Source organism: Paenibacillus sp. Paensp38, from assembly GCF_059491915.1.
Window position 1 is genome coordinate 4,872,501 of record NZ_CP168516.1, and the last position, 57,671, is coordinate 4,930,171.

A 57,671-nucleotide genomic window follows, 5' to 3' on the forward strand; every position below is an offset into this window, starting at 1 on the left:
TAGCTTTGCAATCGGCTCCGGATAATACAATAGCGTGTTTCTCCTTTATGCAGCAGACTAGAACAAGCCCGGAATTTTCATGCCGCCTGTAAATTTACCCATATCATCATTAGCCAGTTCATCTGCTTTGGACAAAGCATCATTGACTGCAGTCAGCACAAGATCTTGCAACATTTCTACATCATCAGGATCTACAGCTTCCGGTTTGATCGTGATGGACAACACTTTTTTATGTCCATTTACCTCCACCGTCACAACACCGCCGCCAGAAGTTCCTTCGATTACTTTTCCGCCAAGTTCCTCCTGGGCTTTCAGCATTTGTTCCTGCATTTTTTTCACTTGCTTCATCATTTGGTTCATATTGTTCATTTCAATCATCTCCTTTAATGAAGTATACATCTAGACACTTGCTTTAATCTTTAATAACTACCAAATCTTCCCCAAAAAGTTGAATAGCTTCATCAATCCAGGGCTCCTTGGACTTTCCCGGCGCATCATGCTCCGGCTCTAGTTGCAATTCTTCGGCAGGCTGGTCGGAAACTCCTTCAATCGCAGCATTCCAATCCTTTTGCATCATCGTTACTAAACGATAAGGATGACCCAACTGCTCATGCAATACCTTCTCGATGACCTGCTTATTGGCAGGCTTTTCGGTAGTTTCACGATGAATATTGTTCTTAAATGCGACCAGTACACTGTCCTCTAACACAGAAACTGGCTCACCGTCCATAAACCAGGCATGAACCGTAACTTTCGCCTCTTTTACCCCTTGCAAAATCTGACTCCACTTACGCCCCGCTGCCGCGAATGCTTCGCTCGACTTCTCAGCGATATAGCGATCCAACTGGGAAGGGAGTTTGGCTGGTGCTGAAATCCGCGGAGCAGGGGCACGCCCCCCGGAAGCCTGACGGCCACCCGACGATGCCTCCTGCCCCCCTCCCACGGCCAATCCACCTTGCAGCGCGCGTTCCAGTTTCTTTTCCAGTTCAGCAAGCTGGCGCTTCAACATTACGACATCTTCCTGGTCAGCTGCAGCGTCAGAGCGTTGTGCGGTCGGCTGAGCAACAGCACCTGCTTCCCCCGGAATACTACATAGCTTCAATAGAGCTACCTCAAACAAGGTTTGGGGCTGTACGGCATATTTCATCTCGCTCTGGTAACGATTAAGGGTGTCAATCATTGCAAAGAGTTGCTCCTTGGTAAAAGCATCTGCCACTTCCTTAAATCGCTCTGGATCCAGCACTCGCTCCGTCATTTTGGTCGCCTGAGGCACCATCTTGATCATTAGCAGATCTCGGAAATAGTACAGAAGATTCTCCATGCACTTATCTGCACTTTTACCTTCCTGCATAAAGCTCTCGATCATTTGGAGCACCGTGCCCACATCTTCTTTCAGCAATGCTAAGGCAAGCTTACCGAATTGCTCGGACGCAATACCTCCCGTCATGTCCAGCACCTGCTGATAAGTAACCCGACCATCTGTAAACGAGGATATCTGATCCAAAACGCTAACCGCATCTCGCATCCCGCCATCTGAAAGACGGGCAATGTACTGCAGTGCATCCGAATCAGCCTGTATGTTCTCCTGTTGACATATCAGGTCAAGCCGCTCTGTCTGTTCTTCCAGCGATACACGACGGAAGTCAAACCGCTGGCAACGCGAAATAATGGTAGCCGGAATCCGATGTGGTTCAGTCGTAGCCAATATGAACATCACGTGTGGCGGCGGCTCTTCCAGCGTCTTGAGCAGCGCATTGAACGCTTCCGTCGTCAGCATGTGCACTTCATCAATGATATAAACCTTGTGCCGCACTTCTGTGGGCGCATATTTGACTTTATCGCGCAAATCACGAATCTCTTCAACGCCCCGGTTGGAGGCTGCATCAATCTCCTGTACATCCATGACCGCTCCGGCCGTGATCCGTTTACAGGCTTCGCATTCGTTGCAAGGTTCCGGCGCAGGTCCATGCTCACAGTTGATTGCCTTGGCCAAAATTTTGGCCGCACTCGTCTTACCTGTTCCTCGTGGACCGCTGAACAGGTAGGCATGGGACGTGCGATTTTCGCGGATGGCATTCTGCAATGTCTGGATAATATGCTGTTGTCCTACCATGTCCTTGAAAGCCTGCGGCCGCCAAGCACGGTACAACGCTATATGTTCCAATGCGCGTTACCCTCTTTCCCATTCACTTTCATGACCATTCATGGTCACTTCATTATACTATACTCCCGTCCGAATCTAAACCAGACACCTTCCAATTTATAAAACACAAAAAAACATCTTCGCAATGATTGCCAAGATGTTCTAATTACCAATATATACCGTGCACCTGTTATTGATCGTTGTGATCCGAGCGGCAATCCTGAACAGCAACTCGGGCTAGGCAACCCTCCGGCACAAGAGTGGGCCTGCTTATGGCTGCTTCCTTCCGGACCTGACCAGGTTCACAAGTACTCATTGCGGAGGACCCAGCCGTCAACATTGTGCGCAGGGACCAGCCTCACATCAACAACACCTCTAACAGGAATTCAACCTCGCTATAGCGGATTGCGAGTTACAGGGCACCGCTACCTCCCCATCTAGCACGGTGAAAATAAGTATATCTTAAGGCCGCATAAAAAGCAAATACACATTATTACAAAAAGAGCCCTCTGCAGTCGCAGAAGGCTCTAATAACTTTATAACTTGCGGTAATCCATTAGATACCGTATTTCTTTTTGAAACGATCCACGCGTCCACCAGCATCAATAAATTTCTGCTTGCCTGTGAAGAACGGGTGGCAGGCGGAGCAAATCTCCACACGCAGAGATCCTTTCACAGAACCAGTTTCAAACGAATTTCCGCAAGCACAAGTGACAGTAGTTACGTTAAATGTTGGTTGAATAGCTTGTTGCATTGAACTTTCACCTCTTTCCGCCCTGAACGTCCTATCAGTCCAGAGTTGTATGAACACATGTTCACATTATAGCACTTGAATATGAGCGTTTCAACAACTCTTTTCTGCATTCAGAAACAGCGCAAAACAGGTGTATTTCAATTGCTGTGTGACCGTTTTAGGCCTTGGCAAATTTAGGACGTGCCTGCCCTTGCGGCGGTACATGAGTGTATGAACCGATGACTACATCCGGCAGTTCCTCACGATAAATCTCAAGCATTTGCTTCATGCCAAGGATCTCACCTTGTGCAGGTGGAATCAATTCCAGATAGCTTTCAGGATCGATGTTCAAATTACGCATTTGAATCAGCCTGAGCTTAGTTCGTTTGGCAAATTCAATCATTGCCTCAATTTCTTCTTCTCGGTCAGTTACACCCGGAAAAATCAAATAATTAATCGACGTATATACACCCTGCTCAGAAGCATAACGAAGTGATTTTTCCACATTAGCCAACGTGTAACCGCGCGGCTTGTAATACGCATTGTAATGATCGTCCAGTGCACTAATGGTACTAACGCGCATCAGATCAAGACCCGCATCCACGATTCCCCGGATATGATCGCTCAATCCCGCATTCGTATTGATATTGATGTATCCCATATCCGTAATGGAACGCACCTCTTTGATCGAATCAATAATCAGTTTGGCTTGTGTGGAAGGCTCACCTTCGCAACCTTGACCAAAACTAATGATGGATTCCGGTGTCTTCAAATGTTCCAGCATAACTTCTACAATTTCTTCGACGCGAGGACGGAAGTTCATTCTTGTCTGCGGAGATACGAAGCCACTGTCATCTGGCTGTTCAGATATACACCCAAAGCAACCCGCATTACAAGAATAAGATACCGGAACTCCCCCCTCCCAGCGATTCAGGAATGTGTTCGAGGAAGTAAGGCATTCGTAGCCAAGCGCACAGTTAGACAAATGTTGGTACAGCCGATTTTCGGGATATTGCTCCGTCATCCGCTGAACACCCAATTTAACTTGATGGCGGTCACAGTTTTCCGGATTCCACTTGGACGGACTGTCACTCTGCTCAGCCGTTACATAAAATGCTCCGTCTTTCCAGACTACGGCCGAATAACCGAACAAGGGAAGCTTGTACTCCTTATCGGTCTTCACATATCCCGGCAGGCACAAGCGTGTAAAACCTTGCGGCAATAAAGCCCCTACTGCTTGCATATCTCCGGGAAGAGAAACCATTTCCCCTGTTTCAGGGTTCATACCGACCGGGCGAGTGCTGGGCAGGCTTACCAATGTAGCTCCTTCCGGTAACGGAATAAGCTCATCCTCCATGATTTCAACAATCATGTCTGCACTACGTGCAAGCCCATACAAAGAAGCATGATCATATACATTGCCTTTTTCGTCGGCATACACCAAATACATTTTGGAGCTCCTTTCGCTCCGTTAAGCCTACGCCATTAACAAAATGAATGATAACGACTGTGTACTTACGGAACAGATAAAATACATGAATGGGTTTTAGTTGGTTGAGGCCGGGACTGAGGCTGTGGTAGAACGCGTAGTTCTCCGTTGTTGCCCACCAGAACTGCTTTGCGAGCCACCGGAAGAAGGTGCCGCCAAATCAAACGAAGCCAGAAATTCAGCATTAGTCTTGCTATTACGCAGCTTTTTGAGGAAGCCTTCCACAAAATCATGGCTTTCCGTCATATTTTTACGAATGGCCCAGATCGTATCCAATTCTTCCTTGTTCAACAACACTTCCTCACGGCGTGTGCCGGAACGACGAATATCAATCGCAGGGAAGATACGACGTTCTGCCAGCTTGCGGTCCAAATGCAACTCCATGTTGCCTGTACCTTTAAACTCTTCATAAATGATATCGTCCATGCGTGATCCTGTATCAATCAGAGCTGTAGCAAGAATCGTCAAGCTACCGCCTTCCTCCACATTCCGAGCCGCACCAAAAAAGCGTTTTGGACGGTGAAATGCCGCCGGATCAATACCCCCACTCAAAGTACGACCAGAAGGAGGAATAACGAGATTGTACGCACGAGCCAAACGCGTGATGCTATCCAACAGGATGACAACATCCTTTTTATGTTCTACGAGACGTAGCGCACGCTCCAACACGAGTTCTGCCACTTTGATGTGATTTTCAGGAAGTTCGTCAAATGTAGAGGCCACAACTTCACCTTTAACAGAACGCTGCATATCGGTCACTTCTTCAGGGCGTTCATCAATCAACAAGACAAAAAGCTCGATCTCGGGATTGTTGGTAGAAATGCTATTGGCAATTTCTTTGAGGAGAAGCGTCTTCCCAGCTTTGGGAGGTGCTACAATGAGTCCGCGCTGTCCAAGTCCGACAGGGGCCAGTACATCCATAATTCTCGTAGACAAATGGTTGGGGGAAGTTTCAAGGACTAATTTGGTTTGCGGATACAGTGGAGTCAGTGCAGGAAAGTGTAGCCGCTCAGCAGCTTGCTCAGGACTTCTTCCATTGACGGCGTTAACTTGAAGCAATCCAAAATATCGTTCATTCTCTTTTGGCGTTCGGCACTTACCGGAAACAAGATCGCCTGTTCTCAAGTCAAACTTGCGGATTTGTGAAGCAGAGATGTAAATATCTTCGGTACTCGGGAGATAATTGATCGGCCTCAGAAAGCCGTAACCTTCAGGAAGGATTTCCAGAACCCCTTGCATAAACATCAATCCGCTCTTCTCAGCTTGTGCACGCAGGATAGCGAAAATTAGTTCTTTCTTCTTGAGCGTTCCGTAGTACGGGATCTGGTATTGCTTGGCCAGCTTGTACAGGTCGGTCAGCTTCATTTCTTCCAGATCGGAAATTTGCAGATCCATATAATAACCACCTATTCAATTATTAAGTCCATTCATACATCTAAATGATAGACAATGATATCATAAACACCATTAACATAATTTTAACCAAAACAAATAAAGTTATGCAGCCATCTGCCTGGATTATACCGAATTATTCCGGTTTTCCGATAATTGATTGTTAGGTATGAACCACAATCTTTTATCAAGCAGCGGCTGCACAGGTGTTGCCCGTTCTATCGCTTTCGTTCCGGGAGTTCGAAAAAATTGCACGGCTTAATTATTCAGTCTGCCGCCATACATCCGCGCCCAAAAGACGCAGGTTAGAGACAAGGTGATCATAACCACGGTCAATGTACTCGACACCCGTCACCTCGGTTACGCCTTCGCTTACTGTAAGTCCAGCAATGACAAGGGCCGCTCCGGCGCGCAGATCTGCCGCTTTTACTTTAGCTGCATTCAATCGACCACCCTCTATAATGGCAGACCGACCTTCTACGCGAATTTTAGCCCCCATACGCACCAGCTCAGGGACGTGCTTAAAACGACTGCTGTACACAAAATCGCTCAATACACTGACACCCTGCGCTTGGGTAAGCAAGCTGGTCATGGGAGATTGTAAATCTGTGGCAAATCCAGGGTATATCAAGGCTTTAACGTCGACATGTTCATAAGAAGGTGCACCCAGTACGCGAATACTTTCATCATATTCCTCGATACCGATGCCCATTTCCTGCATTTTTGCAGTGAGAGCCTCCATATGTTTGGGGATTACGTTGTCAATCAATACATTTCCACGGGTTGCCGCAGCAGCAATCATGTATGTGCCCGCTTGTATACGGTCAGGTATGATGGAATGACGGCAGCCATGTAGCTCCGACACACCTTCAATTCGAATCGTCTCCGTACCGGCGCCTTTAATAATGGCCCCCATAGAGTTTAAAAGGGTTGCTACATCTATAATCTCAGGCTCTTTAGCCGCATTTTCGATAATTGTGGCGCCTTTGGCACGTGCTGCCGCCAGCATAATATTAATGGTAGCGCCTACGCTGCTAACATCCAAGTAAATCTTGGTTCCGCGCAGTTCTTTGGCGTGCAAATGAATAGCGCCGTGCTCGTTCGTAACCGTGGCACCCAGCGCTTCAAAACCTTTGATATGCTGATCAATGGGCCGGGGTTCGAAATTGCACCCTCCTGGCAAACCGATGATCGCTTCCTTGAATCTGCCCAGCATGGCTCCCATCATATAATAAGAGGCTCGTAATTTCTTAACAGGCCCATTCGGCATAGGAATGGATTTAATAGAGGATGGATCTATTTTCATCTGGCTACCTTCCCAGGCAACCGTTGCACCAAGTTCCTCCAGTATCTCGGAATACACCGCCACATCACTTAACAGTGGCAAATTGTCCAAAATGACTTCCGACTCTGCCAGAATGGCTGCGGGAATCAAGGCGATGGCACTGTTTTTGGCACCGCTGATGGAAACTGTACCCTGAAGCGGCCGTCCACCGGTGATCATCAATTTTTCCATAAGCTTGAGGGTCCCCCTACGTGTTTTGCAGTCGGTCAAACAATAATCTCAAATCAAAATTTTTAACTTTTTTAGTGGTGAAAATGGAAAGACACCGGCTAAGCGGTGTGCTTTCCATACCAAACTATTCAACTGTACAGATTTAAGTATTTTGTGCAGCAGAACTACAGCTACAACTAAGAAATACATCTAGCCTGTGCAGACGCACGACCAGTTTAACTTATTATTACGCTTTGTTGTTGGAACCGAACTCACGAATTTTACCGATAACGGTTTGTTTAATCGCTTCACGACCTGGAGCGATGAATGTACGTGGGTCATAAGCATCCGGTTTCTCAGCAAGCACTTCACGAACCACTTTCGCAAATACGATTTGGTTCTCAGTGTTTACATTGATTTTGGAAGTTCCCAAGGAGATTGCTTTTTTAATGTCATGTGTTGGGATGCCAGTACCACCGTGCAGAACGAGTGGAAGTTTGATTGCATTGCAGATCTCTTCCATTTCTTTGAATCCGAGGTTTGGCTCGCCTTTGTATGGTCCGTGTACGGAACCCAGTGCAGGTGCCAGTGTATCGATACCTGTTTCGTTAACGATACGCAGACAGTCGTCCAACTTAGCGTACATTACGTCGCCGACAACATCATCCTCTTGACCGCCAACCATTCCAACTTCAGCTTCAACAGAAACGCCTTTGGAATGAGCATATTCAACCACTTTTTTCGTTGTAGCAATGTTTGTGTCGATTGGGCTGTGGGAATCGTCAATCATAACGGATGTGAACCCAGCGTCGATAGCTTCTTTACATTTTTCAAAGCTGGAACCGTGGTCCAAATGGATCGCAACCGGAACGGTGATTTTCATGTCATGAATAAGACCTTCTACCATTTTAACTACAGTGTAGAATCCGCCCATGTGACGTGCTGCGCCTTCAGAAACACCCAAGATTACTGGGGATTTTTCTTCTTCAGCAGCGCCCAAAATAGCTTGAGTCCACTCCAGGTTATTAATGTTGTATTGACCTACTGCGTATTTTCCTTCGAGTGCTTTGTTCAACATGTCTTTCATAGATACCAATGGCATGGTTACAGTCCTCCTAAAGGTGTTTGGGTTTGTCTATATTTTTAGCCGACATCACATACGGGCTTATTATACCACAACCCATGTTAAATACTAAACAAGCTTTTGCATATCAACACATACAAAAATCACGCTCAGGACGCCGTTTTTCGATAGAATTGTATAAGGAGAGGATTTACTTTCAGTATTTCCCATAATCACAAACAAAAAACCCTGTTGTGTTAACAGAGTTCTCAACCACCGTGACTCACCTAGTCACCTCTGAGTTGTTTGTTCACAGCAATCCGCATTTCGTCAATATCAAAGGGCTTGGTAAAATGCATTAGCGCACCTAGCTCCGTCGCCTCTTTAATCATGTCCAGTTCTCCATATGCTGTCATCATAATAACCTTGATATCGGGATTCATGGTTTTTAGATGTTTCAGAATTTCGAGTCCGTCCATACCTGGAATTTTCATATCGAGCAGAACCAGATCAGGTGGTTCCTTCTCAACAATTTCAAGTGCAATTTTCCCGTTCGCCGCCTGAAAGGTCTCATAACCCTCACTTCCGAACACTTCCATCAGTAAAATCCGTATTCCATTCTGGTCATCGACGATTAATACTTTCTTCTTTTCCAATGTTTTAACCTCCTAAGATCTTAAAACGAGGATCATGCAGCTATTGCCATAACAGCGTCCGATGACGTACAATATCCGTCCCATACCTAAAACTATATTCGCTCCTGCAAAAAGAAAATCCTTCTCTAATACATAATTGTGGAATATTCTTTCATAATCAGGAAGCATGGGATAAAAAAAGACCTCCCGTAGGAGGTCTTTCAAGCCGTAGCATTAACCTTGAAGCTGCAATGCTGCCTTTACAAATTCACGGAACAAAGGCTGCGGACGATTCGGACGGGAAGTAAATTCCGGGTGGAATTGTACCGCCAGGAACCACGGATGCTCAGGGAGCTCCACGATTTCCACCAAGCGTCCATCCGGTGAAGTACCGGAAATGCGAAGACCCGCTTTTTCAATAACTTCACGATATTCGTTATTGAATTCGTACCGATGACGGTGTCTTTCGTACACCAGCTCGTCGTTGTAGCAAGCCGAAGCCAGGGAACCTTCCACCAGTTTGCATGGATACAAGCCAAGACGCATCGTACCGCCCAGATCTTCGATGTCTTTTTGGTCGGGAAGCAAGTCAATGACAGGATAATCCGTTGCCGGATTAATTTCCGAGCTGTTGGCTCCTTCGAGACCAGCCAGGGAACGTGCAACCTCAATGACAGATACCTGCATACCCAGACAAATACCGAAGAACGGAATTTTTTGCTCCCGTGCATAACGGATAGTACTAATTTTGCCTTCAATTCCGCGATCGCCGAAGCCACCTGGTACGAGAATGCCGCCAATGCCGCCCAGCATGTCAGCTACGTTCTCGTCCGTCACTTCTTCAGCGTTCACCCAACGGATTTTTACGTCTGCATTCGCATCAAATCCAGCGTGCGAAAGTGATTCAACCACACTTAAATAAGCATCATGTAATGCAACATATTTACCAACAATAGCAATTTCAACCGTTTTATCCAGCTTGCTGATTCGATCAACTAACCCTTCCCATTCGGTCATATCTGGTGCAGGTGTTGTCAGCTTGAGATGGTTAACTACGATTTCGTCCAAGCCTTCTTCACGTAGGTTCAACGGAACCTCGTAGAGGGTTGAAGCATCGCGGCATTCTACCACTGCATTCGCATCAATATCGCAGAACAATGCAATTTTAGCCTTCATATCGGAGGACAGTTCATGCTCTGTACGGCAAACAATGACATTCGGTTGGATGCCGATGCTGCGCAGTTCTTTTACACTGTGCTGGGTTGGCTTGGTTTTAACCTCACCAGCAGCTTTAATATAAGGAATGAGCGTTACGTGAATATACATCACATTTTCGCGCCCAACTTCGCTTTTGAGCTGACGAATAGCTTCCAAAAATGGCAAGCTCTCAATATCGCCCACAGTACCGCCGATTTCTGTAATAATTACGTCCGAACCCGCTTCACGGCCTGCACGGTACACGCGCTCCTTGATTTCGTTCGTAATATGAGGGATAACCTGCACCGTACCGCCCAAATATTCTCCGCGACGCTCTTTGCTGATTACGCTGGAATATACCTTGCCTGTTGTGACATTGCTGTTCTTGGACAGATTAATATCAATAAAGCGCTCATAGTGTCCCAAGTCAAGGTCCGTTTCCGCACCATCATCCGTTACAAACACTTCACCGTGCTGGTAAGGACTCATCGTACCCGGATCGACATTCAGGTAAGGGTCAAATTTTTGAATCGTTACCTTCAGTCCCCTGTTCTTCAAAAGCCTCCCCAGTGAAGCTGCCGTAATCCCTTTGCCCAAGGAAGACACAACCCCGCCTGTCACAAAAATATACTTTGTCACTGTTCAAAACCCTCCTAGATAAGATGCAAAATTCAGGCGACATTATGATGTTATCGTAACCCGTTTGCACGGATTATCATCCATGAAGAAGGCAGCGGAATCATTTTCCATGTCCGCCGCCCTTAGCCTTCTTTCATGAGTGAAAACACCCCTATAAAAAACAAAAAAGCACTCCCGTAGTACGGGGCACTTTTATAAAAAAAGCAAACATATAAGTGAATCAATCATAAGCCCAAGCAATAGTTTACCCCGTGTCCAATCCGCTGTCAAGGAAGTTATATGTGTTAATTTGTCCATTGAACCAGATTGGAGAGAATCCACCTGAAAGCTTTAAATCAGAAGAGGTTTTCAATAAAACGGTCATGAAAAAGGGGAGAACGCATCTCCCCTTGCAGCCTGTTCCTAACGAAGTGAATCGTCGTCTTCCGTCGACTCATCGTCATTTTCATCTTCTGAATCTTCCTCATCACTGAGGTCCTCGTCGTCTATAACCACGTCTTCATCACTATCATCATCATCTTCTCCGTCGAACAGCTCGTCTTCGCCGTCCTCGTCTTCGCTATCTGCATCGAAGTCGTCATCAGAGTTGTATGTTTCTTCTTCATGATAGTCATCTTCGTCGTCATCGTCTTCGTCGTTAATAATACGAGGACGCTTGGCGCCTGTCAGGGCATCTTCGGATTTATCTACCGGATACCAACGTTTCAAGCCCCACAGATTCGTACCGACACAGGCAAAACGCCCGTCAATGTTGATTTCAGTATATAGCTGAGCAATAACGTCATTAATTTCTTCGTCAGACAAGCCGCGCAATTTGGCGACTTCCTTCATCAGGTCACGGTAATAATATGGAGTATTGGCTGCTTTCAATACCATAAATGCCAAGTCCACCATTGGAGTCTCGTGGACTTTCTCCGGGTCAATCTTCAAGTTGAGTGGGGTACTCACCTAGGGACACTTCCTCTCACACGTAATTCACAAGAACATGTTTCAGAGCATACACGATACATGCAATACTAACATATCCATTATCAAAACTAAGTAAAACCTATTTGGAAGCAAATTGCAAGTTAAAGATGGGTATCGTCATAATTTCCAGGAATATCCCCCTAAACAAGACGGCACACGTAAAAAGACGGGGTCCCCCCCGTCTTCGACTGTACCCGCTTCGGGAGAACCCCCCAAAGTTGTTGCACAAGAGCTTATGCCCTCCATGTATCGTATGTGTCCACATCCACTTTGACACGACAAGCAGGCCTATTTACTTAAAAAAGGGGCAGGTTTCCCATGCCGCAGCTGACGCTTGCTCATACTATACCTCAGCATGGCTCATCGGAGGGGGACCGTCTCAAATGGACTATCCGGATTTTTTGCAGCGTTTGCATGAGGGTATTTCGGAGCCGTCCGGCAGTGGACGGAACAAACAGATTATCACGTTCGATAAGCCTCACCAATACCGGGAATGCCTGTCCTATCTCAGGAAGCTGAAACCCGAGCTTGCGGGATTACGGCAAGTACAACCGGCCAGACTAATCCGTGCTTTAATCGCTCCGCTTTCAGGGGGAGACAGGCTGGGCAAATATCACAACGGTGTTACCGTTGAAGAAGATACCCGCATGAAGGTTCACGCTGAAACTGCTCATATACCAAAAGCAGAGAAGAACCTTTCCATGCCATGGGGAGTCAAACAGGTACGTGCATACAAGGCTTGGCCTTCCTCGACAGGGAATCGGGTCAGAATCGGTGTGATCGACACAGGAGCGGATTTTCAACATCCTGATCTTCGCCATTCTCTCGCCAGAGGTATTAATTTGCTTAACCGAACCATGCTACCCTATGACGATAATGGCCATGGTACTCATATTGCTGGAACTATCGCGGCGTCCAACTATGACGAAGGTATGGTGGGCGTAGCACCACGAGCTTTAATTCATCCCGTAAAAGCATTTGATCATAATGGAGCCGCCTACGTCTCCGATATCATTCTTGGTATCGACTGGTGTGTATTAAATCGTGTCGATATCATCAATATGAGCTTTGGTATGAAGTCGCGCAGCAAGGCATTACTTGATATGGTGAATAAGGCATATCATAACGGCATCGTCGTTGTAGCGTCCTCAGGAAACGAGGGCAAGCGCCGAAGTATTGACTACCCCGCCCGCTATTCCCAGACGATCTCAGTGGGGGCTACTGACAAATACAGACGCATTGCACCTTTCAGCAACCGAGGGCAATTTGTAGACGTGTACGCACCTGGCGAAAAGATCACATCCTCCTGGATCCATGGCAAGCATCACGAAATGAGTGGTACCTCTATGGCTACTTCCCATGTGACCGGAAGCATCGCACTTCTCCTTTCACTGAGGCCGGAACTGGGGCCTGGAGAAATCAAGGCGTTGCTTAAGCGTACCGCCACACCACTACGCCTGCGCAAAAGCGCTGGACGTAGCTCTATCTCGACCAAACTTGGCGAAGTCGATGCCTTCCGGTTGATGCAGGAGGGCACAAAGTGAATGATGATGTGATGCTAAACCTCTAGTGTATCGCCTGGCTCCAGAGAGTGAACTTTTCTGGAAGGACCTTCACATCCACTATTTTCTTCTCTTATCAACTCATCTCGTACCAGGTCAGTCTGCAGCTTCGGCGCATGAACGAGTACAACCTGTTTGCTAGGCAGCTCCTTCAGCATTTGCCGCACATCTGATAATCCCTGATGCACCTTATAAATCAAATGCCGAGCTACACAGCTGTTATTTTGATCCACACGTTCCAACAGATATTTGCCAAAAGAACCATGTGGAGCATGCCCGGTCAATATAACACTGTTGCTGATTCTTTCTCCGCTATCATTACCCTCCCCCATGTTGCGGTTATCCGATAGATACTGATAGTACCAGCGCGCCTGTGGGGAATCCATCATGCCGTCTCTTGTTATGATAATAGCCGTTGGGTTCTGTTCCAGCAGACTCACTCGTTCCGCAGCATCACGAGGCACGAAGACCCTGTCACTGTTTAGCACATGTTTTATTCGCGCTAGAGCTTCCGGACGCAGCCATTCTTTCCAGCGGTTTAACTGTTTCAATCCCTGCCATATGTCGTGCTCTACAATCATTGCCTGTTCAGGGAATTGCTCACTAGCCCATACAATCAAGTCCTGTCCTCTGCCAAAGGCAGGCACCGGCAACAACACATGGCCACCAGACCATAATATCCGCTCCATCTCGACCCTCAGCCGCTCCAGCTTAACAGGCTGCGGGTCTATATCCATGCCATACGCATTGTCCATAATGGATATGTCCGCTAGATTGGGCTCTGACTTCCATTCAGGCAGGTCATGCAGCCCCTCCCCAACACCCAAGTCTGGCGCATCGGCAGCAAGAAGCTCAGATTCGCGGCTGTAATCTCCAGAAAAAAACAACCGCTTCCCTTCCATTTCTACCACATACCATACTGCACCAGCCAAATGTCCACTGCGTCCCCACATGATTCTCATACTCGGACAAGCCTCAAGCCATTCTCCTGCTGGCGCCTCATCTTCTAGATAGCGATAAGCAATGGATTGGATGTTCTGTTCGTCGTATGGTAGTTCTGCTCCTCTTGATTCAACATAAGTATGCCAGGAGCGAAAATAGGAGCCTAACTGCTCAGCAGTGGCCTTGGTCGTCCAGACCTCCCCCTGGTATCCATACTTGTACAGTAGGGGGAGTGCCATGGAATGATCCTCATGTGCATGAGACAGCAATACAGCGGTCAGTCTCTCCGCCACCTGCGGTGGGAAAACCGGATATTGTCCGGTTCCTTCCTTTTTCACGCCACAATCCAGCATGACGCGATGCTGTTTTCCTTCAAAAACATAGCAGGAACGGCCATGTTCGCCCGCCCCTCCCCAAATCCTAAGCTTAGTCATGATTATTTCCACTTTCTTCGCGAGTTTAAGCTTTCCATTAAGATCAGTAGCAACGTGGTCATTCCGACCGATATGACAGCCATCGCCATCCCAAGCGACACCTGTCCCTGTTCAAATTGTGCAAATATGTAGGTTGCTGACGTCTGAACGGATGGTGGCAAAATCAGTAATGATCCTACCAATTCGCGTGAAGCAATGGTAAATGTCATCATCCAACCAGCGAGCATTCCCGGTACAATCAGCGGCAGTACAATCCGGCGGAATATATAAGACAGTCGCCCGCCAAATACCTGCCCCGCCTGAAAAAGGCCAGCGTCCACCTGTGTAAAGACGCTTTTGACATACTGCACAGTATAAGGAACAAACAAGATAACATACGTCAGAATGACCATGCCGTATGTGTTATACAATGGAATCGGCATCCATGGTGAGTTCCACCACAAAATCAGGCCCACCACCATAACAATTCCCGGCACCGTATTCGGAAGCAAACTAAATGCATCAACCGTCCGTTGGATTCTTGTGCGTGAGCCGCCAATGACAAGTGCAAACCAAGTGCCCAGCACCACAGCAAGCGTCGATGCGCCCAAAGAGAGAAATACGCTGTTCAGGAGCGCCTCCATACTCTCTGATCCCCAAGACAGCAGTTCCTTGTAAGAGTCGAGCGTCAAATTATCCCAGGCAAGTCCCATTCCCCTCAGCTTCATCGTCGAGGCTGAAAGAATTGAAAAATAAGGAATGCCAATGGACGCAATGAGCAACAATAGAATGAATGCAACACTCAGCCCCGTAGTCCAACCGGATATACGAAGACGGGACGGACGCGAACCTTTACCACCTACCAGCCTATACGTAAACTTCCGGTTGATCACCGACTGCGCATACCACATGAGCAGGCAGGCGGTTAACAGCACCGAGGCCATCGACGTCGCCTTGCTAAAATCTATGGGCCAGCTAGAAATGTATTTGTGGATTTCTGAAGTCATGACCTCATACCCGATACGTCGCCCAAAGGTAGCGGGGGTGCCAAACTCGGCAATCGTTTTAACGAAAATGAGCAGCGCGCCCATTCCGTAAGCCGAAAGCAGCAGCGGTAAAATGATTCGACGGAATCTGTACAGAAAGCCGCCGCCCATTACGGCACCCGCCTCCTCCAGACTCCCGCCAATCCTCACCAGCGCCCCGCGCAGCAGCAGGTACAGGAATGGAAATAGATGTAGGCTCATGATCATCACCATGCCACCAAGGCTAAAGAAGGATGGCGTTAAGAAATACAGGTCCGGGAACAACTGCTCCAGATATCCGTTTTTTTGCATAAACAGAATCCAGCCCATGGACCCGATATAGGGCGGGGTCATAAACGGAATTAGCAGCACGACATCCAACCAGCGCCAGTGCGCAAGACGAGTGTTGGACATGATCCAGGCTAGCGGAAGTGCAAGTACCGTTGTTCCTGCAATCACACAGATACCTAGCCAAATCGAGCTGAATAGCACTCCCGCAAATGGTGAAGCAGCTAACGTTCGAAAAGGTGCATCCCACTGAAATTCTTCATCAACATACACACTTTGGATAAAGATTTGCAGCAACGGCATCACAATCAAGAAAAGAAGCGCGATCAGAGCCAGCGTCAGACACCACGCTCTGATGTGTTTAACGGATAAGCCTCCCATCGGCTTATTTGAACATTTGCGTGAACTTCTCTGTCACGTCTGATCCATGTTCGCCCATCCATTCCCAATTGGTCTTCAGCAATGGGATCTCGTCCAGATTGGCACGCTTGTCAGCTTTGATATCCGTGCGGCCCGGGAGTAAGGAGGCATCCGCTACTAGTTTCTGTGCGTCGTCCGACAACAGATAGTCAATAAATGCCTTGGCATTCTGCTCATGCTGCGTTGACTTGAGAATTGCAGCAGGACGTGGGCTGATGACGGTTCCCTCTGTTGGATAGACGATGTCAATCGGCTCGCCTTTGGCTTTAGCCTTGTAGGTCATGTAATCGACCGCAGCAACGACTATACCTTTAGCTCCGGTAATCACGGGGTCCAGCGCTTCCTGATTGGCACCAGCCATGGCCACACCGTTTGCCTTGTACTGCTCAAACAACGTCCAGCCTCCATCGCCCTTGGCGCTCAGATAGCCTGTCATAAAGTCCAATGCTGAGCCGGACAGTGATGGGTCGGGGATGTTAACCTGATCCTTGTACTCAGGCTTCGCTAAATCGGCCCATGAAGTTGGTGGTGTTTTCACCAGCTTTGTGTTATACGCAATGCCCAGAGCAGAAGCACTGGTACTGAAGTAGTTGCCCTCCTTATCGGACCAGTCTGGATTTAGCTTGTCCGCGTTTTTGGCATCCGGGTAAGGCAGTGTTAGTCCTTCCTTTTTCAAGCCTTGTACAGACGGAAGCGATGCCAGCACAACCACGTCCGCTACCGGATTCGTCTTCTCGGCTTCCATACGGGCCAAAATTTTTCCTGTCGTTCCCTGAAACAACTCTACCTTCACTCCGCTCTGCGCCTCATATCCTGCTATCAGCTTTTTCGCCAGTCCATCCGGGCCTGCGCTGTAGACCACCAACTTCTGATCGGTGGATGCCGCCTCCGCTTGTCCTGCTGATCCATTAGCTGGCGCCCCATCCTTGGTTGGCGTTGCTGTTCCGCAACCCGCCACAGCGAGTCCAAAAGTCAAGGTTAATGCGAGCATCGTCCCTTTTTTCCATCCTGTACGAAAAACATGCCTATTCATCATCTTATATATACCCCTTTTCCTTATGCTTCAAGTTGGTGGATGTGTTGCGGTGATACCCAAATGTGCATTTTTTCGCCAATCGGCAAGCGGGTGGAGTGATATGCAGTCCATTGCTCACCGTTCTCGGCTAGTATACGAATTTCATAACGATCGCCGACATAGCTGACATGCATGATCTCTACTGTAAAAGCGTGCTGATCCGCTTGCTCCTGTTCCCAACGGACATGTTCAGGACGAAACAGTGTCCGTTCCAACTCCAGCCAGTTGGATTTGCCGATAAACCTCGCCACCTCTGGATGAGCTGGGCAACCGTAGATCACCTCTGGTGTTCCGGTCTGCAAAATATGTCCATTTTTCATAACAACCACTTCATCAGACATGGACATGGCCTCGATCTGATCATGGGTGACATATAGGGCGGTCAGCCCCAGATCGCGCACAAGCGACAGCATCTCAATGCGCATCTCCTCCCGTAGCACCGCATCCAGCGCACTGAGAGGCTCGTCGAACAACACCAGTCGAGGCCGGATAGCAACCGCTCTTGCGAAGGCAACCCGCTGCTGCTGACCACCGGATAGCTGATGAGGATACCGATCCTCCATCCCTGACAATCTGACCATGTCGAGCGCCTCCAGCACCACTGTCCGCAGTTCCTTGTCTCGGGCGCTGGCAAACCCTTTCCCCCGCTTGCCCGCACGCAGGCCGAAGGCCACATTTTCAAACACCGTCATATGCGGCCACAACGCGAAATCCTGAAAGACCATACCAAAGTGGCGGAGATGCGCGGGAATATCCTTTTTGCGTTCAGCCGAAAAAAGAATTTCCTCTCCCATCGTGATTGTGCCGGTATCCGGTGTCTCCAGACCAGCAATCAAGCGCAAGAGCGTTGTTTTCCCACATCCGGACGGTCCGAGCAGTGTTGTGAATTTACCCCGTCGTACGACCAGATTCGTCTCATGCAGCGCTGTTATTTGGCTGAAGGTTTTACTTAATCCGTGAATATATAGATCCTGATTCATCGCATTACCTGCCTGTTCTTCTGACTGACCCCAGTGTAAAACTTGAATTCGCAACCTGTGTTATTGGAAAGTTAAAACAAAATTAATTATTTCAATGAATTGTGTTAACACTCATAGATTTAATCTATATAGAGGGGATTGATGCTGCTACCCATACAAATAGGCATGATTGTTCAATTAACCTGAAAGCGAGGCATTCTAAGTGAATTTAAGTCTTCTAAAGTTACATATTGTAGAACTGCTGAATAAGCACCATAAAATTACCACGGTCGCCGAGCTTCTTGGCCTAAAGCAACCCACTGTTACTTTTCATATGAAAAATCTGGAGCGTGAATTCGGCGTAAAGCTGTTTGACACACGCATGGGCAAAATCATCCTGACGGATGCTGGAAATGCGCTACTGCACTATGCCAGCAAAATTAATGCACTGGCTGCCGAAGCTGAGCGAGTCGTCCGCGAGTTCGATACGCTCCAGCGGGGAAGCATACGTATTGGCGCAAGCTATGTACCCGCTACCTACTTGCTTCCTGCTGTGTTGCACCGCTTTGCCCGTGAGCATCCGGGTATTCACATCGCCTTGTCTGTGAAAACTGCGCCCGTGATCAAGGACATGCTCGCTCGTCACGAAATTGATCTTGGCATCATTTCGGCAGAGCCGTTTCAATCCCCAACGCTACTCTCAGAATCCTTGGGCGAAGATGAACTGATGCTCATCTGCTCACCCACTCATCCGCTCGCCAACGAAACCGATTTGACACCCGAGCTTATCGCTTCTTCCTCCTTCGTATTACATGGCAAGGATTCCAGCACACGCCACGTGACCGACAAATGGCTGGAGCGTGGGAGTCGGCGACTTCCCTCCTATCTGGAGTTGGATTCACTGGAAGCCATCAAACAGGCGGTTATGCTGGGAGAACACATCTCCTTTGTATCTCGCATTGCCGTTCAGTCAGAGGTTGAGCGGGGCTTACTGGTTGTAAGACCTATTCCGGGGCAGTCTGTTGAGCGGTATATTTATATGGTCAGCAACAAAGACCGCCATCGCTCGGCGCTCATTCACAGATTCACCGAATATTTATCATGGAACCAAGATTAAATCTTACCTGTCATATAGAAATTATGTCTTTTTTTTACCGGAGTACCCTCGTGCTTTGACATACGACTGACAATACACCCGTAAAGTGTAGCGTGTAACCTATTCGGACGAACAGGAGAGGATGAAATGAAAACAGGCCTTCGTATCACCCAATTGATGTCGGTAGTAACTCTGAGTGCAGTACTGCTCGTAACAGGATGGAAAGGAGCAGAACCGGTACAAGCTGCCGCCAATGCCACACCAAGCTATGAGGTGAAGCTACTACTGGATACGGCTCAGGTGCTCAATGCGGATGGCTCATTAAAAAGTGGCATCGTGAACGAGTTTCAAATTAGCGACGATGCACAACGATTGAGCGTCGAGTATTTTGATACAAATTCATTGCAATTAAATGACGAGGGCTGGAACGTGAGGTTTCGCAAAAAAGAGGACAAAAAAAATTATGAATTAACCTACAAAAAGCGCTATACGGTCACAAATGGAAATATCGACGCGGCGCTCACCCAAGCGAATAAAGAAGGGTTCAGCGCGTCTGATGATAATTATGAGGCTGAGGTGGATTGGGGATACAGCAAGCAAACACTAAGTTTTTCCAATGATAAAAAAACAAACGCCTCCAAAGGATTGGCTCTACCTTCCCCAGATCAAGCATTAAAGCAACTACAGGTTAATCTTCCGGGCAAGCTGCAAAACTGTAAATCCAGCAACTGGGGCAAGAAAACTCTGGCAGACTCCAGAGTACGCGGTCCGGTACAGGTCAGCAAATATGAAGGTAGCTTTCAGGGACTGGATACCGACGTTGAAATATGGCCTATTCGCAGCGCAAACGGATCAGGTACAGAAAATATTATCGAAATCTCCTTCAAAACCTCGGATTACAGTGTTGCCGCCAGCAACCGCACCAAGCTGATGAACCTGTTGCAATCCAAAGGATGGCTGGTTCCCGCCGATTCCCTGAAAACGAATTTGGTACTGGAACGCTACTAAGCTAATCCAACATAAAAAGGAACCGAGGCGCCAACCTGTTGAGAGTGGCGCCTCGGTTCCTTTTATTATTATTTATATGACTACAAGGTCATGATGTTAAAGTTGCTTGCTTACATACGTTCCGGTGCAGACACGCCCACTAGCTTCAGTACGTTGGCAATGGTCGTGCGCACCGCACCAAACAACGCCAAGCGTGCCTGCGTTTGAGCGGCATCCTCTGTAATGACGCGCTCTGCCTTATAGTAGCTGTGGAACAATGAAGCCAGCTCGTAGACATAGCGAATCATACGGTGTGGTGCAAAGTTTGCAGCCGCCACCGATACTTCCTCCGGCAGCTCGCCGATTTTGCGGAGCAAATCGTATTCATGCTCAGCCGTCAGCTTGGACAAGTCAACTTCTGCCAACGGCAGCACAGCAATCCCCTGCTCTTCAGCTTGACGATATACGCTGCATGCACGTGCGTGCGCATATTGTACGTAGAATACTGGATTCTCATTGGAAGTGGAAATCGCCAAATCCATGTCAAAATCCAGGTGCGAATCCATGCTGCGCATAGTGAAGAAGTAACGGATCGCGTCTACACCCACTTCTTCCATCAGATCTTCCATCGTCACGGCCTTGCCAGTACGTTTGGACATTTTTACTTTTTCCCCATTTTGGAACAAGCTGACCATTTGGGCAATCAACACTTTAAGCTTATCCGGGTCATTACCCAGTGCTTCCATTGCTGCCTTCATCCGTGGAATATAGCCATGGTGATCCGCTCCCCAAATGTTGATGATCGTGTCATACCCACGAGCATATTTATCGCGATGGTAAGCGATATCCGGGGTCAGGTACGTATATGTACCGTCATTTTTGATCAAGACACGGTCTTTATCGTCGCCGTACTTGGTCGTATTCAGCCATGTAGCTCCGTCCTTCTCGTAAATCTCTTCACGGTCACGCAGCTCATTCAGCGCTTTAAGCACTTCACCATTTTCATACAGCGACGTTTCGCTGAACCAGGAGTCAAAAGGTACACGGAACAGCTCCAGATCACGCTTAATCTTGTTTAGTTCCTTTTCCAGACCGTAGTCACGGAAATAAGCAGCACGATCTCCCGGTTCCATGGACAACAGAGAATCGCCCTTTTCAGCCACCAGTTCCTTGGCAAACCCGATGATATCCTCACCATGGTAACCATCTTCCGGCATCTCCGCAGGCTGTCCCAGCTCCTGCAAATAACGCGCTTCAATAGAGCGGCTCATGTTGTAAATCTGGTTGCCCGCATCATTAATATAGTATTCACGAGTTACTTTGTATCCGGCAAAATCAAGCACGTTGCAGAGAGCATCCCCTACGGCTGCACCACGTGCATGACCTAAGTGAAGGCTACCTGTCGGATTGGCGCTGACAAACTCGATTTGTACCTTTTTGCCTGCACCTTCCTGTATACGCCCGTAATCTGCCCCCTGCTCCTGCACTTGTCCAATGACTGCATACAGGTAGCTCTTGTTCAGGCGGAAGTTAATAAAACCCGGTCCAGCGATTTCCGCACTTTCAATAGAAGCGGAAGCTAAATCCATATTCGCGATTAAGTCTTCAGCGATTTGCCGTGGGTTCTTCTTCGCAATGCGGGTGAGCTGCATCGCAGCGTTGGTAGCCAAATCACCGTGTGACTTGTCCTTGGGCACCTCCAGCGTAATGGTCGGCAGCTCTTCGCGGCTCACGATTCCGGCAGCCAGCACCGCCGCCTCAATTGCTGAAGTCACCTTTTGATTAATAAGTTCCAGTGGATTGCTTGTCATGATTATTGCTCCTCCTGTATATGCAAACTGATGGCAAAATGCCCCGAGAAATCCTCAAATACGTACAGATCATAGGTCCAGCTCACATGCCCGCTGAATCCATCCATCCGAATATCGAGCTTCTGCGTATGCGCAGACATGTTCAGGTTTAAATAAGGCGAGCGGTAAAATCCAGGCAACCTGCGTCCCAGCGCAAACGACTGCTCTGATTGTACCTCACCGTGACGAATCAGCTTTAGCTCATCCGGTCCGATTTTGACTGTGTTCCGTGTCGTACCGCCCTCAGGACTTTCTTGCGGCTCATCGTACCTTATATATAGATGCTTCCCACGCACAATCGCTTCTCCGGGAAGTTCCTGTACCACATCTTCTCCGTCATGATGACTATGAAGACGGATTCGGACCTTTGCATTATGTGGCATGTATTCAAACTCCATTCTATTGCTATCCTACTGTACTACTATATCCAGTTCCCGATTGCAATTCAAATGAGTTTTTACAAAAAGATGCTTTCATCCAAAAAATTTAGCTACCTTAAGTCAGCTCCATCAGATGCTTGGCTAAAACTTTCAATGAATCGAGAGGCTAGAGAAGACATGTATTTATCCTTCATCCAGACAGCCGCCACACGTGTATGCAATTCTTCACACATAATTTCCTTAACGATTAACTGGTTATTGCTTCCGAGTGACAACGCAGACCGCGAAATCATACCGATCCCCAACCCTTCATTAGCCCAATGAAGCGTGGTGCGAGCATCATCGTTTTTGCAAAAGAAATTTGGCTCAAAGCCATGCTTTATACAGGTATCGTGGATCAATTGTTCAAAGCGGCGATAAACGATGAGCGGCCTGTTTTTCAAGTCAGACAACGGGATGGTCTTCTGTTCGGGGTTCCAGTCATGTTCTTCTGTCATCACTGCGATCATCGGTTCGGAGGACGCATATCTGCACCCTAAATCAGTGGTATTAAAAGGGGTTCTGACGATACCGACCTCGACAATTCCTTTGTTCAAAAGATCGAGAATCCTAAAGGTATTTCCCTCATGAATTTCAAATTTTACACCCGCATAGGTTTTATGAAATTCGGAAAGCCTGTCTTTCATTAGGGCTGCGCCGGAAGAGGAGACCGTTCCAATGGTAAGCGTACCCTTCATCCCCAAGGCAAAATCGTTAATTTCTCTCGTTGTGGCATCTGTCAGCTCCAGAATCTGCTTGGCCCTATTCTGTAAAATGATGCCGGCCTCCGTCAACTGGATGCTTCGCGAGCCTCGATGCACGAGCTTTACACCAAGCTCTTCCTCCAGTTGCATGAGCTGCTGACTTAAGGGAGGCTGTGCGATTTGCAGCTTTTTGGCTGCCGCTGTAATCTGTCCGGCCTCTGCGATCGCCAAAAAATACTTGAGATGTCTCAATTCCATCATTATGGCCCTCCGGTACTGATATATGTAAAACCTATACCTCTAATATATATTAAATATTATTCATATGGTTGGGGATATGACATAATCAAATTCAGATATGCTATTGCGGCATGAGGCTATATACATTATTTAGGTTAGGTGATGGTTTATTTGCTGAAATTTGCTGTTTTTTTGAAACCCTATAAAAAGGAAACGATTCTTGGGCCTCTATTTAAACTGATTGAGGCCATCTTGGAACTATTGCTGCCCACTATGGTTGCCTTAATGATCAATCATGGTGTAGGTAAAGGAGACACCCATTATGTTTGGCAGATGGGTCTTTTGATGTTACTCATGACTATACTGGGCTTTGGCAGTTCATTAGTATGTCAGTTTTACGCAGCCCGTGCCTCCCAAGGATTCGGAACTACGCTGCGCAATACGATGTTTAAACATATTTCATCGTTTTCTTATGCTGATCTCGATAAGTTCGGTACGCCCTCGCTCATCAACCGGATTACGAATGATGTCAATCAACTCCAAACGGCTGTAGCGATGCTGATTCGTCTGGTCATTCGTGCTCCTTTTATTTGTATCGGGGCTATTATCATGTCCATGATCCTGGATTTCCGCCTGGCTTTGGTGCTGTTGGCGGCTACACCGGTTCTAGCTTTGATCCTGTATGTGGTCATTACGAAGGCTTCACCACTGTATCGTCGGTATCAAAAAAAACTCGATAAAATCGCTCTGGTACTTAGCGAAAATCTTACAGGCGTACGGGTCATACGCGCATTTGCCAAAAGAGGCGCTGAGCGAGTTAAATTCAACGCCGCTTCGGATGACCTGACTCAGACCGCTATTCGTGTCGGACGTATTTCTGCTTTGCTAAGCCCTGCCACCTTGCTGGTGGTAAACGGAGCTATTATTGCAATCCTGTGGATCGGCGCCATCCATATCCAATATGGATCACTTACACAAGGGGAGATTATTGCCTTTATTAATTACATTACGCAAATTTTATTAGCTCTGATTGTGGTGACCAATTTAATTATTTTGTTCACCAAGGCTGCCACTTCAGCAGCGCGGATTCAGGAGGTCCTAGACACGCAAGCTTCGATTTCCGACACTGCTGCTACTTCTACATCTATAGATAGGGAGGGAACAAGTGGGCATGGCGCTGTACCAGCCATCTCTTTTGATCATGTTTCCTTTGGATACAATACGACAGGGCAACTGGCACTTAACGATGTAGTGGTAAACATCTATCCTGGTGAAACGGTTGGAATCATCGGAGGAACAGGTTCGGGGAAATCCACCTTTGTGAATCTCATTCCCCGCTTCTATGATGCGGTAGAGGGTTGTGTACAGGTTGACGGCATCGACGTACGGCAGTATAAGCTTGAGCAATTGCGGCAGAAAATCGGTATTGTTCCTCAGAAGGCGCTGCTGTTCACTGGGACGATAGCGGATAATATCCGTTGGGGACATGAACACGCCACCGACGAGGAAGTCGCTCAAGCCGCAGCAATCGCGCAAGCGGATGAATTTATTTCTAACTTGCCGGAAAAATTCGATGCCCCGATCACCCGAGGAGGACTTAATCTATCGGGAGGACAAAAACAGCGACTTACCATTGCCAGAGCTATTGTAGGCAATCCGGAAATTCTGATTTTGGACGATTCCTCAAGCGCACTTGATTTTGCAACTGACGCCGCCCTCCGGAAATCGCTACGGGAAAAAAGCACCCGCATGACTGTCCTACTGGTCTCGCAACGAGTAAGCAGCGTACAGCATGCTGATAAAATCATTGTATTTGATGAAGGCCGGATTGTCGGAATCGGCACACATGATCAGTTGATGAGCAGCTCGGAGGTATATCAGGAAATTAATCGCTCCCAGCTCTCAACGCAGGAGGTGGACCAATGAGTGGCAAGGAAACCTGGAGAAGATTGTTAACCTATGTCGGTCAATATAAAACAACAACATTTTGGGTCATCGTCAGTGCGATTCTCAGCGTGCTTGCCAGTCTGATCGGACCCTACATGATTGGTCAAGCTATCGACCACATGGTGGATAAGGGAGCAGTGAATTTTAAAGGTATTGTAAAGATTCTAGCTGGATTAGGCATTGTATATGTTGTAGGCAGTCTGTTTAGCTGGCTACTCACGTATTTGACGAACCGTATTGCTTTTCAGACCGTAAATGATATGCGGCGGGAGTTATTTGATCATTTTAATATCCTTCCGTTAAGCTTTCATGACACTCATCCGCAAGGAGACAGCATTAGCCGTTTCGTGAACGATATGGATGCTGTGTCGGATGGATTGCTGCAAGGATTTTCCACCTTGATTACCGGGATTATTACGATTATAGGCTCCATTGTACTCATGCTGTATATCAGTCCGATCATGACGTTGGTCGTATTGGTGTCTGCCCCGATCACATACGGTGTGGCACGGTTCATTACGACAAGGTCACAGCGTATGTTCCGCGAACAGGCCAAAATTTTAGGAAGCCTGAACGGTTACGTGGAAGAAATGATCGGCGGGCAACGGGTAGTTACTGCTTTTCATTATGAAAACCGCTCGCTTGAGGAATTTTCCGCCAGAAACGAACAATTGTATCAAGCCGGGGTGAAATCGCAGTTTTACGGATCATTGTCCAACCCCTCTACCCGATTGGTGAACAACATGACTTCTTCAGTCACCGCCATGATTGGCTGTATTTCCATTATTTTGGGTGGGATCTCGGTAGGTGGATTGTCGAGCTTTCTGATTTATACCAATTTGTTCGCCAAGCCCTTTAATGAAATTACGGGTGTTCTCACCCAGTTCCAGGCAGCCACGGCTTCTGCTCAGCGCATATTTGCGATTTTGGACTCACCGCCAGAGCAGCCGGAAAAATCGAACGCCGTACAGCTGAAGCGCAGCAAAGGCACGATTCTTTTTGATCATGTCAAATTCTCCTATAACCCGGAACGTACGCTCATTACGAACTTTAGTCTGGAGGTTAAACCGGGTACACGTGTGGCCATTGTCGGACAGACCGGAGCTGGCAAAACCACACTCGTCAATCTGCTCATGCGGTTTTACGATGTGGACAGCGGCTCGATATCCATCGACGGGGTGAATATCAACGACATGAGCCGGGACAACCTGCGGACTAACTTTGGTATGGTGCTTCAAGATACATGGCTGTTCAGCGGAACCATTCGGGACAATATCGCTTACGGGAAGCCGGAAGCCACGGACAAAGAAGTCATCGCGGCTGCAACAGCTGCCAATGCGCATAGCTTCATCAAGCGACTGCCTCATGGCTACGATACGGTCATCAGCGGGTCAGGCGACAGCCTGTCGCAAGGCCAAAAACAGCTGCTTACCATCGCGAGGGTAATCCTCGTCGATCCACCTATGCTGATCCTGGATGAAGCGACCAGTAGCATAGACACTCTGACAGAAGCGCGTATCCAAAAAGCATTTATGAAAATGATTGCCGGACGCACCAGCTTTGTGATCGCCCACAGACTATCGACCATCCGCGAAGCGGATTTGATTCTATACATGAAAAACGGCGATGTCGTCGAAAGTGGTACCCATGAGGGGCTGCTTGCCAGCGGCGGCCATTATGCCTCGCTCTATAACAGCCAGTTTACTACGGCTTAAAAGGCTGACCGGATACGGTCGCATCAGTAAGGTCAACGTTCTTAAAAAAAGTCGGTTGCTTTTTAAGCAATTGGCTTTTTTATTTTTCTTTGATAAATCCCCCCCTATATTATATAATAAAACGAGAACAAACGTTCCGTTTCATCTAAACCTTATGGTTTGTATAGCCAACATCATGCATGGGTTTCAGTTGGGAGGCTGAATATGGATATTAATGAATTTCAAAAGTGGGTCAAGCAATATTATCAAGAGAGGAACTGGTCTGATTTAGATATCTTCGTCCGAATTGGTTTCTTGGCAGAGGAAACCGGGGAGGTTGCGAGAGCTATTCGCGCCCTGGAGATCGGCAGAGACCGGCCTGATGAGATCGATGGTTCATTCGAGGAGAACAGGGAGCATTTAACTGAAGAACTTGGAGACGTACTGGGTAATCTCATCGTGATCGCCAACAAGTATGACATCACCTTGGAGGATATATTTCGAACACACCAGCAAAAACTTGCAAAAAGATATACATAAAGGAGAATCTCATATGAAAAGCATTGCTGTTTTTTGCGGTTCCAGTAATGGAGCGTCTGAGATTTATCGAGAGCATGCTGTTGCTCTGGGCAAGGCACTTGCCGAACAGGAAATAAGCCTGATTTATGGAGGAGCAAGTGTTGGTTTAATGGGTGCAGTGGCTGACGCGGCACTTCATGCAGGAGGTCACGTCATCGGTGTACTCCCTCACTTTTTGCAAAGCCGTGAAATTGCACATAATGGCCTGAGCGAATTAATCATTGTTGATTCCATGCACGAACGAAAATCTAAAATGGCAGAGATTGCGGACGGATTCATTGTTTTACCAGGTGGCCCAGGTACAATGGAAGAATACTTTGAAATTTTCACATGGGCGCAATTAGGCTTGCATGAAAAGCCATGCGGTCTTTTAAATATTAACCATTATTACGATCCTCTTATTTCCTTGTTTAATCGTATGGTTGAGGAACAATTTATGCAGGAAAAATATCGTGCGTTGGTAATTACGGATACTACTTCGCAAGGAATCCTACAGCAATTTACAAATTACACTCCTCCTGCCGTCAAAACATATCTCACGAGCAAACGGACCTGACATTAGGAATGGCACGTATTGCTCAACAGACATACCATTTAATTTAATATGATATGAAAGGAACACCACCGTCAACGTTATTCCAGTGGTGTTCCTGTAAAATTGAACTCATCCAATGAATGCTGTCACGCCTAACGGGAACCCCAATTTTAAATCCCAGCGCCCGTAGCGGTTGGTTGGTCCATTTGCTCACTTTCCTGAAAATCCCTGCGGTAGAACCAGCCGATCAGAACAGCAACGGTAGTCATGGCCGCAGCCAACAAATACACCTGCACCATACCGAAACGGTCTGCATACCAGCCCATGAATAACAAAGACAGACCGAAAGCGAGATTTGTAAGCACATCAATTCCCGCCATCACTTTGGGCAGCTGGGCTGGCGGTGCACTGGTTTGCAGCAAGGTGCGGCGAATAATCCCCGCCATTTGAACAGGTAAGCCTGATACAGCAAAAAGAATAAGCGCAGCAACGGGGATGGTATTCAGCGCAAATACAATGGTAATCAGTACATACACCAGCAATGCTCCGAGCATGTACAAAAAGCTGTTCTTTTGCAATCGCTTGACCAAGCCAACGACAATCAATCCACCCAAAATCGTGCCCGAGAAAAAGGACGCATTCATAAAGCCCCACCAGCTCGCATCCCGATGCAGCACTTGGCTGACGTACGCCAGAATAAATACCCCAAGCCAGGAGACTCCCCCGATACTATCCACGCTATCGACGATCATCAGAGAACGAATACGACGGTTGTGCCAAATGATTGTCCAGCCTTCCCCAAGCTCTTTCCAATGGGAGCCTTTTTCCTTTGCCTTTGCAGGCTCTACTGCATTTGTCGAGGAATCCGAAGCTTCAAGACTTAATTCCTTCTGATCCAGCGGATCACGAATAAAGGACGTGACAGTTACAGCCACGAGATAACAACAGGATGCAATCACAAGCGTATTCAGGGAACCCAGCCAAGCCACAATAATTCCGCTCAGCGCCCAGCCTGCACACCTGACCACCTGATCACTGACCGCCACCATGCCGTTGGCACGCATTAGCCCTTCACCCGTAGCCAAACGGGGTACAAGCGCATTACGCGCAGGATTGGTCCAGCCATCCAGAAAAGACATACCGAACACCATCACAAAAATAAATAGAAACGACCTCTGCTCAGGTACGATCCACAAATAAAGCAGCAGTAGCGTAAAAATGACAAACTGACCAAACTGGGAAAATAGCAACACGCGTGTTAGCCGAAATCGGCCGAGGACGATTGGTGCAACGAGCCCACTAAGCACTTGGGCAGACAATCGGAACAGCGGGATTAGAATAGTCGTCATTAAGGAATTACTTGAGCTGAACACCAATACCACTACACTCAACATGTAGATGATATCTGCTACGTTGGAGATCGTCTGGGACCCCCACAGGTAATAAAAAGAGCGTCTGATCAAAAAAGTTTCCCCCTCTTTGGTACATCGCCGATTTATGTATTTCCATAACCAAACCGTCCCTGTTGACATTACAAATCTGTTAAATGTCTGGTTTTTTGTATATTCTACACACACCCTTAAATTTCCTTCTTTTATCTTAAAAGGAAATTCAGTGTCCAGTATGCTTTCATGGCCATTTTTAAATCTTATTCAAGACAAAAAAGCGCCTATAGCGCTCCTTTCCGCCCAGAAACAGGCAATAAAGACCACTAAGACGCTTTTTCTTAAAATGTTTACTTCGTTAAATCCTCTACAAACTTAGGTAGTACAAACGCCGCTTTGTGCAAACGCGGACTATAATATCGGGTGTCCATCTCTGGAATTCGGTTTTCGTCTACTTCGAGCGGATCATACTTCTTACTACCCAACGTGAATGTCCATAGACCACTCGGATAGGTTGGAATGTTCGCACCATATACACGCACAATCGGGAAAATTTCCTTCACATCTTTGTTAACCTTCTGAATCAGATCTGCCTTGAACCAAGGATTATCCGTTTGTGCAACGAAAATACCGTCTTCCTTCAATGCTTCAAAAATACCTTGGTAAAACCCGCGCTCGAACAGCGGGGCTGCCGGACCTACCGGCTCCGTCGAATCGACCATAATGACGTCGTATTCATTTTTGTGTTCAATAATGTGCATGTATCCGTCATTGACCAGCACTTCTACATTAGGCTCGTCCAGCTTTCCGGCAATTTCAGGCAAATATTTTTTAGAATATTCTATCACCTTACCGTCAATCTCCACCAATACAGCCTTTTCCACTTCAGGGTGCTTGATGACCTCACGAATAACGCCGCCATCGCCACCACCCACAACCAAAACTTTTTTCGGATTCGGATGTGTATTCAAAGCCGGATGTGCTACCATTTCGTGATACACAAATTCATCCTTAACCGTTGTCATCACCATGCCATCCAGAACAAGCATATTGCCGAATTCCTCTGTCTCGATCATAGCCAGATCCTGAAAATCTGTTTTCTCAGAGACGTAGGTTTGTTTGATTTTTGCTGTAATGCCGAAAGAGGGAGTCTGCTTCTCCGTAAACCACAAGTCCATCATTCCAACCTTCTTTCTGATCAAAGTATGTGTCCGGCAATCCGGTAGCATAAACGTTGACTTTCCTTATATCAGTAACACGCAAACGCCAAGTTTGCTATATTTATTGTACCAAACACATTGGAATTTCACACTTTTTGCATTATAAGTGATACCTGAATGAGCTGCTAAAGCAATTTGGAGATTTAATCTTGTTTAAAATAGACACGTATGTGTATCTGATGAATAGACGCTTTCGGATTGACTATACTGAGAACATCAACTATGGAAGGAGGTGGCATGATGACCGATACGACCGGACGATCCCCCAAGCGTAAACCGCTTTGGCTTCGATTGTTTCAAGGACTGATGTCTCTCACGATTCTGACGGTCATCGCCGCCTGCATCCTGCTCGCCTATTTGTACACGACCAGCCTTCCGCTCGCGGATACGGACCGGAATTCACGTCTGCTCGATAGTCAGGGGCAAGTCATCGCCACTTTCTCTGCTGGAGGCAAAGAATCCATTCCGGTCCAGCTTGATCACATTTCACCCGATTTGATTGCAGCTACCCTGGCTGTGGAAGATCGGAAGTTTTACGATCATTTTGGCTTTGATTTCAAAGGTCTGGGCCGGGCGGTAATCGTTAATCTGACCCGCTGGGATATGTCGCAAGGGGCCAGCACGCTGACTCAGCAGCTTGCACGCAATCTATACTTATCTCATGAGAAAACGTGGACGCGCAAGGCCAAGGAGGCTATCTATACCGCACAGCTTGAAATGAAGTACACCAAAAATGAGCTGCTACAAATGTATTTGAACGAAATTTACTATGGTCACGGCGCCTATGGCATTGAAGCAGCTTCGCAAATGTATTTCGGTAAATCCGCAAAAGATCTGGATTTGGCCGAAAGCGCCCTGTTAGCAGGTATTCCGAAAGGGCCAACCTACTATTCACCGTATAATCATATGAAAAATGCAAAGGATCGGCAGAAAATTGTTCTGGACTCCATGGCGCTTATCGGCAAAATTACACCGGCTGAAGCCACCAAGGCCTATGAGGAAATGTTAGCCCTGCGGCCCGAGAGCCAGCGTCGGACAGTGGAAACCGCTCCCTGGTTCCGCGATTACGTCCGCCAGTTGGTGACACATCAGCTCGGGATTAGCGAAGGGGTGCTTGAGCATGGCGGCCTGAGTATTTATACCACGCTGGACATGCACATGCAGCAAGCAGCCGAGGCGGCTGTAAACGAAGGCATGAAGAACAGCAACGGACTGGAAACCGCGTTAATCTCCATGGACCCGCGCAACGGACATGTCAAAGCCATGGTTGGTGGAACGAACTATGTCGGGAATCAATATAATCATGCGCTGGCCACAACCCGGCAGCCTGGCTCCTCCTTCAAGCCGATTATGTATCTAAGCGCACTGGATTCCGGCGAATTGACGAGTACGTCCAAGTTCGAAAGCCGACCGACGTTGTTCCACTACGATAGCAATCGCAAGACCTATAAGCCCAAAAATTTTGGAGACAAATATTTGGGCGAAATAGATCTTCGGCGCGCAATTGCGGCGTCCGATAATATCTATGCCGTAAGCACCATTTTGAAGGTGGGAACGGATAAGGTCATGGACCTCGCCAGCAAAATGGGCATTACAAGCGAGCTCAAGCCCGTACCTTCGCTAGCGCTGGGTGTGTCGCCCGTCAGCCCGTTCGAGATGGCCTCAGCCTTCTCGGTCATCGGTAGCGGCGGGCAAAAGGTGGCTCCGGTGGCAGTGCTGCGCATCACCGATGCTGCCGGGCGGTCGCTGTACGAAGCGCCCCAAGCCGCGCCCGTGCAGGTGGTGAAGCCCGCCTCCGCCTACGTCCTCACACGCCTTATGGAAGGCGTGTTCGAGGAAGGCGGCACTGGCAACCGGGTCGCGAAGCTGATCAAGCGCCCGGTTGCCGGCAAGAGCGGCACGACCAACACCGATGCGTGGATGGTCGGCTTTACCCCCGAGCTGTCCACCGCTGTCTGGGTCGGCTATGACAAGGGCAAGGACATCAGCACACAGGATGCCCGACGGGCGGCTCCGATTTTTGCGCAATATACGGAGAAAGCGCTGGAGAATGTGCCACCCAAAATCTTTCCTATCCCTGACGGCGTAGTCAGCGCTTATATTGACCCGGCCAGCGGCAAGCTGGCTGCACCGGACAGCCCGGACAAGCGGCTGGAGGTATTCGTCAGCGGCACGGAGCCGAAGGAGACGCTATCGGGGCAAGATAACCAACCGGCATCCACACCAACTGACCAAGCGGAGCGACAAGCTGAAAAGAAATCGTGGTGGGGCAATTTTAAGCGTTGGTGGATGGATTAATAGCAAAAAAAGACTGGGGGAACGCGATGAGCGCTCTCTCAGTCTTTTTATTTTCGCATCACTTACCTCATATGCCCATTTACCTCTCTTGCCAGTGCCATCAGCCATCATCCCGTTAAACCCCGCTCTTCCCTAAAGCTGCGCTATTACCAATAACAGCTAAACGACTCAATACGGTTGAGGTCTACACCATAATAAAACCAAAAACGTCCACTCCACCGAAAACCCGCTACCGATGTTCTGCCTACAAAGACAGGGTACAGCCAAAAACGCTCTCCGTTCGTCAGCCATACAAACGTGTTGCGGAACAAACAACCGAAGATGGCTCCAGGGTCAACAGCATAGGCCGAAACCAGCGGCTTCGGTGGCGTAAATTGCGGTGGTGGAGAAGTGGGTGCTTGAGCTTGCTGCCCACCTTGCGGACCGAACGGCCCTTGCGGCGGCGGTGAGAACGGCTGTGGCGAAAATGATCCTGGGCCTGGTGGCGGACCTATCGGAGACGGGAACGAATCCTGCATATCAGGAAATTGTGGAATCGAAGGACTTGACGGCGTGAATGGACCCGGAATACCCGGTTGCGTTCCGAAAGGAACTTGTGGCAGTAAAGACATGTGTTTCACTCCTTGTGTCTAGGCTGATGTATCCTATGCGGGACACCAGCCCGCGGACTGGGCGAATCCCCATATCTCCGCCAAACTCCGCTATTTCGTCCTTTTACATCAAAAATTCTTATTTCCTGATACGATTAACTTCCTTTTTTGAACATGCTCCAGCTCAATTTCATGTATCATTTTAATCTCGACTCGTTTCCTGAGCTCATCATACTGTTCCAGCAGCCGATGCTTATACCCTAAATTGTCGTTCATCCAGCCTATCATAGAGTCATCCTTATGCTCTGTGGACCAGCTAAATAAATCGCTATAGAGCTGACCAAATGATTCCTCGTTACAGCGAGCGAACCGGATCGGTCGGGCTGTATAACTTAGTTTTAGTTCCAGCATCTCATACAACACTTCCAAACGGTACTCCAAGTCCTGTACACCTGCTTTGGACACATCACAGCTTTTTATATCCTGAATAAGCTCTCTAAAGGTCAACCCTACATGCTGCATAGCAATATAAGACCACACACAGCTTCCCGTAGCTGTTCCATGAGCCTCCCAAAGCGGATTCCACAAAATAGACCGAATCGTATCCCTTTGCTCCTCTCCAAATAAGGCAATTCCAGCAATAATTCCCGCATTACAGTCTACCGAGGCATGTTGCTCTCCCCAATGTACCAATCGCGGAATCATATCTTCAGTAGTACATTTGAAGCTTAGCAGAGGTAAGAATTCATTAAACAAATGCTGATCCAATACTTTTTCCAATTCAGCCGCCAGTTTCTCACGGTACGGTTCGCATGGAAGATGTACCAGTCCCAAACAGGCATCCACAGACACAGCTCCATACGATCCGTTCACCAAAGCGACAAGATCAGCAGCAGCCTCCACATAACCCAAATAACCTAGCACATACAGCACACCGTCAGGTATATGTTCTGGGGATGCCTGATTTCGCACATAACGCTCGTACATATCCTGCGCCAAAGTAACATCCCCGCATCTCATGATCGGCTGGAGGAGCAACCCCCTGATATAATGGTGGGGATCTTCTACAAAAAGCCTATATAACTCCCACGCATCCTCCACTGTCCCATATTGGGCAACCACATCCGTATAGGCGGAAATGATGCTGGCGTCCAGCTTCTTGCCTGAGCCGAACATATCCATAAGTCTTGCTGTCGCGTCCATCATCCTGTTTTCTCCTTTCACGTGTGTACGTCTTCATAAAGCAATTCTCTAATGCTGAATATTTCTATTAAAAAAGAGGAAAGATGTTACCATCTACGATCCAGTCTAGGGAGTTGATCTCATGCATGATTCCAATCCAAAAATTACAACATTTTTCATGTTCTCTGGTCAAGCAGAAGAAGCCATGCAATATTATACCTCTGTCTTTAAGCCGTCTGGTATCATGAGCATTTTCCATCAGGAAGATGGGACCGTGTTACATGCCGTATTCAACCTCAAAGGGCAAACCTTTATGGCTATAGACTATAACCATCAGGACAAACACCCTTTTACCCCAGCTCTATCGCTATTCGTCACTTGTGATTCGGAAGAAGAAATTCATCGTGTGTTTAGTCAGCTATCTCAGGAAGGCCGAGTTCTAATGCCCCTTGAAGCCTCGCCCGTAAGCCAACAATTTGGCTGGGTTGAAGACAAATACGGTGTTTCATGGCAATTAAATTTGGCAAAAGACTAAATTTCTTCTCTAAACGATCCAGCAGACTCTAGAAGTCTATAGAAAAACAATAGACCATGCTCCATCTTTTTTTGGTAATATTATATTTAATAGGTGCCAATAAAAGGATGTGTGTTTATTGTATAGTGCAAATTGTGAACAATGTTTTGGTTTATGCTGTGTAGCCTTGCCTTATGCTAAATCAGCCGATTTTGCTTTTAATAAGGACGGAGGAACCCCTTGTCAAAACCTAAATGCGGATTATCGTTGTAATATTCATAAGAACCTAAGAAATAACGGCTTGCGAGGCTGTACAGTATATGATTGCTTTGGAGCTGGCCAAAAAGTTTCCCAAGTTACATACAACGGAAAAAGCTGGCGAGACGATCCGGCAATAGCTGAGGAAATGTTCAATATATTTCCCATCATGCAACAGCTTCATGAAATGCTTTATTACCTAAATGAAGCCCTTAACTTAAAAGAAACTCATCCCATCTATACAGACTTACAAAAGGCTATGGCGAAAACCGAGCAGCTTACGAATCAAGATCCAAAATCTCTCATAAATCTTCATGTACCCACCCATAGGGCGTTAGTCAATGATTTACTTTTACAAACAAGTGAGTTAGTACGAGAAAAAGTTAAGAAAAACATAGAGCACAACAAATATAGTAAAAAAATCAGAAGTAGAGACCTTATCGGGGCTAATTTAAGAGGCGCTAATCTTAGAGGTACCAACCTGAGAGGAGTTTTACTGATTGCTGCTGATTTGCGAGAGGCTGACCTGAGAATGACAGACTTGATCGGTACGGATTTTAGAGATGCTGATTTAAGTGGGGCTAATCTGGAAGGAAGTATCTTTCTTACACAGGCGCAATTAAATTCGGCTAAGGGCAATTGTAAAACCAAACTGCCCCCTTCTCTAAGCATTCCATACCATTGGCTGCATTAGTTTTTTTCTAAGCAGTGGTTGTATATTCGAGTCGTGTTAGCGCACGACTTCTTTATTATTCTTACCTCAGTATATAGCTCATTTTATAACGTAAATACAGCTCTTATCTTCAAGAATTTTACTGATTACTCAGTTCTTTAATGTATATTGGGCAACAAAAAGCACCTTCCATTGGATCAGGTTCAAAAATCACGTCTTTATGACTGCATCAAGATTTAAATCCCCTTATTCTTCTTCGTTTGAAAATTCCTTCAATCTCTGACTTAAGGCTGCATACTGCTCTGCATTGGTGTCCGAAAAAGCCTCCTCCCGGTTGGAGTATACATCCTGATACTGTGGAGGGATTGAAAATTGAGACCTCGTAAAATCTACAATGTCCTCACCAATACGGTTGTAATAGTGCCAACCACTATCCAGCCATGTTTTCAAAATATCGCCGCCAAGCCTGTCCTGAACGACGAGTGCTGTGACACCACATTGCCCAGACGCGGGGTTATTTGCTGTCCATTTAGAGCTAGACTCCAAAGACCAAGCTCGAAACAACGCCTTTTCTAATTCTAAAAAACGGTTTGCCTTCAACATGCGCCTCCCCTTTCGATTCCATTCTGCACTTATGTGAACGTGCTTTATTTATTTCAACCCCACACTCTGTGAATCTTGGCTTCTGCTTCTTTCAGTTCTAGCAAATACACGTCGGGATTCGAAAGCTTTTTCCAGTCCTCAAACCCAAACTGCGGATCGTAATGTCGAATGAGAAGAGATAGTAAAGCTCCATGAGTTACAATGATAACCGTTTTTTCCGCCCGCTCTATAAGCTCCTGAACAAGCTGGATTCCTCGATCTACTGCTTCACGGGATGATTCCCCTCCCTCCAGCTTCAAGTCCTCGTCCAAATAGGTCTGTTCCAGCACGTCCAGCCAATGATCCAAATGCTCATGGCTAAGTACCCGTTCTTGAAGACGTACATCAGTATACACCTGCAACTGTTTCCGTTCAGCCAAGGGCTGAATGGTTCGCACGGCCCGTTTCCACGGGCTGGACACAATATATTCCACACCTACATTCTCCATAAAATCAACCAACTGCTCAGCTTGTCGGGTACCCTCATCGGTAAGTCGGGCATCTGGTTCCTGTCCTGTTGCTTGGGCATGTCTGACAAAATAAATTCTCTTCACGTCATCACTCCTAACTGTCACACAAATTTAAAATTCTACATATTTACAAATAATTATTTTTATGATATAGTATAGGTTTACATATTTATGTTTAATGATACGATTCCTTTGTATTACATCAACTCTTATGGGAGGGATTCGATGCAATTAGACAAGGGAATACACATGCTCCAGGTTTCTGCTAACATTATGGGAAGTATAGAGAGTATTCACCCGACTTTAGTGTGGGACGAAGATAACATGATTTTAGTTGATACGGCTTACCCCGGGCAACTCTCACTTTTACATGAGGCTATTCTAGACACCGGATTAGCAATCCATAAACTTACCTCTATATTAATAACACACCAGGACCTTGACCATATCGGCAGTTTAGCAGATATAGTCCGAGCCTCTTCATCCCCAGTTCAAGTATTAGCCAGTTCTATCGAAAAGCCCTATATACAGGGGGAAAAACAGCTTATAAAGCTGACTCCAGAAGCAATAGATCAAGCTGTAAGCTCCATGCCCGAATCCGTTCCGGTAGAGTGGAGACACGCATTCCGGCGTACACTTGAAAATCCCCCAAAGGCTATTGTAAACTCCACCATCGTTGCCGGAGAGAAACTGCCCTTCTGTGGGGGGATCGTAGTTATAGATACTGCTGGACATACACCAGGACACCTAAGTTTCTATCATAAATCCAGTCAAACCCTGATTGCAGGAGATGCTCTACGCGTGGTAAGCGGCAAATTACTGGCTCCAGACCCGCAATATTGCTGTGATTTCAATATGGCCAAAGAATCTCTTAAAAACCTGCTGCCATATGATATTAAAAAAGTGGTCTGCTTTCATGGAGGGCTGTACGAAGGCAATTGTAATCAGCGGATATCTGAAATATATGAATCCTAACCTTTGATTTACATGGTCGTACCCACCCCTTGACTGGTCAGTGAATCATCTAAAGAAAAGACTAACCAGGAATTCCTGGTTAGTCTTTTTTGAATGAGAACTAGGCTTTTAAGTGAACTCTTAATACAGGTACTTCTGGAGAGGCAGATGTACCTTCCAGGATTTCCACATGGCTAATCATCTCTTGCCCATCTGGAACGATTACCGGCGTAATTACAGGCAATCCACCCTGTTGAATCGCATCCAGGTCAAACTCCATCAATAATTGCCCAGCTTTAATGCTATCTCCTACTTGGACATGAGGATTAAACCCTTGTCCTTTGAGAGAGACGGTATTAATCCCGACATGTATCAAAACTTGTACGCCGGATTCATGTTCAATAATCAGAGCATGCTTACTTTTCTCCATGACATGGGCAACTTTTCCCGCGAAAGGAGCGGTGACCCTACCCTCAGACGGATGAATAGCGATGCCATCCCCCATAGCTTTCGTAGAGAACGCAGGATCTGGAACCTCCTCCAGGGAAACCACTTTTCCTTTGATTGGTGCTATCATTTCGAATTCTTCAATACGAGGAGCCGCCTTCTTTTTCAACCATTTAAACATAACGATGCCACCTTATTTAGAGATTACATTCATAAACAGTAAATAGGACTTAACTACATCTTTCAAGGAACCGGTTCCACAAAATGAATAGAAAGAAGAGTGGAAGCGATTTCTATCTGAATTATAGTGAATGCCTTTCCAGGATGTCAAGGAGCTATCAGTTCATAACTACATATCTGTTACAATAATTTTCATGTAACTTGGAGGTGCTCTAACAAATTGCGGATTTAAGTGTTTTATCTCTTAAAAACAGATTTTTTATAGTATACTTTTCCAGCAATTTCTTTGATGATCATGTTTGGCATGTTCATTCAGCATTGCTTACCTACATGAAAAAGAAGTAGACCGCCCCCAACCAAGGTATCGGTCTACTTCTGAACCTTACTGCCGACTGCTCTTTAAGCAGTTGTGTACACTGGAATCGTGTTAACGCTTGGCCTACCCTTCCAGCGCTTGCTTCAATTCCTCAGGCGAAGCGTCCCACCATTCCTCGTTATGCGAAATGAGCAGGCTTTTGAGCGCTGCCTTATCTTCGCTGCCGAGATCCTCCAGCATGAAACGACGCTTGAGCGCGTAATCCATACGGTTGACGTGATCGGCGAGGATTTTCCAGCCGCGTTTGGCCTCGTCGTCAATCAGCATCTCGCAGGCGGTGGCGCCGCCGTACATACGTCCTTCGGCTGTACGGTCCACAGCTACCCATACGAGCCATACCTGGCGTCCGTTCGGTACGTCCTCTTTATTCGTAGAGAACTTGATACCACGTTCTACTTTACTTTTGGCATGCATGGCACCGATATCAATTTTCGCCTCTCCTCGGTCAATGATGACCGGTGACATGCTGTTCAGGTCAATTGAGCCTGCGCCGAAACCCTTATGTTTACTCTTGCCACTGACAATGTTCAGTGCAATCTGTTTTTTGCCGTCCGGCTGATTTTCACTCATGCGTCACTAGACCTCCATTTTCCGTCTTCACACTCATTCTACACTATAAATATTTTAACTAATAATCTCCTGAAAGCAAACATATACATGCTGTAGATGCTTGTCAACGGGAGGTATCCATTGTATGACCCCAGCACGCACTAAAATCGTTTTATTGTCTACACTAGCCCTCGGTCTCCTCGCAGGGACGTTATGGTTTGCCTGGCAGCCCCAATCGCAATCCGACCCGCAGTCCATAGGCCAACCACTATACGGCTCCCTGTCTGAGTCTGCGCTTGCCCCAAATGTGGGCAAGCCTCTAGGGGCAAACATCCTGCCTGACCTGCCCAAGAACCCTCCACAACCCGCTACAGAAATCCTCAGCAAACGGGTGGTAGAGTACCACATTGATGTATCTCTGGAAAAGGGACAGGTTTTGCGAGGCACTGAGACACTGACCTGGAAACATCCGGGCAAGAAAACCGTGAATGATCTGTATCTTCATCTATACCCGAACGCCTTCTCTTCCATGGAAACCACCTTTATGAAGGAATCCGGTGGAAAGCTGCGCGGAGACACCATGCCCAAAGACGGCTTTGGCTCTATGACGCTGACTGAACTAAAAACAGAAGACGGTTTATCCCTCATGCATCGCATCCAATATGTGCAGCCAGATGACGGTAACGCAGGCGACCGTTCGCTCATGAAGGTGCGTCTACCCAAGCCAGTACGAGGTGGCGAAGAAATCACATTATATATGAAGTTTGAGGTAAAACTGCCTGCCATCTTTGCTCGTATGGGTGGGACAGATGATTTTGTAATGGCAGGACAGTGGTTCCCGAAGCTCAGTGTCTACGAGACTGCAGGACAGCGTGGACGCGCCGAGGAGGGCTGGAACCTCCACCAGTATCATGGTAACTCCGAGTTTTATGCCGATTTTGGAATTTACAGCGTACGGATTCGGGTGCCTGAAACTCATATCGTAGCAGCGACCGGATTTCCCACCCGTGGTGCCGTCCGACAGAACGGACAAAAAATATATCAATTTTATGCCGATGATGTACACGATTTTGCCTGGTCCGCTTCACCCAACTTTGTAGCCGTAGAAGAACCCTTTTCTTCTGCTGAAGTCCCTGGTGTCAAAATCAAGCTCTACCTTGACCCATCGCACAAGGAGCTCAAAGGACGCTATATGAGCGCAGCGAAGGCCGCTCTTTTGTACTACAGCAAATGGTACGGGCCTTATCCATATTCCACCCTGTCCATCGTGGTTCCACCTAAATCAGGCAATGGAGCTGGCGGCATGGAGTATCCGACACTCATCACGGCCGCTGCTGCGGGTAATCTCAATCCTGGCTATAGTCTGGAACGGACATTAGTTCATGAGATTGGACATCAATATTTCTATGGAATGGTAGCCAATAATGAATTTGAGGAGCCGTGGCTGGATGAAGGCTTCACCTCCTATGCAGAGGAGCGACTTATGGAGCAAGAATATGGGCTTACCCCCAACTTGCCATTACAATCGGGACAGGTATCCTCCCCACAGCCGCTAAACCGTGAGTCATGGAAGTACGGCTCGGCTGCTGAGTACGCGCAAAATGCCTACTCTCGAGGCAAGCTGGTACTACGGGGCATTGAACGTCAGGTGGGTATGAAAAAAATGGATCGCATTATGCGGACCTACGTCCAGACGTACCGATTTAAGCATCCGTCCTCACTGGATTTTCAACGTATCGTGGAGAGAGTCACCGGACGCTCATGGAGCCACTATTTTGAACAGTATGTATATGACGGCCAGATGGCGGACTTTTCAGTGGATCACATCACAAACCACAAGCTGGAGAATGGATATGAAGCAGTCGTGACGGTCAGCAAAAAAGGGGCGGATTATCCCAAGATCCCTGTCCAATTTACCTTCAAGGATGGAACCACGAAATTCAAGGCTTGGGACGGTGCGGGCAAAAGCACAACTTTTCGGATCAAAAGTACTTCTCCCGTTTCCTATGTAACCCTTGATCCCCTATATACCATTGCACTGGAGAACAAGCATATTAACAATACCTTAAAAGCCGAATTGGACGAAAAGCAACAAACCCGTTGGAGTATAAGTGTAACCAAGCTGTTGGAGACACTGCTTGGAAGTCTGTCATGGTGAGGTGTCTATAGATGCGGACTGTTATAAAAGAGGGCTGGGCGCTGGTGCGCATACGATTCTATATCGTTATCATTTTATTTCTGTATCGACTACTGTGGGGGGTGTTTCTCTATCGACTGGTGCAGTCTGCCGTTATCCCGCTATTGCTCCGTTATCCTGATCAGGGTCAAAACGAGCTGGGACAGACCTTGTTTTGGATGGAGAGCCAGATTGCTCTGATGGACAGCCGGGAAGTACATGTGTATTTGTGGATACTACTAGGGGCGACTGTACTACGCATACTAATCACTCCCTTCATTAGAGCCGGAATATATCAAAGCCTGCATACCGATGCGACTGAGCCGCAAAGCCTGTCCTTTTTCAAAGGTATGAAACGCCATGGCATGTCGTCGCTGTTGTATTACATCATCGAGTTGGGACTGCTGCTGATTCCCGCCTTTTGGGTAGTACCGAGACTCTACCCTATTGTAGCAGGTACGCTTCAATCTCCCTCTTACCTGCTGCACTTGTTGCCCTATGCCATGGGATGGATGGCATACGGATGGTTCATTCGGCAGTGCATCCTGTATATGCAACTAGGCACTGTCGGTGGTCACGCCATACTATCGTCCCTGCTCGCCTTCTTTCGCCAGCTTCTCCCAGCTGTCGGTATATCCCTTTTGCTCGGTGCTTGTGTGCTGCTGGTCTTCGGTCTATTTGGCACCGTGGCGATGATTTGGACTGGCATGCTCGCGCTCATTCTCCAACAATCGTATCATTTTGTTACTAGTCTGGTCAGGCTGTGGCATATCAGTTCGCAGTACAGACTATGGCATACCGATATCTCCAGTAGAAGCTAAGCCCTTCCTTTATGTTAATCACTTCATTTCCGTCTGTCGAAAAAACTTTATGCATAACCGCGCAAACGGCACATAACTGAATACTGTTAACAAGATCTGTTCCTGGGACATTAGGAGCAGATTTTTTTTGTAACTTTTTGCAATGAAACATTTGCCAAAGCCAGCCGACTTTGTTACAATAATCGCAGTGAACTGATAGTAACAACTTTGTAATCTTTATTGTAACCTTTATCTCAAAAATATCGTTATTGTGAATACTGCTCTCCAAGGTGCACATCTTAAGTAAAGCCTAATTCCTGGCACCTAGGAAGCGGGGGAACCAGTTTGGGTGAATTGATCTCGCAACAGAGTGGTCATAGGGGAACCTTCTACCGAATCCTTAAGCTAACCTCGCAGGCATTGGAAGGGGTATATTTTTTTTGAAGAAGAAGCTAACGATCGCAGCTATGAGTCTTGCCATTGCCTTTACATCTTTTACATTCGGTGGCGGCAGTGCATTTGCAGACTCCAAGATGGACCAGGTCATCCAAGATGCCAAAGGAACGAACTACAGAAGCGGAGGCACTACACTCGAGGGATTCGATTGCTCCGGCTTCACAATGTATGTATTCAACAAACTGGGAATTAAACTTCCGCATCAATCTGGATCACAATTCAAAATGGGATCTTCTGTATCCCGCGATGAAATGAGGCCTGGGGACCTGGTGTTCTTCAACACCACAGGAAGAGGCATTTCCCATGTAGGTATCTTCGTAGGTGAAGGGAAATTTGCCCACTCCTCGACTTCACGTGGTGTAGTAGTTAGCTCACTGAACGAAAATTATTACGCTAACCGCTATGTCGGTGCAAAAAGAATTATGAGCACAGACGCTTACCATTCTGTAGCTTCAGATATTCCTGATGACGACAACGTAGAATAACTAACGCACAGCAAGCTAACTCTAGCCGCAATTTGATTCTGCCGGAATCGAATTGCGGCTTTTTATGTCCACAACATCAGCAATGATTATCTTTACTGACGAACTGACACCTCAAAAGGTTTCAATTTTAGCGAACATCGTCGGTTTTACCGTCACCGCTGGGGGAGCATATGAGCAGTAATTCCTTCTTATTGAATGTATACCCGTCTTGGGTATAAAATAAACACGCTTGCTATTCCCCTGCAACTTGTCTACAATCTGTTGTTAATGATTGAAGCACCTGTAAAAGGAGGATGGAACACATGCCGGCCTCAATATCCAACTATCGGATCGTACCGATGGACGAGCATCAAGCGGCTGCAATCTGTGAGTGGCGCTATGATCCACCTTATAACATATACGGTTGGCTCCCCTGGGAACAAATGAAGGCGCTTGAGGTCGAATTTGGAAGTCCCACGCTTCGCCAAGAGCAATATGTTGCCGTACTGGATGAAGAGAACAAGCTGATGGGATTTGCTCAATATTTTCCTATGATCGGTGTGACCCGGCTAGGTCTTGGCATGCATCCTGAAAGATGCGGACATGGCAAAGGCTCTGATTTTGTCCGTGCCATTGCAGAGGAAGCCCAACGACGCAACCCGAAGAATGAAATTGATCTAGAGGTGCTTACTTGGAATGGGCGCGCTATCCGGGCCTACAAGGCGGCTGGATTTGAGCTTACAGATACCTATGAACGCCAGACCCCCGACGGCAAGAAACCATTTTATTGTATGGTATATCGTCCCGAGCACCCAACCCAGGTTCTATGATAAAAGCGCCTTCGGCATACAACCACGATGTTGTATAGCGAAGGCGCTTTTATCATCATACGACAGATCATTACAAGCTCAATGACTGCTACGCATTTTTTCAAAAGCTTCATTATATTGTTGGGCTTCCTTAATATCCACGGCCATAATACCGCCATCGTCCCAAGAGGTCAAACGCAGAGTCACGGTCTTGTAATCAATCGTAATAAATGGATGATGATTGAATGCTTCAGATATAGCGGCAACTTCATCCACGAATGCAATCCCTTTCATAAAACTGGAAAAATTATATTTCCGAACGATCCAACGTCCTTCCTCCAGCTCCCAGCCCTCCAGTTTCTCCAGATGTGCTTCAATCTCTTCTTGTGTAAAAGGCATGTTACGAACTCCTCCCCGTTTATACGGAAGCCTTTCGACCGCTTAAATACGGCCAAAACTACGATATATTGGTGTACATATTACCACGGCCCCGTTGATAAATCCATAAGACGGACCTCAAATCAAAGGGACTGACGTCAGCTCCTCGTCCCCAATCAGTACATAGATACGATGCTGCTCCGGCTCATAGATCACAACGCCACTCCCTACAGTGATTGTGGGCTCTGTACCCAGTGCATAAAATAAGTCTTCTGCCAAAGCTTCATTGACTTCCTGACGTCCCGCCGGGTCCAGCCTGTCCCAATCTTCTGCTTCCATCTCAAAAAATTCATAGCTATCTGGGATGCGCCCCACAGCCTCTGTCAAATCGTTCAAAATTTGTTCATACTCACGTCCATGCTTTACTCCCATGCCATTTCCTCCAATGGTTCCGCCATTCAATACATAATCACCTTATTATACCGGAAATTCGCACTTAACAAAAAAGAGAGTTTTGTCGATAAATACTATAATCCGTCTTGTAATGACGCGCTTGGGGCAAGGACGACCCCGGCGGCATGAAAGGATTCAAAATCTATTCTCATGGATGAGGTGTATCATGCAAATTTCAACCATTATTGGACTTGTGCTCGGGATTTTGTCACTGGTCGTCGGGATGATCTTAAAAGGCGCTCCGGTCGTCAATCTGGTCAATAATCCCGCTGCTTACATGATTATTTTCGTCGGAACGGCAGCGAGTATATTTATGGCCTTCCCGATGGCAGAAATCAAACGGATTCCGAAGCTGTTCAAGGTTATTTTCACCGAACAAAAACTGTTAGACCGCAAAGAGCTCATCGGTACGTTTACCGAGTGGGCATCCATTACCCGTCGTGAAGGTCTGCTCGCCTTGGAATCCAAGGTAGAGGAAATCGACGATCCCTTTATGCGTGGCGGCATGCGAATGATTATTGACGGCAATGATCAGGAATTCGTACGGGACGTTCTAATGGAGGATATCAATGCCACCGAGGATCGACATCGCTCTGGCGCGCTGATCTTCTCCCAAGCCGGTATGTACGCTCCAACGCTCGGGGTACTCGGTGCGGTTGTAGGTCTGATCGCCGCTCTGGCCGACCTTAGTGACATGGAAAAGCTCTCTCATGCCATTGCAGCAGCCTTCATTGCGACGTTGCTCGGTATTTTTACAGGTTATGTCCTGTGGCATCCGATGTCCAACAAGCTGAAACGGTTATCCAAAAAAGAAGTCGAGCTTAAATTAATGATGGTCGAAGGTCTGCTTTCCATTCAATCGGGGATATCGACGATCGCCATCAGTCAGAAACTGACGATCTTCCTGACTCCGACCGAACGGGCTACGATGACCCAGAAGGATGGCGATTCCAGTGAGTAAAAAGAGACATGAACCGCATGAAGAGCATGCTGACGAAAGCTGGCTGTTGCCATATTCCGACTTAATGACCCTTCTGTTGGCTCTTTTCATTGTCTTATTCGGTATGAGCTCGCTCGACGCCAAAAAATTTGAAACTATGGCTCAATCCCTGAGTGCAGCTTTTAATGGCGGCACTGGCGTACTGGATCACTCAGCCGCGAATCCGTCGTCACAATCCATGGATATGGGCAAAAATAAAGAACAAGTGTCACAACCCGTAAAATCGAAAGCTACTTCTACCTCTGAACTGCAAAAACAGCTGGCCCAACGGGAAGAAGAAGATTTAAAAAAGCTTAAAAAACAGATGGATCAATACATTCAAAATAACGGCCTGACCCCGTTGCTGAATACCAAGCTAAACCAATCGCAACTAATGATCACCATTAGTGATAATGCCTTGTTTTCATCCGGGCAGGCCGAAGTAAAGCCGGAAGCAAGAAAGCTGGCCAAGTCCATTTCTAGTATGCTCCAGCAGTTCCCTGGCTATGATGTTATCGTATCGGGTCACACGGATAATGTACCGATCTCCAACAGCCAGTTCCCGTCCAATTTTGATTTGAGCGCCAAGCGCTCTCTGAATTTCTTGCGTATCTTGTTGCTCAATCCAGATCTCGACCCAACCAAGTTTGTATCCATCGGTTATGGCCAGTATCGTCCATTGGCAAGCAATCAAGATGGTCAAGGGCGCTCTAAAAACCGTCGTGTTGAAATATCTGTTCTCCGCAAATATCAGAACGGGACACAAGTCATCAGTCCTACCTCAAGCTCGAGTGAAGGTTGATTATGCATATGTTATATGAACAAAGGCACCGCCGCATTTTTATGCAGCTGGTGCCTCTTTGTTTAGTGCTTCCTGTACTTTGCCCTTTCAGATACGACGATCATACGCTCTAGGCTATACAAGCCCCTCTGGCATTAGCTAAGCGTATAATCGAGCATCTGACCAAGCTCCAGCTTCTCAGCCTCTGTCAGATCACGCCAGGCACCTTTCTGAAGGGACCCCAACCGAATATTCATGATTCGCAGCCTTTGCAGTTTTTTAACTTCATAACCGAAGGCTGCACACATACGCCGGATCTGACGATTTTTCCCTTCAGTCAGGATAATACGGAATACATACTCAGATACACGCGTCACCTCACAAGGTAGCGTCCGCTGACCGAGTATTTTCACCCCGCTAGACATGCCCTGCACAAAAGACGGTACGACAGGGCGGTCCACTGTTACAATATATTCTTTCTCATGCTTGCCTTCTGCCCGTAGAATCTTATTCACAATGTCTCCATCGTTGGTAAGTAAAATGAGACCTTCCGAATCCTTATCCAGGCGTCCAATCGGGAATATCCGCTGCGGGTGCCCCACAAAATCAACAACATTGCCTCTAATGTGGCTCTCCGTTGTACTTGTAATGCCCACCGGTTTGTTCAATGCAATATAGACGTGATCAGACTTATCGCGCAGTGGCTTGCCGTTCACGCGAACATCATCGCCTTCTTCCGCTTGACTACCCAGCACAGCCACTTCGCCGTTAATCGTCACGCGACCGCTCTCTACCAGCTTGTCTGCCTCCCGGCGCGAGCAAAAACCGGTTTCGCTGATAAACTTGTTAATGCGCAACCTGTGTACCCTCCATTTCTACTAACACACTTCCTCCTGCGCCCCAGCCCGTTACTCCGGCTTGGCAATCGGAAGCTGCACCAGGGCTGTCGTTCCCTCTCCCTCTGTGCTTTCAATATCCAGTGTGCCTTTATGACTCTGTATAATACGCTGGCTGACCATAAGTCCTAGTCCTGTACCTGTTTCTTTGTTTGTGAAAAAAGGTTCTCCCAACTTGGACAGCATTTCTGCGGGAATACCCGCTCCCTGGTCCCGTATGAAGATTTTAACGTTTTCTCCCTCCAAGAACAAATGAATCGTGATGATGCCACCTTTACTCATAGCCTCCATGCTATTTTTAAGTAAATTAATGAATACTTGCTTTAACTGATTTTCTTCAGCGTATACCAGGGCAGGCTCGTCCGTGACCTGAAGGTTGAATACAATGCCCAGCAGATGCGCCTGACTATCTAGTAAAGAAATCACGTCGCTCACAATATAACGAACATCTTTTTTCTGAAAATGCACTGCCTGTGGCTTCGCCAGTATTAAAAACTCGCTAACGATCAAATTAATGCGATCCAGCTCAGACATCATAATATCGTTGTGTTTCATATTCAACACTTGATTTTGCTGCTGTAGTTGGAGAAAGCCACGTAGCGTGGTTAGCGGATTACGAATCTCATGCGCTACGCCTGCCGCCAGTTGCCCGACGGTTGTCAGTTTCTCTGATCTGCGCAACAACTCCTCCATCCGGTTGCGACCCGTGATATCACGCGACACGCAGATAAACCCCAAAATCTGGCCTTCTTCATCCAGAATAGGCGATGTGCTCATACTAATCTCTACTGTACTTCCATCCTTCCGCATTCTAAGGGACTCACTTGATACGATGCTCTCTCCCTGAAGCAGGCTCTTCTTCTGAAATTCATATTCCTCCTGTTGCTGTGGAGGTACAAATTCCAACTTACGACCAACCAATTCTTTCTTGGTCCAGCCGTACAAAGCTTCAAAGGCATGATTGACCCGAACGACGCGATCCTCCTCGTCGGTTACATGAATCGCATCTGCTGTCTGATTAATAACCGATTCTAGATGTTCCTTTACAGAACGGTTCTCTTCATACATCTGCTCGAGTCTTCTCGTGTACATCCCTAGGTTGTAGGCCATCGCATTGATGCGCTCACCCAACTGTGCAAGCTCATGACCACCTTTTATTTCTAGCCGTGTATCAAAATGACCGTCAGCCATCTCATTCACTTTCCCCAGAATCGACTGAATTGGGCGGACAAACAGACTTGCCAGCACATAGCTTCCAATGATCACCACCTCTAAAAGGACAATGGAAATGGCAATTAAACTTATCAATTGCTTGGAAATAACAGAAGTGATCGTATCATAATTCATAACAATACGGATAACATAGGCATCACGATTAGCCGGATAAAAAGGTATGTAACTGACGAGAACCCGCTCACCTTTAATATAGCAGTCTTGTACAATACTCTCCCCCGAGAGGATAGCTCTGGACACGGCCAAACGATCTTCCTGCACCCTTGTTAGTTGATACGTGCCGAATTGGATCGGTTTGTTGTACATGTAATAGTATTTCGAATCGTTTCCGTTCTTGTCCATCGAAGCGCCACCAAAGGTTGCAGGGTTAATTCCTGTAATCTCCATGATGCGATAATCCACTTGTTGAGTTTGCTTTACGATCTCATCGGGGCTCAGGATGGTTATGAAATTTTGTACTGAAGTATCCTGAAAGGAAATTCGAATTAAGTAGTTACGTTTTTGATCATAATAAAATCCCCATTTGTTAATATCTGAGGAGTCTGAACCGGTGTAGTCAAATGACCCCGTCCAAAAATGATCCAGTTTCTGACCTTGCACCATTGCAGCCTGTCCGTGCTCATATAATTGGTCAACTGCATTTTTCCAATATCCTGTCAATGGATCGGATGGCGTTACTTCTTTAGGATCCGAGGATCTAACAACCTTATACCCCTGCCCGTCTCGAATCATCAAGGAAATATTAGTATCTCTGTGGAGTGAGGCCACCTTTTGAAGCTGTTCCTGCTGAATATTTCGAATGTCAGGATCGAGCTGATTGGCAGCCAACGTGGCAGAAAGCCACAGATTATATCCGAGCTGTTTGTCAACGGCCTCCCAGCTATGTTGGGTTTGTTCGATAGCTCCTCCGATAATTTTAGCCGTCAGAACCATTTTAGTTTCACTGTCACTTCTTAGGTTTTCATGGGTCGTGTAATAATTAAGTGCGATGTTTAATAAAAGGATAAACAGGACGGACCCCGACAAAATGATCGTTATTCTGATTTTTATCGACACACTGATTTCTCACCTCTTGCCGCATGCTGGCGATTACTGGGAATTGCTAACTCAATGATACCGTAATAGCGCCTGTGATACCAGCATTTACATTTACCGGATATACATAAATACACACCTTGTGTACAGTATTGTCAATAGACGAGGATTTGCCTACAATATAAAAGATAATCATCCACAGGTAGTCCACAAATACACAGATTTTATTATAAACTGTGGATAAACCTGTGGACAAGTACCTTGTTATCCACAATTTTATTCACATCATGTTAACAACGGAATATTTGTTCGTTGGATAATTCCGCGTTTTGAAAGGAGCATTTTCCCAGTGACCACCATGGATCACGCCTATTGGATGAAAGAAGCCATTCAGGAAGCGTATAAGGCAGAAACGTTAGGTGAAGTCCCTATCGGGGCTGTCATCGTAAAAGATAATGAAATCATCGGTCGCGGCTACAATTTGCGCGAGACGGATGCTGACCCAACCGCACATGCAGAGATGGTCGCCATTCGTCAGGCCAGTGAGCACTTAGGTGCCTGGCGCCTGCTGGATTGTAGGCTGTATGTCACTCTGGAGCCGTGTCCAATGTGCGCCGGAGCCATTGTGCAATCACGGGTTCCCCATTTGATATACGGCACTACAGATCCCAAGGCAGGCTGCGCAGGCACGCTGATGAATTTATTACAGGAGCCTCGGTTCAATCATTGTACAGAAGTAACTAGTGGTGTACTGCAGGAGGAATGTGCATCGCTGCTAACGAGCTTCTTTCGGCATCTCCGGCAAAAAAGAGCGGCAGCCAAATTGTCTCCTCCCTCGTCTTCATTCTGAGGAGACACAGTCCAAAATACCTCATCTCATTGCTAATTCCCCATGGAAGGAGATCACCCCATGCCTATGAGCTTGTATAATACGCCTCAAGGTATCTTTTTACGGCCATTTAGCTTGGCGGATAGCGAAGCCCTTCTCGCCCTTAGGCACCGAAATAGGGATTCCCATGCGCCTTATGAGCCGCTTTACGAGGATTCATTTTTCACATTAGAGAAACAACAGGACTACATCCGTCAGAAATTGCGGCAAGCCGAAGAAGATCGAGGTTACGTATTCGGTATCTTTCTCTTAAAGGAAGAACGGCTCATCGGTTATATCTCCATTTCCAATCTAGTACGTGGAGTTGGACAATTCGCTGATATCGGCTACATGATGGATCATCATGAACAGGGTAAAGGGCATATGACCGCTGCCTTAAAGTTAATCATACAATATGCCTTTCGTGCCTTATCTCTACATCGTCTCCAAGCGGGTACTCTTTTGCATAATGATCGCTCACAACGTGTATTAGAAAAATGTGGCTTTCGACCAGAAGGCATTGCTCGCAAGCTTGTACAGATTCAGGGCACATGGCAGGATCACCAGATGTTTGGACTTTTAGCCGAGGATGACGTGTGGCAGAGCTAAATGACTGTACAGGGACAACATTAAAAGTAAACAAAAAACCGCCCGGCCTATGCCGAGCGGTTTTCTTGCAATCATGTTATCCCATACTTAAGGAGCAACAGTTTGCATTTTTTGTTGCAGTTGTTCCATCGTCAGGACTTGATCAGCTGTTGGAATACCTACTTTAAATGCTGCTTTAGCATTGATTTTGTTGTATTGCGTGTAGCCTGTTACAGACAATTTTACATTGTCTTTTGTAGCCGGATCATTCATCTCTACATTCGCATTCAGGTCTTGATACACAGGAATGTTATCCTTGTTCAAAGCTGTGTTAATGTCAAACTGCTTCACTGTCAAGTAGTTTTTCAACTCATCCAGCTTTTTGCTAACTTCGCTGGTGTTAGATTGCAATTCTTTCTTCGCTTCAGACAGCTCTTCCTTCTTCACTTGAAGCATGCTAGCATATTCGTCCTTAGACATTATATCAAGGACTTTAGGAAGCGCCTTAGTGATAAATGTATTGGTTGCTTGCTTCACGTTGTCGTTCGTTATTTTAAACTGAACTACTTGTTTAGCTTCAACGCCTTGTGGCAACTTAGCGTCTTTAGGATCAATATCAAAGAAGTACGTAGCTTGATCATACTCGTTCATAATAGCAGCGATCACTTCATTCGCAAATTTCTGCGATTTTTCTTGATCCATAGCTGCAGGGTTAAATTCTTGTCCCGATTGTTTAGCCAGTTCTTGTGGATCAATGATCAGGAATTTACCTACAACATCCTGTGGGAGCGGGTAAAATGGAATATTAGGAATTTTAACGTACAGTTTATCTTTAGTCATCACCATTGGAATCGTGAAGCTGGTGGAAAGATCACCTTTCAAATGAATGCCGAGCGTCATTTCAGATTGGAAAGGTTCTTTTTGATATACACCGTCCAGCGTAATGTCTGCATTTTTCAGCATACTGGTTATCATTGCACTTTGTTCACTTGGTAAAGTAGCAGATGAAATTGTCAGATCCTTAACGGTAAATTGACTTTTGGATTCATAAGAATTCAACTTCATTGCATTTGCAGTACCGGTCGTAACTGCTTCCTTCGGTTCTAACTTCTTGCTACAACCTACCAGGGCTACCGTCAAAAGCAACACCATAGTGAGTACCAAGACGGATAACTTTTTACTCATTGTGTAGATTCTCTCCTCTCGTAATTAACCCCTTTTTTATGCTAACAAAAAAATACACACCTCCTATTTTAACTCATATTCTCAAACAGCGAAACACTTATTGGAAAATTTTCTTACAATAAGCACAAAGACACCCTGGTTCTCCTAACCAGGGTGTACTATCGATGCAATATATTTTTAGGAGAAAGGTCTTCCTGCTTATGAACCTTCTCTGTTATGATGATCCACGTGATTCCGCTGTTTCACCTTCTTGGAACCAGATAACGGCTCCTGCTGATGACTACGCTCACGCTTTTCGTTACTTCCACCAGAATCCTGTGCTTCAGGGACAGGAATGGCTTTAGGCTTGCCCATTTATGCATCTCCATTCTCAGTCTATATTTGTGGTACATCAACAAATCCGTTTATTACCATTAAAAATAGGACTATAGATGGTGTAGATCTTCTGTTTTATCGTGGTTTAGTGAATCCTGATGACGGCGATCATTACGATCCTGCTGCACTTGCTGTGCCTGATGACTATTCACTGGACGTTGCTCCAAATCATCAACAATGTTAGACAGGTTTTTATCCAGTCCGTTTTTGGCTTTTGTCATGTAGCCTTCCTCCTCATTCCTTCATACTACGAATGCGTCAATGACTGTAATGTCTGGGCACATTGGTGAATATGCCGAGTATAATCAGACACCAGCTGTTGAATGATATCTGTTCGTTCATCTACAGACTGTCCATCCCGCTCTACATCGACTAAGCTAACCTGCACTTCCCGGGAATCTACATAAGTACATGCAAAATCAAAGGAGTACATTTGTCGGCCTTCTACCTCGATGTGGATTCGTATTGCCCGGTTGTCAGCTTCATCTGCCTGTACCTGCGATTTATCCCCTGAATTCAAAAGAATCGGCAGTTGTTCCTGCCAGGCCTCTACCAGCTTTTGCTGATCTACTGTCATTTCTCGATTCATGCCAGCACCTCCATATCTGATAACGTGTGAAAAAACCGAGCTTTTTATACAACAAAAAAACCATTCTCCACGATTCCTGATCATTAGCATCTAAAGGCCAATGTACCAGCTATCGTATTTGAATGGCTTGGTTTATTTAGAATATGGCGGAGAGGATGGGATTCGAACCCATGTGAGCTTGCACTCTAACGGTTTTCAAGACCGCCCCGTTATGACCGCTTCGGTACCTCTCCAGGTGGTAAATGGATAAAGCTGCTTCCCTTTTAAACATACTCAGGCGCAACAAAATTATTTTACCACAGGATTTCTAAGAATGCAATACTTACTGTTTAGGAGCAATAACCTCAATGCCTCGCATATATGAACGCAGTACTTCTGGGATCACGATGCTTCCATCCTCTTGCTGATAGTTCTCCAAAATAGCAGCCACAGTCCGCCCTACAGCCAATCCTGAACCGTTCAGCGTATGTACAAATTCAGGCTTCGCCTTCGAATCTGGACGAAACCGGATGTTCGCACGACGCGCTTGGAAGTCTTCTGTGTTTGAACAAGAAGAAATCTCGCGGTACATGCCACTCTCAGGCAACCATACTTCCAGATCGTACGTTTTGGCAGACGTAAAGCCCATATCTCCAGTGCAAAGTGCCAGCACGCGATATGGAAGTCCGAGCAGTTGTAGAACACGCTCAGCGTTATTCGTCATTTTCTCCAATTCTTCATAAGAGGTATCCGGGTGAACCAGCTTAAGCATCTCTACCTTATTGAACTGATGCTGACGGATCAGGCCACGTGTATCACGTCCCGCTGATCCTGCCTCCGAGCGAAAGCAAGAGCTGTATGCCACATAATATTTCGGAAGCTGTTCCGCATTCATGATCTCTTCACGGTGGTAGTTCGTTACCGGAACTTCAGCCGTAGGAATGAGATAATACTCCGTATCACGCAGCTTGAACAAATCTTCTTCAAACTTCGGAAGTTGGCCCGTTCCGTACAAGCTGTCCCGATTTACGATGTATGGAGGAAGCATTTCTTCATAACCATGCTCACTGCTGTGCAGATCCATCATAAAGTTAATCAGCGCACGCTCTAGTCTTGCTCCCAGTCCTTTGTAGAACGTAAAACGAGAACCCGTTACCTTGGCTGCTGCTTCAAAATCAAGAATATCTAGATCCTGAGCCAACTCCCAATGCGCTTTGGGTTTAAAGGAAAACTCGCGCGGCTCCGACCAGCGACGGATTTCTACATTATCCTCTTCCGATGCGCCAACAGGTACTGTTCCATTGGGAATATTCGGAATAGACATCACCAGTTCGTCGATCTGAACTTCCAGTTCGCGTACTTGCTCATCTAATTCTTTGATACGATCGGAGACTTGACGCATTTCTGCAATAAGATCATCCGCATTTTCCTTATTCTTCTTCAACTTGGCTACTTCACCGGATACCACGTTCCGACGATTTTTGAGCCCTTCACTTTCCTGAAGTAACTCACGACGGCTTACATCCAGATCTGTAAAACCATTAATCAGATCCAGAGATTTCCCCCTGTTCTGCAAAGCTTTCTCAACCCTACCAAGCTCATTACGTAAAATCTTTATATCTAACACAGGTAATCCCTCCTACACTACAAACCTGACTTTCACTATTCGCGGACCATATCCACAAAATATTGATGTAACCGGTAATCGTCTGTTAACTCCGGATGGAAGGATGAAGCCAGCAAATGACCCTGACGGGCTGCCACGATCTCGCCGTTATACTCAGACAGCACATCTACTCCCGTTCCAACAGACTGTATTAATGGTGCGCGTATAAATACGGCACGAACCGGTTCCTCAATCCCTTTAATGTTCAAGTCTGTTTCAAAGCTCTCTCTTTGGCGACCAAATGCATTACGCGATACTGTAATATCCATGAGTCCCAAATGTGCTTCTTCCTGTCCTTGAATCGTTTTAGCCAGTACAATCAATCCTGCGCAAGTGCCAAATACAGGCTTGCCTTGATTGGAAAACTGACGTATAGCCTCTATAAAGTCATACTTGCGCATTAGCTTACCGATAGTGGTACTTTCACCACCGGGAATGATAAGACCGGACAGCTCATCGAGCTGTTCGATCTTCTTCACCGCTATACCTTCCGCACCCGCACGTTCAACGCTTCGTATATGTTCAGCTACAGCGCCTTGCAGCGACAATACACCTATTTTCATGCCGGTCCCTTCTTTCTTACCAACCACGATCCTGCATGCGCTCATGCGGTGCCAGTTTGGAAATTTCAATGCCTTTCATAGGAGTCCCCAAATTCTTGGAGACTTCTGCGATCAGCTTGTAATCCGTATAATGAGTGGTCGCTTCCACGATTGCCCGTGCAAACTTCTCAGGGCTATCCGACTTGAAAATACCAGAACCTACAAAGACGCCATCAGCGCCTAAATGCATCATTAACGCGGCATCAGCAGGTGTTGCTACACCACCCGCTGCAAAGTTAACCACTGGCAGCTTGCCAAGCTCATGCACTTCTAACAGCAGTTCATATGCAACACCGAGGTTTTTCGCTTCTGCATACAGCTCGTCCTTCGACAAGTTTTGCACCTTGCGAATTTGACCATTGATAAAACGCATATGACGAACGGCCTCAACAATATTCCCAGTTCCCGGTTCACCCTTCGTACGGATCATAGATGCACCCTCACCAATGCGACGCAGCGCTTCTCCCAGATCCTTGGCTCCACAAACAAATGGAACGGTGAACTCCCGCTTATCAATATGGAAAACTTCATCCGCAGGTGTCAATACTTCGCTCTCATCGAGATAGTCAACACCGAGAGATTCCAGTACCTTTGCCTCTACAAAGTGACCGATGCGAGCCTTAGCCATAACAGGAATAGAAACAACCTTCATAACTTCTTCCACAATCGTTGGGTCAGCCATACGAGCAACCCCACCAGCTGCACGGATATCCGAAGGTACCCGTTCAAGAGCCATTACAGCTGTAGCTCCTGCTGCCTCTGCAATTTTAGCCTGCTCAGCGTTCATGACATCCATGATTACGCCACCTTTTTGCATCTCTGCCATACCTCTTTTTACACGCGAAGTTCCCGTTTCCATGTCGTTGCCTCCTGTAAGGGTTACGTTTAGATTCTAACTAAATATTTTACCGCACCAATGCCAAATACACAATCATTTCAAGCTGCAAAATAAGTAATGAAAAACAAGGTAGGTCGCTTAGCTTTGCTTATTTAGAAGAGATTCTTAATTCCTTGGAACAGATCTCCGAAGAAATCACCGATTGCCCGGAAAAGCATTCGGAACCAGCCGCCCTCTTCTACTGCTGTCGTAGTAACCAGATCAACGGTTTTCGTCTGCCCTTTATCCACACC

57 protein-coding genes, 1 tRNA gene, 1 other RNA gene and 1 riboswitch (2 of these 60 cut by a window edge) are annotated in these 57,671 nt (G+C 46.8%); of the genes, 19 read left to right on the forward strand and 40 right to left on the reverse strand.

Translation table 11 applies throughout. The annotated features are described in order from the left end of the window. The 12 genes from recR to rpoE all read right to left on the reverse strand — a co-directional run. A protein-coding gene (gene recR, locus ACEN8J_RS21595) for a recombination mediator RecR (protein WP_013308227.1) crosses the window boundary here: on the reverse strand, nt 1–30 show its 5' portion. 570 nt of this gene lie to the left of the window's left edge; only the first 30 of its 600 coding nucleotides appear in the window; it begins with the start codon at nt 28–30; its stop codon lies beyond the left edge, outside the window. Between the two features lie 27 nt (nt 31–57). After that, nucleotides 58–369 (reverse strand): YbaB/EbfC family nucleoid-associated protein, encoded by a 312-nt coding sequence (locus ACEN8J_RS21600; RefSeq protein WP_013308226.1) that lies wholly within the window; start codon nt 367–369, stop codon nt 58–60. 43 nt (nt 370–412) lie between these two features. Continuing rightward, nucleotides 413–2,164: a DNA polymerase III subunit gamma/tau gene (gene dnaX / locus ACEN8J_RS21605; protein WP_029514887.1), complete on the reverse strand. Its 1,752-nt coding sequence runs from the start codon at nt 2,162–2,164 to the stop codon at nt 413–415. A gap of 158 nt (nt 2,165–2,322) precedes the next feature. Then, nucleotides 2,323–2,589, reverse strand: an RNA gene (gene ffs, locus ACEN8J_RS21610) — signal recognition particle sRNA large type. Nucleotides 2,590–2,699: 110 nt separating this feature from the next. Next, entirely contained in the window at nt 2,700–2,897 is a 198-nt protein-coding gene (rpmE, locus tag ACEN8J_RS21615; RefSeq protein ID WP_013308223.1) for a 50S ribosomal protein L31, read from the reverse strand. A 157-nt stretch (nt 2,898–3,054) separates the two neighbouring features. After that, nucleotides 3,055–4,326, reverse strand: coding sequence for a radical SAM family protein (locus ACEN8J_RS21620; protein WP_029514889.1), 1,272 nt, complete (start codon nt 4,324–4,326; stop codon nt 3,055–3,057). 96 nt (nt 4,327–4,422) lie between these two features. Then, a complete protein-coding gene (rho, locus tag ACEN8J_RS21625) occupies nt 4,423–5,760 on the reverse strand; it encodes a transcription termination factor Rho (protein ID WP_029514891.1) in 1,338 nt (445 codons plus the stop codon). 259 nt (nt 5,761–6,019) lie between these two features. Further along, nucleotides 6,020–7,273 (reverse strand): UDP-N-acetylglucosamine 1-carboxyvinyltransferase, encoded by a 1,254-nt coding sequence (gene murA / locus ACEN8J_RS21630; RefSeq protein WP_029514892.1) that lies wholly within the window; start codon nt 7,271–7,273, stop codon nt 6,020–6,022. 226 nt (nt 7,274–7,499) lie between these two features. After that, nucleotides 7,500–8,354 carry a class II fructose-1,6-bisphosphate aldolase gene (fba, locus tag ACEN8J_RS21635; RefSeq protein ID WP_013308219.1) on the reverse strand — a complete coding sequence of 285 codons (855 nt, stop codon included), beginning with the start codon at nt 8,352–8,354 and terminating at the stop codon, nt 7,500–7,502. Between the two features lie 248 nt (nt 8,355–8,602). Next, on the reverse strand, nt 8,603–8,971 hold the full coding sequence (locus ACEN8J_RS21640; RefSeq protein WP_013308218.1) for a response regulator: 369 nt from the start codon (nt 8,969–8,971) through the stop codon (nt 8,603–8,605). A gap of 213 nt (nt 8,972–9,184) precedes the next feature. Further along, nucleotides 9,185–10,786 carry a CTP synthase gene (gene pyrG / locus ACEN8J_RS21645; RefSeq protein ID WP_013368772.1) on the reverse strand — a complete coding sequence of 534 codons (1,602 nt, stop codon included), beginning with the start codon at nt 10,784–10,786 and terminating at the stop codon, nt 9,185–9,187. 402 nt (nt 10,787–11,188) lie between these two features. Further along, nucleotides 11,189–11,734, reverse strand: a complete 546-nt coding sequence (gene rpoE / locus ACEN8J_RS21650) for a DNA-directed RNA polymerase subunit delta (RefSeq protein ID WP_029514893.1) — start codon at nt 11,732–11,734, stop codon at nt 11,189–11,191. Nucleotides 11,735–12,138: 404 nt separating this feature from the next. Here rpoE and ACEN8J_RS21655 point away from each other — a divergent pair, with 404 nt between their 5' ends. Further along, nucleotides 12,139–13,299: a S8 family peptidase gene (locus ACEN8J_RS21655; RefSeq protein WP_029514895.1), complete on the forward strand. Its 1,161-nt coding sequence runs from the start codon at nt 12,139–12,141 to the stop codon at nt 13,297–13,299. A 14-nt stretch (nt 13,300–13,313) separates the two neighbouring features. On the opposite strand, the gene ACEN8J_RS21660 is transcribed toward ACEN8J_RS21655, so the two are convergent. From ACEN8J_RS21660 to ACEN8J_RS21675, 4 genes are read right to left on the reverse strand one after another with little or no spacing between them, the layout of a single operon-like run. Next, on the reverse strand, nt 13,314–14,699 hold the full coding sequence (locus tag ACEN8J_RS21660) for an MBL fold metallo-hydrolase (RefSeq protein ID WP_029514896.1): 1,386 nt from the start codon (nt 14,697–14,699) through the stop codon (nt 13,314–13,316). Next, nucleotides 14,696–16,366, reverse strand: a complete 1,671-nt coding sequence (locus tag ACEN8J_RS21665; RefSeq protein WP_029514898.1) for an ABC transporter permease — start codon at nt 16,364–16,366, stop codon at nt 14,696–14,698. Before ACEN8J_RS21665 ends, ACEN8J_RS21660 begins: the two co-directional genes overlap by 4 nt. 4 nt (nt 16,367–16,370) lie before the next feature. Further along, nucleotides 16,371–17,441, reverse strand: coding sequence for an ABC transporter substrate-binding protein (locus ACEN8J_RS21670; protein ID WP_029514900.1), 1,071 nt, complete (start codon nt 17,439–17,441; stop codon nt 16,371–16,373). 20 nt (nt 17,442–17,461) lie between these two features. Then, nucleotides 17,462–18,460: an ABC transporter ATP-binding protein gene (locus tag ACEN8J_RS21675; RefSeq protein WP_029514901.1), complete on the reverse strand. Its 999-nt coding sequence runs from the start codon at nt 18,458–18,460 to the stop codon at nt 17,462–17,464. Between the two features lie 202 nt (nt 18,461–18,662). Here ACEN8J_RS21675 and ACEN8J_RS21680 point away from each other — a divergent pair, with 202 nt between their 5' ends. Both ACEN8J_RS21680 and ACEN8J_RS21685 read left to right on the forward strand, forming a co-directional pair. Beyond that, on the forward strand, nt 18,663–19,556 hold the full coding sequence (locus tag ACEN8J_RS21680) for a LysR family transcriptional regulator (protein ID WP_029514902.1): 894 nt from the start codon (nt 18,663–18,665) through the stop codon (nt 19,554–19,556). 126 nt (nt 19,557–19,682) lie between these two features. Then, a complete protein-coding gene (locus ACEN8J_RS21685; protein ID WP_495593964.1) occupies nt 19,683–20,543 on the forward strand; it encodes a hypothetical protein in 861 nt (286 codons plus the stop codon). 110 nt (nt 20,544–20,653) lie between these two features. Here the strand turns inward: ACEN8J_RS21685 and argS are convergent, their stop codons facing one another. The 3 genes from argS to ACEN8J_RS21700 form a co-directional block, all read right to left on the reverse strand. Then, entirely contained in the window at nt 20,654–22,333 is a 1,680-nt protein-coding gene (gene argS, locus ACEN8J_RS21690) for an arginine--tRNA ligase (RefSeq protein ID WP_029514906.1), read from the reverse strand. A 2-nt stretch (nt 22,334–22,335) separates the two neighbouring features. Next, nucleotides 22,336–22,770 carry a YwiB family protein gene (locus ACEN8J_RS21695; protein WP_080658551.1) on the reverse strand — a complete coding sequence of 145 codons (435 nt, stop codon included), beginning with the start codon at nt 22,768–22,770 and terminating at the stop codon, nt 22,336–22,338. 92 nt (nt 22,771–22,862) lie between these two features. Beyond that, nucleotides 22,863–23,753, reverse strand: coding sequence for a LysR family transcriptional regulator (locus ACEN8J_RS21700; RefSeq protein ID WP_029514908.1), 891 nt, complete (start codon nt 23,751–23,753; stop codon nt 22,863–22,865). Between the two features lie 153 nt (nt 23,754–23,906). Here ACEN8J_RS21700 and ACEN8J_RS21705 point away from each other — a divergent pair, with 153 nt between their 5' ends. The 4 genes from ACEN8J_RS21705 (at nt 23,907) to ACEN8J_RS21720 (ending at nt 28,511) form a co-directional block, all read left to right on the forward strand. Further along, nucleotides 23,907–25,661 carry an ABC transporter ATP-binding protein gene (locus tag ACEN8J_RS21705; RefSeq protein ID WP_340931155.1) on the forward strand — a complete coding sequence of 585 codons (1,755 nt, stop codon included), beginning with the start codon at nt 23,907–23,909 and terminating at the stop codon, nt 25,659–25,661. Beyond that, on the forward strand, nt 25,658–27,397 hold the full coding sequence (locus ACEN8J_RS21710) for an ABC transporter ATP-binding protein (RefSeq protein ID WP_495593966.1): 1,740 nt from the start codon (nt 25,658–25,660) through the stop codon (nt 27,395–27,397). The genes ACEN8J_RS21705 and ACEN8J_RS21710 overlap by 4 nt, the downstream gene beginning before the upstream one ends. A gap of 204 nt (nt 27,398–27,601) precedes the next feature. Next, nucleotides 27,602–27,916, forward strand: coding sequence for a MazG nucleotide pyrophosphohydrolase domain-containing protein (locus ACEN8J_RS21715; RefSeq protein ID WP_029514913.1), 315 nt, complete (start codon nt 27,602–27,604; stop codon nt 27,914–27,916). Nucleotides 27,917–27,929: 13 nt separating this feature from the next. Beyond that, on the forward strand, nt 27,930–28,511 hold the full coding sequence (locus ACEN8J_RS21720; RefSeq protein ID WP_029514915.1) for an LOG family protein: 582 nt from the start codon (nt 27,930–27,932) through the stop codon (nt 28,509–28,511). A 149-nt stretch (nt 28,512–28,660) separates the two neighbouring features. Here the strand turns inward: ACEN8J_RS21720 and ACEN8J_RS21725 are convergent, their stop codons facing one another. Together ACEN8J_RS21725 and speE are read right to left on the reverse strand one after the other, a co-directional pair. Next, complete coding sequence (locus ACEN8J_RS21725; RefSeq protein WP_069011485.1) at nt 28,661–29,953, reverse strand: MFS transporter; 1,293 nt, start codon at nt 29,951–29,953, stop codon at nt 28,661–28,663. A gap of 272 nt (nt 29,954–30,225) precedes the next feature. Beyond that, entirely contained in the window at nt 30,226–31,053 is an 828-nt protein-coding gene (speE, locus tag ACEN8J_RS21730) for a polyamine aminopropyltransferase (RefSeq protein ID WP_029514919.1), read from the reverse strand. A gap of 282 nt (nt 31,054–31,335) precedes the next feature. Here speE and ACEN8J_RS21735 point away from each other — a divergent pair, with 282 nt between their 5' ends. Further along, the gene (locus ACEN8J_RS21735) at nt 31,336–33,393 is read left to right on the forward strand and encodes a transglycosylase domain-containing protein (protein ID WP_495593968.1); all 2,058 of its coding nucleotides are present in this window, start codon (nt 31,336–31,338) and stop codon (nt 33,391–33,393) included. A gap of 146 nt (nt 33,394–33,539) precedes the next feature. Here ACEN8J_RS21735 and ACEN8J_RS21740 read toward each other — a convergent pair whose 3' ends face one another. Together ACEN8J_RS21740 and ACEN8J_RS21745 are read right to left on the reverse strand one after the other, a co-directional pair. Beyond that, nucleotides 33,540–34,004 carry a transporter gene (locus ACEN8J_RS21740; protein WP_069011486.1) on the reverse strand — a complete coding sequence of 155 codons (465 nt, stop codon included), beginning with the start codon at nt 34,002–34,004 and terminating at the stop codon, nt 33,540–33,542. A 108-nt stretch (nt 34,005–34,112) separates the two neighbouring features. Beyond that, the gene (locus tag ACEN8J_RS21745) at nt 34,113–35,189 is read right to left on the reverse strand and encodes a hypothetical protein (protein WP_340953620.1); all 1,077 of its coding nucleotides are present in this window, start codon (nt 35,187–35,189) and stop codon (nt 34,113–34,115) included. Between the two features lie 118 nt (nt 35,190–35,307). On the opposite strand from ACEN8J_RS21745, the gene ACEN8J_RS21750 reads away from it, so the two are divergent. Together ACEN8J_RS21750 and ACEN8J_RS21755 are read left to right on the forward strand one after the other, a co-directional pair. Further along, nucleotides 35,308–35,700, forward strand: coding sequence for a VOC family protein (locus tag ACEN8J_RS21750; RefSeq protein WP_165150540.1), 393 nt, complete (start codon nt 35,308–35,310; stop codon nt 35,698–35,700). A gap of 118 nt (nt 35,701–35,818) precedes the next feature. Beyond that, nucleotides 35,819–36,631, forward strand: a complete 813-nt coding sequence (locus ACEN8J_RS21755; protein ID WP_029514927.1) for a pentapeptide repeat-containing protein — start codon at nt 35,819–35,821, stop codon at nt 36,629–36,631. Between the two features lie 225 nt (nt 36,632–36,856). On the opposite strand, the gene ACEN8J_RS21760 is transcribed toward ACEN8J_RS21755, so the two are convergent. After that, nucleotides 36,857–37,210: a YunG family protein gene (locus tag ACEN8J_RS21760; RefSeq protein WP_209950359.1), complete on the reverse strand. Its 354-nt coding sequence runs from the start codon at nt 37,208–37,210 to the stop codon at nt 36,857–36,859. A gap of 56 nt (nt 37,211–37,266) precedes the next feature. Next, a complete protein-coding gene (locus ACEN8J_RS21765; protein ID WP_029514930.1) occupies nt 37,267–37,806 on the reverse strand; it encodes a histidine phosphatase family protein in 540 nt (179 codons plus the stop codon). Nucleotides 37,807–37,947: 141 nt separating this feature from the next. Between ACEN8J_RS21765 and ACEN8J_RS21770 the strand changes: the two genes are divergently transcribed. Beyond that, nucleotides 37,948–38,697, forward strand: a complete 750-nt coding sequence (locus tag ACEN8J_RS21770) for an MBL fold metallo-hydrolase (protein ID WP_029514932.1) — start codon at nt 37,948–37,950, stop codon at nt 38,695–38,697. Between the two features lie 100 nt (nt 38,698–38,797). Here the strand turns inward: ACEN8J_RS21770 and ACEN8J_RS21775 are convergent, their stop codons facing one another. Beyond that, nucleotides 38,798–39,304, reverse strand: a complete 507-nt coding sequence (locus ACEN8J_RS21775) for a PTS sugar transporter subunit IIA (RefSeq protein WP_029514933.1) — start codon at nt 39,302–39,304, stop codon at nt 38,798–38,800. A 438-nt stretch (nt 39,305–39,742) separates the two neighbouring features. Next, nucleotides 39,743–40,249, reverse strand: a complete 507-nt coding sequence (locus tag ACEN8J_RS21780; protein WP_029514934.1) for a YwhD family protein — start codon at nt 40,247–40,249, stop codon at nt 39,743–39,745. 124 nt (nt 40,250–40,373) lie between these two features. Here ACEN8J_RS21780 and ACEN8J_RS21785 point away from each other — a divergent pair, with 124 nt between their 5' ends. From ACEN8J_RS21785 to ACEN8J_RS21800, 4 genes are all read left to right on the forward strand, one after another. Next, the gene (locus ACEN8J_RS21785) at nt 40,374–42,386 is read left to right on the forward strand and encodes a M1 family metallopeptidase (protein WP_495593969.1); all 2,013 of its coding nucleotides are present in this window, start codon (nt 40,374–40,376) and stop codon (nt 42,384–42,386) included. A gap of 11 nt (nt 42,387–42,397) precedes the next feature. After that, on the forward strand, nt 42,398–43,225 hold the full coding sequence (locus tag ACEN8J_RS21790; protein ID WP_029514937.1) for a hypothetical protein: 828 nt from the start codon (nt 42,398–42,400) through the stop codon (nt 43,223–43,225). 276 nt (nt 43,226–43,501) lie between these two features. Next, nucleotides 43,502–43,639: riboswitch (cyclic di-AMP (ydaO/yuaA leader) on the forward strand. A gap of 5 nt (nt 43,640–43,644) precedes the next feature. Then, nucleotides 43,645–44,145, forward strand: a complete 501-nt coding sequence (locus tag ACEN8J_RS21795) for a C40 family peptidase (protein WP_029514939.1) — start codon at nt 43,645–43,647, stop codon at nt 44,143–44,145. A gap of 302 nt (nt 44,146–44,447) precedes the next feature. Next, nucleotides 44,448–44,954, forward strand: coding sequence for a GNAT family N-acetyltransferase (locus ACEN8J_RS21800; RefSeq protein ID WP_029514941.1), 507 nt, complete (start codon nt 44,448–44,450; stop codon nt 44,952–44,954). Nucleotides 44,955–45,032: 78 nt separating this feature from the next. Here the strand turns inward: ACEN8J_RS21800 and ACEN8J_RS21805 are convergent, their stop codons facing one another. Continuing rightward, complete coding sequence (locus tag ACEN8J_RS21805) at nt 45,033–45,332, reverse strand: 4a-hydroxytetrahydrobiopterin dehydratase (protein WP_007428083.1); 300 nt, start codon at nt 45,330–45,332, stop codon at nt 45,033–45,035. A 117-nt stretch (nt 45,333–45,449) separates the two neighbouring features. Beyond that, a complete protein-coding gene (locus ACEN8J_RS21810) occupies nt 45,450–45,743 on the reverse strand; it encodes a hypothetical protein (protein ID WP_013308186.1) in 294 nt (97 codons plus the stop codon). 187 nt (nt 45,744–45,930) lie between these two features. On the opposite strand from ACEN8J_RS21810, the gene motA reads away from it, so the two are divergent. Next, nucleotides 45,931–46,725: a flagellar motor stator protein MotA gene (gene motA / locus ACEN8J_RS21815; RefSeq protein WP_029514943.1), complete on the forward strand. Its 795-nt coding sequence runs from the start codon at nt 45,931–45,933 to the stop codon at nt 46,723–46,725. Further along, nucleotides 46,718–47,545, forward strand: a complete 828-nt coding sequence (locus ACEN8J_RS21820) for a flagellar motor protein MotB (protein WP_029514945.1) — start codon at nt 46,718–46,720, stop codon at nt 47,543–47,545. The genes motA and ACEN8J_RS21820 overlap by 8 nt, the downstream gene beginning before the upstream one ends. A gap of 134 nt (nt 47,546–47,679) precedes the next feature. On the opposite strand, the gene rluF is transcribed toward ACEN8J_RS21820, so the two are convergent. After that, complete coding sequence (gene rluF, locus ACEN8J_RS21825) at nt 47,680–48,381, reverse strand: 23S rRNA pseudouridine(2604) synthase RluF (RefSeq protein WP_029514947.1); 702 nt, start codon at nt 48,379–48,381, stop codon at nt 47,680–47,682. Between the two features lie 51 nt (nt 48,382–48,432). Continuing rightward, nucleotides 48,433–50,709 (reverse strand): PAS domain S-box protein, encoded by a 2,277-nt coding sequence (locus ACEN8J_RS21830; protein WP_029514948.1) that lies wholly within the window; start codon nt 50,707–50,709, stop codon nt 48,433–48,435. Nucleotides 50,710–51,037: 328 nt separating this feature from the next. Here ACEN8J_RS21830 and tadA point away from each other — a divergent pair, with 328 nt between their 5' ends. Both tadA and ACEN8J_RS21840 read left to right on the forward strand, forming a co-directional pair. Beyond that, the gene (gene tadA, locus ACEN8J_RS21835) at nt 51,038–51,538 is read left to right on the forward strand and encodes a tRNA adenosine(34) deaminase TadA (RefSeq protein WP_029514951.1); all 501 of its coding nucleotides are present in this window, start codon (nt 51,038–51,040) and stop codon (nt 51,536–51,538) included. Nucleotides 51,539–51,598: 60 nt separating this feature from the next. Then, on the forward strand, nt 51,599–52,165 hold the full coding sequence (locus ACEN8J_RS21840) for a GNAT family N-acetyltransferase (protein ID WP_069011492.1): 567 nt from the start codon (nt 51,599–51,601) through the stop codon (nt 52,163–52,165). 87 nt (nt 52,166–52,252) lie between these two features. On the opposite strand, the gene ACEN8J_RS21845 is transcribed toward ACEN8J_RS21840, so the two are convergent. The 9 genes from ACEN8J_RS21845 to ACEN8J_RS21885 all read right to left on the reverse strand — a co-directional run. Then, complete coding sequence (locus ACEN8J_RS21845; RefSeq protein ID WP_029514954.1) at nt 52,253–53,329, reverse strand: hypothetical protein; 1,077 nt, start codon at nt 53,327–53,329, stop codon at nt 52,253–52,255. Between the two features lie 198 nt (nt 53,330–53,527). After that, nucleotides 53,528–53,683 (reverse strand): small acid-soluble spore protein P, encoded by a 156-nt coding sequence (locus tag ACEN8J_RS21850; RefSeq protein ID WP_029514956.1) that lies wholly within the window; start codon nt 53,681–53,683, stop codon nt 53,528–53,530. A 71-nt stretch (nt 53,684–53,754) separates the two neighbouring features. Then, entirely contained in the window at nt 53,755–53,925 is a 171-nt protein-coding gene (locus tag ACEN8J_RS21855; protein WP_007428073.1) for a hypothetical protein, read from the reverse strand. A gap of 26 nt (nt 53,926–53,951) precedes the next feature. Beyond that, nucleotides 53,952–54,293: a hypothetical protein gene (locus tag ACEN8J_RS21860; RefSeq protein WP_029514958.1), complete on the reverse strand. Its 342-nt coding sequence runs from the start codon at nt 54,291–54,293 to the stop codon at nt 53,952–53,954. A 144-nt stretch (nt 54,294–54,437) separates the two neighbouring features. Next, nucleotides 54,438–54,526, reverse strand: a tRNA-Ser gene (locus ACEN8J_RS21865). Nucleotides 54,527–54,615: 89 nt separating this feature from the next. Then, nucleotides 54,616–55,899, reverse strand: a complete 1,284-nt coding sequence (gene serS, locus ACEN8J_RS21870) for a serine--tRNA ligase (RefSeq protein WP_029514960.1) — start codon at nt 55,897–55,899, stop codon at nt 54,616–54,618. 35 nt (nt 55,900–55,934) lie between these two features. After that, nucleotides 55,935–56,501: a pyridoxal 5'-phosphate synthase glutaminase subunit PdxT gene (pdxT, locus tag ACEN8J_RS21875; RefSeq protein ID WP_029514961.1), complete on the reverse strand. Its 567-nt coding sequence runs from the start codon at nt 56,499–56,501 to the stop codon at nt 55,935–55,937. Nucleotides 56,502–56,517: 16 nt separating this feature from the next. Beyond that, nucleotides 56,518–57,399 carry a pyridoxal 5'-phosphate synthase lyase subunit PdxS gene (gene pdxS / locus ACEN8J_RS21880; protein ID WP_025720037.1) on the reverse strand — a complete coding sequence of 294 codons (882 nt, stop codon included), beginning with the start codon at nt 57,397–57,399 and terminating at the stop codon, nt 56,518–56,520. 131 nt (nt 57,400–57,530) lie between these two features. Further along, on the reverse strand, nt 57,531–57,671 hold the end of the coding sequence (locus ACEN8J_RS21885) for a D-alanyl-D-alanine carboxypeptidase family protein (RefSeq protein ID WP_029514963.1). Its footprint extends 1,248 nt past the window's final position; only the last 141 of its 1,389 coding nucleotides appear in the window; its start codon lies off the right edge, out of view; its stop codon occupies nt 57,531–57,533.

Excerpts from the sequence above, each read along its gene's own strand:
- ACEN8J_RS21810 (WP_013308186.1), bottom strand. The coding sequence starts at position 45,743 with ATGGGAGTAAAGCATGGACGTGAGTATGAACAAATTTTGAACGATTTG.
- ACEN8J_RS21620 (WP_029514889.1), bottom strand. The coding sequence starts at position 4,326 with ATGTATTTGGTGTATGCCGACGAAAAAGGCAATGTATATGATCATGCT.
- ACEN8J_RS21715 (WP_029514913.1), top strand. The coding sequence starts at position 27,602 with ATGGATATTAATGAATTTCAAAAGTGGGTCAAGCAATATTATCAAGAG.
- ACEN8J_RS21855 (WP_007428073.1), bottom strand. The coding sequence starts at position 53,925 with ATGACAAAAGCCAAAAACGGACTGGATAAAAACCTGTCTAACATTGTT.
- ACEN8J_RS21655 (WP_029514895.1), top strand. The coding sequence starts at position 12,139 with ATGGACTATCCGGATTTTTTGCAGCGTTTGCATGAGGGTATTTCGGAG.
- ACEN8J_RS21845 (WP_029514954.1), bottom strand. The coding sequence starts at position 53,329 with ATGAGTAAAAAGTTATCCGTCTTGGTACTCACTATGGTGTTGCTTTTG.
- murA (WP_029514892.1), bottom strand. The coding sequence starts at position 7,273 with ATGGAAAAATTGATGATCACCGGTGGACGGCCGCTTCAGGGTACAGTT.
- ACEN8J_RS21745 (WP_340953620.1), bottom strand. The coding sequence starts at position 35,189 with ATGATGGACGCGACAGCAAGACTTATGGATATGTTCGGCTCAGGCAAG.
- ACEN8J_RS21750 (WP_165150540.1), top strand. The coding sequence starts at position 35,308 with ATGCATGATTCCAATCCAAAAATTACAACATTTTTCATGTTCTCTGGT.
- ACEN8J_RS21700 (WP_029514908.1), bottom strand. The coding sequence starts at position 23,753 with ATGGAATTGAGACATCTCAAGTATTTTTTGGCGATCGCAGAGGCCGGA.
- ACEN8J_RS21675 (WP_029514901.1), bottom strand. The coding sequence starts at position 18,460 with ATGAATCAGGATCTATATATTCACGGATTAAGTAAAACCTTCAGCCAA.
- ACEN8J_RS21780 (WP_029514934.1), bottom strand. The coding sequence starts at position 40,249 with ATGAGTGAAAATCAGCCGGACGGCAAAAAACAGATTGCACTGAACATT.
- motA (WP_029514943.1), top strand. The coding sequence starts at position 45,931 with ATGCAAATTTCAACCATTATTGGACTTGTGCTCGGGATTTTGTCACTG.
- ACEN8J_RS21720 (WP_029514915.1), top strand. The coding sequence starts at position 27,930 with ATGAAAAGCATTGCTGTTTTTTGCGGTTCCAGTAATGGAGCGTCTGAG.
- ACEN8J_RS21840 (WP_069011492.1), top strand. The coding sequence starts at position 51,599 with ATGCCTATGAGCTTGTATAATACGCCTCAAGGTATCTTTTTACGGCCA.
- ACEN8J_RS21740 (WP_069011486.1), bottom strand. The coding sequence starts at position 34,004 with ATGTCTTTACTGCCACAAGTTCCTTTCGGAACGCAACCGGGTATTCCG.
- speE (WP_029514919.1), bottom strand. The coding sequence starts at position 31,053 with ATGGACTTGTGGTTTACGGAGAAGCAGACTCCCTCTTTCGGCATTACA.
- ACEN8J_RS21600 (WP_013308226.1), bottom strand. The coding sequence starts at position 369 with ATGAACAATATGAACCAAATGATGAAGCAAGTGAAAAAAATGCAGGAA.
- ACEN8J_RS21850 (WP_029514956.1), bottom strand. The coding sequence starts at position 53,683 with ATGGGCAAGCCTAAAGCCATTCCTGTCCCTGAAGCACAGGATTCTGGT.
- ACEN8J_RS21860 (WP_029514958.1), bottom strand. The coding sequence starts at position 54,293 with ATGAATCGAGAAATGACAGTAGATCAGCAAAAGCTGGTAGAGGCCTGG.
- ACEN8J_RS21685 (WP_495593964.1), top strand. The coding sequence starts at position 19,683 with ATGAAAACAGGCCTTCGTATCACCCAATTGATGTCGGTAGTAACTCTG.
- pdxT (WP_029514961.1), bottom strand. The coding sequence starts at position 56,501 with ATGAAAATAGGTGTATTGTCGCTGCAAGGCGCTGTAGCTGAACATATA.
- ACEN8J_RS21785 (WP_495593969.1), top strand. The coding sequence starts at position 40,374 with ATGACCCCAGCACGCACTAAAATCGTTTTATTGTCTACACTAGCCCTC.
- ACEN8J_RS21790 (WP_029514937.1), top strand. The coding sequence starts at position 42,398 with ATGCGGACTGTTATAAAAGAGGGCTGGGCGCTGGTGCGCATACGATTC.
- pdxS (WP_025720037.1), bottom strand. The coding sequence starts at position 57,399 with ATGGAAACGGGAACTTCGCGTGTAAAAAGAGGTATGGCAGAGATGCAA.
- rpmE (WP_013308223.1), bottom strand. The coding sequence starts at position 2,897 with ATGCAACAAGCTATTCAACCAACATTTAACGTAACTACTGTCACTTGT.
- rho (WP_029514891.1), bottom strand. The coding sequence starts at position 5,760 with ATGGATCTGCAAATTTCCGATCTGGAAGAAATGAAGCTGACCGACCTG.
- ACEN8J_RS21800 (WP_029514941.1), top strand. The coding sequence starts at position 44,448 with ATGCCGGCCTCAATATCCAACTATCGGATCGTACCGATGGACGAGCAT.
- ACEN8J_RS21805 (WP_007428083.1), bottom strand. The coding sequence starts at position 45,332 with ATGCCTTTTACACAAGAAGAGATTGAAGCACATCTGGAGAAACTGGAG.
- fba (WP_013308219.1), bottom strand. The coding sequence starts at position 8,354 with ATGCCATTGGTATCTATGAAAGACATGTTGAACAAAGCACTCGAAGGA.
- ACEN8J_RS21735 (WP_495593968.1), top strand. The coding sequence starts at position 31,336 with ATGACCGATACGACCGGACGATCCCCCAAGCGTAAACCGCTTTGGCTT.
- ACEN8J_RS21770 (WP_029514932.1), top strand. The coding sequence starts at position 37,948 with ATGCAATTAGACAAGGGAATACACATGCTCCAGGTTTCTGCTAACATT.
- ACEN8J_RS21695 (WP_080658551.1), bottom strand. The coding sequence starts at position 22,770 with ATGGAGTTTGAATACATGCCACATAATGCAAAGGTCCGAATCCGTCTT.
- ACEN8J_RS21670 (WP_029514900.1), bottom strand. The coding sequence starts at position 17,441 with ATGATGAATAGGCATGTTTTTCGTACAGGATGGAAAAAAGGGACGATG.
- argS (WP_029514906.1), bottom strand. The coding sequence starts at position 22,333 with ATGACAAGCAATCCACTGGAACTTATTAATCAAAAGGTGACTTCAGCA.
- ACEN8J_RS21710 (WP_495593966.1), top strand. The coding sequence starts at position 25,658 with ATGAGTGGCAAGGAAACCTGGAGAAGATTGTTAACCTATGTCGGTCAA.
- ACEN8J_RS21775 (WP_029514933.1), bottom strand. The coding sequence starts at position 39,304 with ATGTTTAAATGGTTGAAAAAGAAGGCGGCTCCTCGTATTGAAGAATTC.
- ACEN8J_RS21665 (WP_029514898.1), bottom strand. The coding sequence starts at position 16,366 with ATGGGAGGCTTATCCGTTAAACACATCAGAGCGTGGTGTCTGACGCTG.